The sequence below is a fragment of the Acinetobacter sp. Root1280 genome (assembly GCF_001425285.1).
In the GTDB taxonomy this organism is placed as follows: Bacteria; Pseudomonadota; Gammaproteobacteria; order Pseudomonadales; family Moraxellaceae; genus Acinetobacter; species Acinetobacter guillouiae.
Genome location: NZ_LMED01000027.1, coordinates 1 through 57,671, shown reverse-complemented (window position 1 = coordinate 57,671; position 57,671 = coordinate 1). Strand labels below are relative to the sequence as shown.

The 57,671-nt window shown below is 39.2% G+C and carries 47 protein-coding genes and 1 pseudogene (1 of these 48 running past the window's edge); 28 read left to right on the top strand and 20 right to left on the bottom strand.

Annotation, left to right across the window (positions count from 1 at the left end):
• The 7 genes from hisIE to ASC84_RS18510 form a co-directional block, all read right to left on the bottom strand.
• A protein-coding gene (hisIE, locus tag ASC84_RS18540; protein ID WP_056517442.1) for a bifunctional phosphoribosyl-AMP cyclohydrolase/phosphoribosyl-ATP diphosphatase HisIE crosses the window boundary here: on the bottom strand, positions 1 to 29 show its 5' end (the start). It extends 757 nt beyond the left edge of the window; only the first 29 of its 786 coding nucleotides appear in the window; its start codon is at positions 27 to 29; the stop codon falls past the left edge of the window.
• A gap of 166 nt (positions 30 to 195) precedes the next feature.
• Positions 196 to 1,485, bottom strand: coding sequence for an NAD(P)/FAD-dependent oxidoreductase (locus tag ASC84_RS18535; protein ID WP_056517439.1), 1,290 nt, complete (start codon positions 1,483 to 1,485; stop codon positions 196 to 198).
• Positions 1,486 to 1,781: 296 nt separating this feature from the next.
• Positions 1,782 to 2,864 carry a patatin-like phospholipase family protein gene (locus ASC84_RS18530; protein WP_056517431.1) on the bottom strand — a complete coding sequence of 361 codons (1,083 nt, stop codon included), beginning with the start codon at positions 2,862 to 2,864 and terminating at the stop codon, positions 1,782 to 1,784.
• 130 nt (positions 2,865 to 2,994) lie between these two features.
• On the bottom strand, positions 2,995 to 4,614 hold the full coding sequence (locus tag ASC84_RS18525) for an AarF/ABC1/UbiB kinase family protein (protein WP_056517424.1): 1,620 nt from the start codon (positions 4,612 to 4,614) through the stop codon (positions 2,995 to 2,997).
• A 3-nt stretch (positions 4,615 to 4,617) separates the two neighbouring features.
• Positions 4,618 to 5,289, bottom strand: a complete 672-nt coding sequence (locus ASC84_RS18520; protein ID WP_056517423.1) for an SCP2 domain-containing protein — start codon at positions 5,287 to 5,289, stop codon at positions 4,618 to 4,620.
• Positions 5,290 to 5,321: 32 nt separating this feature from the next.
• Complete coding sequence (gene ubiE / locus ASC84_RS18515) at positions 5,322 to 6,266, bottom strand: bifunctional demethylmenaquinone methyltransferase/2-methoxy-6-polyprenyl-1,4-benzoquinol methylase UbiE (RefSeq protein WP_004725476.1); 945 nt, start codon at positions 6,264 to 6,266, stop codon at positions 5,322 to 5,324.
• A 152-nt stretch (positions 6,267 to 6,418) separates the two neighbouring features.
• Complete coding sequence (locus ASC84_RS18510; RefSeq protein WP_004725477.1) at positions 6,419 to 7,126, bottom strand: hypothetical protein; 708 nt, start codon at positions 7,124 to 7,126, stop codon at positions 6,419 to 6,421.
• 200 nt (positions 7,127 to 7,326) lie between these two features.
• Here ASC84_RS18510 and ASC84_RS18505 point away from each other — a divergent pair, with 200 nt between their 5' ends.
• A complete protein-coding gene (locus ASC84_RS18505) occupies positions 7,327 to 8,745 on the top strand; it encodes a phosphate--AMP phosphotransferase (protein ID WP_056517420.1) in 1,419 nt (472 codons plus the stop codon).
• 115 nt (positions 8,746 to 8,860) lie between these two features.
• On the opposite strand, the gene ASC84_RS18500 is transcribed toward ASC84_RS18505, so the two are convergent.
• Together ASC84_RS18500 and ASC84_RS18495 are read right to left on the bottom strand one after the other, a co-directional pair.
• Positions 8,861 to 9,295, bottom strand: a complete 435-nt coding sequence (locus ASC84_RS18500) for a MarR family winged helix-turn-helix transcriptional regulator (RefSeq protein ID WP_056517415.1) — start codon at positions 9,293 to 9,295, stop codon at positions 8,861 to 8,863.
• 158 nt (positions 9,296 to 9,453) lie between these two features.
• The gene (locus ASC84_RS18495; RefSeq protein ID WP_056517411.1) at positions 9,454 to 10,491 is read right to left on the bottom strand and encodes a 2,5-dihydroxypyridine 5,6-dioxygenase; all 1,038 of its coding nucleotides are present in this window, start codon (positions 10,489 to 10,491) and stop codon (positions 9,454 to 9,456) included.
• 229 nt (positions 10,492 to 10,720) lie between these two features.
• On the opposite strand from ASC84_RS18495, the gene ASC84_RS18490 reads away from it, so the two are divergent.
• The 7 genes from ASC84_RS18490 to ASC84_RS18460 all read left to right on the top strand — a co-directional run bounded on the left by ASC84_RS18490 (position 10,721) and on the right by ASC84_RS18460 (position 17,559).
• Entirely contained in the window at positions 10,721 to 11,863 is a 1,143-nt protein-coding gene (locus ASC84_RS18490; RefSeq protein ID WP_056517404.1) for an FAD-dependent monooxygenase, read from the top strand.
• On the top strand, positions 11,860 to 12,666 hold the full coding sequence (locus tag ASC84_RS18485; protein ID WP_056517401.1) for an alpha/beta fold hydrolase: 807 nt from the start codon (positions 11,860 to 11,862) through the stop codon (positions 12,664 to 12,666). The genes ASC84_RS18490 and ASC84_RS18485 overlap by 4 nt, the downstream gene beginning before the upstream one ends.
• A gap of 12 nt (positions 12,667 to 12,678) precedes the next feature.
• Complete coding sequence (locus ASC84_RS18480) at positions 12,679 to 13,434, top strand: Asp/Glu racemase (RefSeq protein WP_056517398.1); 756 nt, start codon at positions 12,679 to 12,681, stop codon at positions 13,432 to 13,434.
• Positions 13,435 to 13,444: 10 nt separating this feature from the next.
• Positions 13,445 to 14,083 carry an isochorismatase family protein gene (locus tag ASC84_RS18475; RefSeq protein ID WP_056517395.1) on the top strand — a complete coding sequence of 213 codons (639 nt, stop codon included), beginning with the start codon at positions 13,445 to 13,447 and terminating at the stop codon, positions 14,081 to 14,083.
• A gap of 185 nt (positions 14,084 to 14,268) precedes the next feature.
• Positions 14,269 to 15,585: an MFS transporter gene (locus ASC84_RS18470; RefSeq protein ID WP_056517393.1), complete on the top strand. Its 1,317-nt coding sequence runs from the start codon at positions 14,269 to 14,271 to the stop codon at positions 15,583 to 15,585.
• Between the two features lie 57 nt (positions 15,586 to 15,642).
• Positions 15,643 to 16,833: a hypothetical protein gene (locus ASC84_RS18465; protein ID WP_056517392.1), complete on the top strand. Its 1,191-nt coding sequence runs from the start codon at positions 15,643 to 15,645 to the stop codon at positions 16,831 to 16,833.
• Positions 16,834 to 16,854: 21 nt separating this feature from the next.
• Positions 16,855 to 17,559 carry a nitroreductase gene (locus tag ASC84_RS18460; RefSeq protein ID WP_056517391.1) on the top strand — a complete coding sequence of 235 codons (705 nt, stop codon included), beginning with the start codon at positions 16,855 to 16,857 and terminating at the stop codon, positions 17,557 to 17,559.
• A 71-nt stretch (positions 17,560 to 17,630) separates the two neighbouring features.
• Here ASC84_RS18460 and ASC84_RS18455 read toward each other — a convergent pair whose 3' ends face one another.
• Entirely contained in the window at positions 17,631 to 18,137 is a 507-nt protein-coding gene (locus ASC84_RS18455) for a hypothetical protein (protein ID WP_004725502.1), read from the bottom strand.
• A 184-nt stretch (positions 18,138 to 18,321) separates the two neighbouring features.
• Between ASC84_RS18455 and ASC84_RS18450 the strand changes: the two genes are divergently transcribed.
• From ASC84_RS18450 to recD, 3 genes are all read left to right on the top strand, one after another.
• Positions 18,322 to 22,101 (top strand): exodeoxyribonuclease V subunit gamma, encoded by a 3,780-nt coding sequence (locus ASC84_RS18450; protein WP_056517390.1) that lies wholly within the window; start codon positions 18,322 to 18,324, stop codon positions 22,099 to 22,101.
• Between the two features lie 2 nt (positions 22,102 to 22,103).
• Positions 22,104 to 25,892, top strand: coding sequence for a UvrD-helicase domain-containing protein (locus tag ASC84_RS18445; RefSeq protein WP_056517383.1), 3,789 nt, complete (start codon positions 22,104 to 22,106; stop codon positions 25,890 to 25,892).
• A gap of 96 nt (positions 25,893 to 25,988) precedes the next feature.
• Positions 25,989 to 27,764 carry an exodeoxyribonuclease V subunit alpha gene (recD, locus tag ASC84_RS18440; RefSeq protein WP_201784143.1) on the top strand — a complete coding sequence of 592 codons (1,776 nt, stop codon included), beginning with the start codon at positions 25,989 to 25,991 and terminating at the stop codon, positions 27,762 to 27,764.
• Between the two features lie 634 nt (positions 27,765 to 28,398).
• On the opposite strand, the gene ASC84_RS18435 is transcribed toward recD, so the two are convergent.
• Entirely contained in the window at positions 28,399 to 29,697 is a 1,299-nt protein-coding gene (locus ASC84_RS18435) for a serine hydrolase (RefSeq protein WP_056517376.1), read from the bottom strand.
• 269 nt (positions 29,698 to 29,966) lie between these two features.
• Between ASC84_RS18435 and rpsO the strand changes: the two genes are divergently transcribed.
• The 3 genes from rpsO (at position 29,967) to ASC84_RS18415 (ending at position 33,951) form a co-directional block, all read left to right on the top strand.
• Positions 29,967 to 30,236: a 30S ribosomal protein S15 gene (gene rpsO / locus ASC84_RS18430; RefSeq protein WP_004725514.1), complete on the top strand. Its 270-nt coding sequence runs from the start codon at positions 29,967 to 29,969 to the stop codon at positions 30,234 to 30,236.
• Positions 30,237 to 30,491: 255 nt separating this feature from the next.
• Positions 30,492 to 32,579: a polyribonucleotide nucleotidyltransferase gene (gene pnp / locus ASC84_RS18425; protein WP_171066865.1), complete on the top strand. Its 2,088-nt coding sequence runs from the start codon at positions 30,492 to 30,494 to the stop codon at positions 32,577 to 32,579.
• A gap of 148 nt (positions 32,580 to 32,727) precedes the next feature.
• A complete protein-coding gene (locus tag ASC84_RS18415) occupies positions 32,728 to 33,951 on the top strand; it encodes a magnesium transporter CorA family protein (RefSeq protein WP_004725517.1) in 1,224 nt (407 codons plus the stop codon).
• 7 nt (positions 33,952 to 33,958) lie between these two features.
• Here the strand turns inward: ASC84_RS18415 and ASC84_RS18410 are convergent, their stop codons facing one another.
• The 5 genes from ASC84_RS18410 to ASC84_RS18390 all read right to left on the bottom strand — a co-directional run bounded on the left by ASC84_RS18410 (position 33,959) and on the right by ASC84_RS18390 (position 38,900).
• On the bottom strand, positions 33,959 to 34,228 hold the full coding sequence (locus tag ASC84_RS18410) for a YdcH family protein (protein ID WP_004725519.1): 270 nt from the start codon (positions 34,226 to 34,228) through the stop codon (positions 33,959 to 33,961).
• 122 nt (positions 34,229 to 34,350) lie between these two features.
• The gene (locus ASC84_RS18405) at positions 34,351 to 34,689 is read right to left on the bottom strand and encodes a chaperone modulator CbpM (RefSeq protein WP_004725521.1); all 339 of its coding nucleotides are present in this window, start codon (positions 34,687 to 34,689) and stop codon (positions 34,351 to 34,353) included.
• Positions 34,690 to 34,730: 41 nt separating this feature from the next.
• Positions 34,731 to 35,699 carry a DnaJ C-terminal domain-containing protein gene (locus ASC84_RS18400; protein ID WP_056517643.1) on the bottom strand — a complete coding sequence of 323 codons (969 nt, stop codon included), beginning with the start codon at positions 35,697 to 35,699 and terminating at the stop codon, positions 34,731 to 34,733.
• Positions 35,700 to 36,045: 346 nt separating this feature from the next.
• Positions 36,046 to 36,921, bottom strand: a complete 876-nt coding sequence (locus ASC84_RS18395) for an Hsp33 family molecular chaperone HslO (protein WP_004725526.1) — start codon at positions 36,919 to 36,921, stop codon at positions 36,046 to 36,048.
• A gap of 83 nt (positions 36,922 to 37,004) precedes the next feature.
• Positions 37,005 to 38,900 (bottom strand): monovalent cation:proton antiporter-2 (CPA2) family protein, encoded by a 1,896-nt coding sequence (locus ASC84_RS18390; RefSeq protein ID WP_056517375.1) that lies wholly within the window; start codon positions 38,898 to 38,900, stop codon positions 37,005 to 37,007.
• A gap of 289 nt (positions 38,901 to 39,189) precedes the next feature.
• Between ASC84_RS18390 and ASC84_RS18385 the strand changes: the two genes are divergently transcribed.
• The 7 genes from ASC84_RS18385 (at position 39,190) to ASC84_RS18355 (ending at position 46,163) form a co-directional block, all read left to right on the top strand.
• Entirely contained in the window at positions 39,190 to 39,507 is a 318-nt protein-coding gene (locus tag ASC84_RS18385) for a hypothetical protein (protein ID WP_056517374.1), read from the top strand.
• Between the two features lie 78 nt (positions 39,508 to 39,585).
• On the top strand, positions 39,586 to 43,755 hold the full coding sequence (locus ASC84_RS18380) for an RHS repeat-associated core domain-containing protein (protein WP_081409398.1): 4,170 nt from the start codon (positions 39,586 to 39,588) through the stop codon (positions 43,753 to 43,755).
• Positions 43,742 to 44,167 carry a hypothetical protein gene (locus tag ASC84_RS18375; protein WP_056517372.1) on the top strand — a complete coding sequence of 142 codons (426 nt, stop codon included), beginning with the start codon at positions 43,742 to 43,744 and terminating at the stop codon, positions 44,165 to 44,167. The genes ASC84_RS18380 and ASC84_RS18375 overlap by 14 nt, the downstream gene beginning before the upstream one ends.
• A 31-nt stretch (positions 44,168 to 44,198) precedes the next feature.
• Entirely contained in the window at positions 44,199 to 44,684 is a 486-nt protein-coding gene (locus ASC84_RS18370; RefSeq protein ID WP_056517369.1) for a hypothetical protein, read from the top strand.
• Between the two features lie 171 nt (positions 44,685 to 44,855).
• Positions 44,856 to 45,116 carry a hypothetical protein gene (locus ASC84_RS18365; RefSeq protein WP_056517368.1) on the top strand — a complete coding sequence of 87 codons (261 nt, stop codon included), beginning with the start codon at positions 44,856 to 44,858 and terminating at the stop codon, positions 45,114 to 45,116.
• A gap of 103 nt (positions 45,117 to 45,219) precedes the next feature.
• On the top strand, positions 45,220 to 45,672 hold the full coding sequence (locus ASC84_RS23395) for a tetratricopeptide repeat protein (RefSeq protein ID WP_227515176.1): 453 nt from the start codon (positions 45,220 to 45,222) through the stop codon (positions 45,670 to 45,672).
• Positions 45,673 to 45,770: 98 nt separating this feature from the next.
• Positions 45,771 to 46,163: a hypothetical protein gene (locus tag ASC84_RS18355; RefSeq protein WP_056517367.1), complete on the top strand. Its 393-nt coding sequence runs from the start codon at positions 45,771 to 45,773 to the stop codon at positions 46,161 to 46,163.
• A 152-nt stretch (positions 46,164 to 46,315) separates the two neighbouring features.
• Here the strand turns inward: ASC84_RS18355 and ASC84_RS18350 are convergent, their stop codons facing one another.
• Positions 46,316 to 48,541 carry a primosomal protein N' gene (locus tag ASC84_RS18350; RefSeq protein ID WP_056517360.1) on the bottom strand — a complete coding sequence of 742 codons (2,226 nt, stop codon included), beginning with the start codon at positions 48,539 to 48,541 and terminating at the stop codon, positions 46,316 to 46,318.
• A gap of 168 nt (positions 48,542 to 48,709) precedes the next feature.
• Between ASC84_RS18350 and gspF the strand changes: the two genes are divergently transcribed.
• The 3 genes from gspF (at position 48,710) to ASC84_RS18335 (ending at position 51,009) form a co-directional block, all read left to right on the top strand.
• A complete protein-coding gene (gene gspF / locus ASC84_RS18345; protein WP_004725548.1) occupies positions 48,710 to 49,915 on the top strand; it encodes a type II secretion system inner membrane protein GspF in 1,206 nt (401 codons plus the stop codon).
• 39 nt (positions 49,916 to 49,954) lie between these two features.
• Positions 49,955 to 50,392, top strand: a complete 438-nt coding sequence (gene gspG / locus ASC84_RS18340) for a type II secretion system major pseudopilin GspG (RefSeq protein WP_004725550.1) — start codon at positions 49,955 to 49,957, stop codon at positions 50,390 to 50,392.
• Between the two features lie 281 nt (positions 50,393 to 50,673).
• Positions 50,674 to 51,009 (top strand): hypothetical protein, encoded by a 336-nt coding sequence (locus ASC84_RS18335; RefSeq protein WP_004725552.1) that lies wholly within the window; start codon positions 50,674 to 50,676, stop codon positions 51,007 to 51,009.
• A gap of 76 nt (positions 51,010 to 51,085) precedes the next feature.
• Here the strand turns inward: ASC84_RS18335 and ASC84_RS18330 are convergent, their stop codons facing one another.
• Entirely contained in the window at positions 51,086 to 51,349 is a 264-nt protein-coding gene (locus ASC84_RS18330) for a DUF2798 domain-containing protein (protein WP_056517359.1), read from the bottom strand.
• 350 nt (positions 51,350 to 51,699) lie between these two features.
• Between ASC84_RS18330 and ASC84_RS18325 the strand changes: the two genes are divergently transcribed.
• Positions 51,700 to 52,038: a tRNA-binding protein gene (locus ASC84_RS18325; RefSeq protein ID WP_056517358.1), complete on the top strand. Its 339-nt coding sequence runs from the start codon at positions 51,700 to 51,702 to the stop codon at positions 52,036 to 52,038.
• Positions 52,039 to 52,105: 67 nt separating this feature from the next.
• Here ASC84_RS18325 and lnt read toward each other — a convergent pair whose 3' ends face one another.
• Positions 52,106 to 53,665 carry an apolipoprotein N-acyltransferase gene (gene lnt / locus ASC84_RS18320; protein WP_056517352.1) on the bottom strand — a complete coding sequence of 520 codons (1,560 nt, stop codon included), beginning with the start codon at positions 53,663 to 53,665 and terminating at the stop codon, positions 52,106 to 52,108.
• Positions 53,662 to 54,501, bottom strand: coding sequence for an HlyC/CorC family transporter (locus ASC84_RS18315; protein WP_056517349.1), 840 nt, complete (start codon positions 54,499 to 54,501; stop codon positions 53,662 to 53,664). Before ASC84_RS18315 ends, lnt begins: the two co-directional genes overlap by 4 nt.
• 193 nt (positions 54,502 to 54,694) lie before the next feature.
• On the opposite strand from ASC84_RS18315, the gene tusA reads away from it, so the two are divergent.
• The 3 genes and pseudogenes from tusA to ASC84_RS22520 form a co-directional block, all read left to right on the top strand.
• Positions 54,695 to 54,952: a sulfurtransferase TusA gene (gene tusA / locus ASC84_RS18310; protein ID WP_004725563.1), complete on the top strand. Its 258-nt coding sequence runs from the start codon at positions 54,695 to 54,697 to the stop codon at positions 54,950 to 54,952.
• Positions 54,953 to 55,309: 357 nt separating this feature from the next.
• A pseudogene (locus ASC84_RS18305) lies at positions 55,310 to 56,861 on the top strand (type VI secretion system Vgr family protein); the annotation flags it as partial.
• A gap of 1 nt (position 56,862) precedes the next feature.
• Positions 56,863 to 57,671, top strand: an 809-nt coding sequence (locus ASC84_RS22520) for a type VI secretion system Vgr family protein (RefSeq protein WP_171252561.1), incomplete at both ends; no start/stop codon positions are given.

The following is a 57,671-nucleotide window of genomic DNA, read 5'->3' as shown; positions in this document are numbered from 1 at the left end:
ACTTCATCGAGCCATTGCAGATTGTTCATAGGATTTCACCAAGTTATAAAAAGAAAGAGCGCTACGTTGACATGGCAGCGGTTGTATAGTGTACGTTATTTCCAGCATTTTAGGAAAATATTGATTATGGATTGAGTCGAGATTGAAACGCTTGCTCACGTTTTAAAATTACAGAATTGGCAACTTGAGTGTGCATCATTTTTCTCTTGCCAAGGATGATCGAGCAATATCTTCATACTTCATTTGACTAAACATACCCGATTTTAATCCCGACACAGTGATTGCCATTTCTTTACGAAAATAAGGGATACGGTACATCCAAGAGAAGCTTAGATCTCGTAAACCGCCTGCCCACCAAAGATCAGACTGGTAAAGGGGCGTGAGTAAACGGCTTAAAAATTGATAGAATGCAGATGAGCTTTTGCGATGTTGGTGATAGCACTGCCATAGCTTTGCATAATCGATCGTTTGATTGTTTCGGGCAACTTGAACTGCTTGTCCCAAAGCCCATGCATCTAAAAGCGCCATATTTGCACCTTGTCCAAGCTGTGGGCTCATGGCATGTGCAGCGTCTCCAATGATACCGATGCGACCTTGCCCAAATTTAGAGAGCACTACATCGCGATAATGGGCAGAAAGCCATTGTTGTTTTTCTTCAGGATTAGCGATTACTTGCTCTAACCATTCAGCTGCGGGCTTCCAGCGTTTGGATAGCGTTTTTAACCACTCAGCACGGGCTTGTTGATGAGGCAAAAAATTTCCAAGCTGATCGGTTGGAAGACTCCAGAAGATGCTGGAAAGTCGTTGCTTGGGCTGAGTGGGAATTGCGCCTGTAGGTAGGATTCCCATCATGATCTTAGAGCGATCATAAAATTGGTGCAAAATTTGAGTATCAAGCTGCAAGCATTCAGGCACAATAGTCCATTTCGCGCCCCAAGGGTAAGCTTGATCGATTTTAACCCATTCGATCGGTCTTAACTGGCTTCGTGCACCATTGGCAACAATAACGCTATCAAAGACTTCATCAAAAGATTCACCATTGATCCTACCCAAAACTCGGATTTCATCTGCTGATTCTTTAAGTTTTTCAATATCGGCATTCATGTGCCAAGTGATCAGTTCAGGAAATTCATGGCATTTGTTTTGCAAAACATGACATAAGCTTGCTCGATGGATACCTAAACCATAAAAATCGGGATGGGCTTGGGCATAATGACTATCTACCAGTTTAAAACCATTGGCGAGTTGTCCCTCTAAGCCTGTGACCATTGCACCGAGTTTAACCGCATCATCAAGCACACCTAAGTGCTCAAAAACTGCAAGTCCAGACGGTTGAAGCAATAAGCCAGCACCGACAGGTTCAAGCTCAGATACTTTCTCAAAAATAGTAACCTGAATATTTTGTTGTGCGAGTAAAATTGCAGTAGCAAGCCCTGCTGTTCCTGCACCGACGATGGCAAATTTTGGCGTTTTAGTTTGATTCATTATTAGAGTAAGTGCTTTGAATGATTTAAATTTAACAAAAAGCAGGGAATTAACAAGCGCTAATTTGAATCAAGCTCTTTATTCCCTGATTGATCTTAGCCAAAAATCAACACATATAGACCAGGCCAGACACGGATTAAATTCAGTACAAAAATACATATGTAAAGTTTGAGCCATGACTGGCTGATGTTGCAGGCTGATATCTCAAGTCATCGAGAATGCAGGTGTGATGTATTTAAGTTGTTGAAAATCATATTTATTCGCAGCTGGATGAGGTGGTCAATGGGGGAGAATAATTATAAATCTAGCATCACTTCAGCAAAATTTTGTTTCTCCACCATTTCTAAAAATTCATCACCTAGTCGCTGACTTTCTGCCACAGACTGCTTCCACAATTGTTTTCGCTTCTGATCATCCAGACCTTTCATCACAAAATCTTTACGATCTGGTAAACGTCCTAAAGGCAAAGATTTTAAATAGTCTTGAGAAGGCGAGATCAGTAAAGTCCGTGCTTGGTTTGCAGGATTGGCGGTGCGAGATTTAAACATTTTATCAAACCAGCCTGGGATGATGCTGTCGGCAAAATGTGGATATAAAACAATCCCTTTACTCTCAAAAGGCAAATCGATGTGATAGTCGATCAAACCACCATCTCGATACGCGCCTTGTGGAGCATCGGCAATATTTTTTACCGCAGGTGTAACTGCAGGAATCGAACCTGAGGCCATCAACCAATCCGCAACATTGTGCTGATTAAAATTTAAATAATGAGTTTTAAAAGCGTCATCCTGAATTTTAAATTGTGGGAACTGTGCAGGCTGACAGATGACCCGTTGCATAAATTTATTCAGGTGATTTCTTGAAATTGCATTACTGCCGATAATACCGAGTAAGGAACTATACAGTGCAAGCTTTTGATCACTTTGAAATAAATGTTCTGCTTTGGCTGCGATAATCGTAAGGTGATATTCGGGATGTTCGACCAATTTTTGGCTGTGTTGGTCTAAAATGCTATACAACATCTCGCGAGATATTTTCTCAATCTCTGCAATGGTCATCTTTTTATGAAAGGGTAAGTTGATATATAACTCAGCCAAACGTTCAGGACCGACTTGTTCACCTTGCGCTAAAATTCCAGCAAAGCGCCATGCACCGACGGATGAACCAATTAAAAAACGTCGTTGTTTGGCGCGCTGTAGAAAATCACCGAAAATCGCCTGATCCAAGCCCATTAAACCAATGCCTTTAGGGCCACCAGCTGCGCCGGGAATCATATCGACTTGATGTGCAGATAAGCCTTCTTGTTGTATGTGTTGTTTGGCGAGTGAGCCTGCACGTAAGGTGATTGCTGCAGGGCGTTTTTGTAGAATTTGGGTCATGATTTCACTCACTCAAACGAATATTTTTTATTTTAGAGTGCGTGATAGATTGAACAATGGCGAGAGCTGTCACTCGGTGACTTAGCAGTCATAGACAAAAAAGCCTATTCATTGAATAGGCTGAATTACATTATTTGGCAATCCGCCAAACTGCTAAAACAGTGGTCAAGACAATCAAGACAATTGAAATATACCACGGTGCAATGATTGCAATAGAAAGCAAAATAGCCATGATACTGCCGAAAATCCAGCTACGTTTTTGTTGCTGTTCCACTTCTAAACGCATCATTTGCAGCTCATGTAGTTGTTTAGCATGCCATGCAGATTGATTTTTTAAACCATTTAAGCTGTCAACCATCAAGGTTGGAAAATCCTGTGCGCCTAAAAGTAAATCAGGAATTTTCTGTCCTAACTCTTTTAAGTTTTTCTGAGGATTCATTTGTGCTTTTACCCATTCGGTGAGAATCGGTTTTGCCAGTTTCCAAATGTCGAGTTCAGGATATAAATCGGTACCTAAACCTTCCACATGTACCAGTGTTTTGAGTAATAACATCAATTGTGGTGGAATTTCTAAATGGAAACGACGCGCAATGTCCATGACTTGAATCAAGATACCCGCAAAGTCCAATTCATGCATCGGTTTGGACACCATTGGTCCAACAGTGCGACGCATTTCACGGGATAGCGCATCTTGATCGGTACCCGGTGGAATCCAGCCCGCCTGATGCACAATTTGAATCAGTTGTAAGAAGTCGCTGTTCATGACCGCAAGCAACATACGTGCAACGGTCATCTGATCTTGTTTAGATAGCTCACCCATAATCGCACAGTCAAGGGCAATATAACGAGGGTGGCTTGGATTCAAGGTTTCAACAAACACGTTGCCGGGATGCATGTCTGCATGGAAGAAATTGTCACGAAATACTTGCGTAAAGAAAATCGTTAAACCCTTTTCAGCAAGATCTTTACGATCCATCCCGAGCTTTTCAAAGGTTTCAATATCCGAAATGGGAACGCCTGTGATTCGCTCAGCAACCATAACATCTTTGCTGTCCATATAGACTTCAGGCACATACATCATGCTTGAACCCGTGAAGTAATGACGCATACGGCGGGTATTGTCTGCTTCTAGTGTAAGATCCAGTTCATTTAAGATCACTTGACGATAATTCTGGATGATTTCAGACAAATGCACTGCACGAGCTGCTTCCAAACGTTTTTCTAAACTTGCTCCAAGCCATTGCAGAATTTCAAAATCCTGTAGAATCTGACTGCGGATATCTGGACGAGTGACTTTTACCACCACTTCACGACCATCATGTAGCGCAGCAGTATGGACTTGTGCAATAGATGCAGCAGCCAAAGGTTGCTCATCAAAACGGGCAAAAATTGTAGAAATATTGGCTTTCAGTGATTGCTCAATACGCTCTTTTGCAATATTGACCTCGAAGGGTTTAACCCGATCTTGTAATAAAACCAATTGTTGTAAAATTTCAGGTGGAATTAAATCACGACGCGTGGAAAGTAATTGCCCCAGCTTAATTGCTAAAGGCCCCATTTCTTCTAATGCTTCTTTAAGCTTGAGCGGGTTTTTACGTTCTTTACTTGACCATGCCGCAGGGTGTAAGCGAATTAAAGCTAAAGCATGCCGAGCTTTTTCAGGTAATTCTTCCGCAGGGACCAGTGTGTCGAGTCTATAGTGCGCGGCGATGCGCCAAAGTTCGAATAAACGGGCAATATGCGGAATCATATATTAAATTACCTGATCTTGATTTTGAGTAAAGTGAGATTGAAGTTGCTGAATTTTTGCTTCAAGTCGGTCAATATTTTGGTTAAGTTGACGGGTATCTTGTTGCAGATCATCCACTTGCCAACGCGGAGCCAATACACCAGTGTCTTCTTTTAAAAAGTCTTCTACAAAAAATAAATGACTTTGTAGTGAGCGTTTGAGATGCTTAGGCGCCAGTTGTATTTTGCCAATTTCATGTGCGAGTGCAGGACCAATCCACGGGCTAAGCTGGGCTGCCAAATCAGGCTCAAGCTGTTGGATAATATTTTGAATGTCCTGTAACAGGTGATAATCACCTTGTAGAGGAATATTGCCAATATCGTCCGCAACAAATAATTTAGCCAATTCAACAACATTCTTTACATGTAATGTTGCTGTCGCTTCTGCAATCGCAACATTTTTGTCAAAAGGACGTTGTTCAAAAATTGAAGGTGTTTCGCTTTTACCAGTCACAGTCGGTTCAAGACGGATTTTATTTTGATCAAAGTAAACATCGACAGAAAGCTGAGGCGTATCAATCACGACACGTAACAGTTTGCCTTGTAACTGATTAAATTGGATGCGAGTAATTGCATCCAAATTAATAAACTGATTGATTAATCGTTCAACTGCACCGAGTGCCAGAATTGACCACATAATTCAACCTTGCTTGTTATATCTTGGGGAAATTACAGTTTAAAGCCACGGTGTACCGCCACGATACCACCGGTTAAATTGTGGTAATCACAGTTTTGGAAACCGGCATTTTCCATCATACCTTTTAAGGTACGTTGGTCTGGATGCATACGAATAGATTCGGCCAAATACTTATAACTTTCTGCATCATTGGCAACAACTTTGCCCATAAATGGTAAAGCCGTGAAAGAATAGAAGTCATATAGCTTTGAAAATGGTTCAAATACTGGTTTTGAGAACTCAAGTATTAATAAACGACCACCTGGCTTTAATACACGATACATCGCTTGGAGTGCAGCATCTTTATCGGTCACGTTACGTAGACCAAAGCTGATGGTGAGCAAGTCAAAACTATTGTCTGCAAAGGGCTCTAAGGTTTCAGCATTGGCCAATACAAAATCAACATTGGTACAGCCAGCATCAATCAAACGATCACGACCAACATTCAACATTGACTCGTTAATATCAGATAAAACCACATGACCTGTTGGACCAACTTCACGGCTGAAAACTTTGGCTAAGTCACCTGTACCGCCTGCAATATCAAGTACGTGCTGACCACGACGTACACCTGACATATTGATCGCAAAACGTTTCCAGAGGCGGTGAATACCGAATGACATTAAATCATTCATAATGTCGTATTTGCTTGCGACAGAATGGAAGACTTCAGCAACTTTTTGCGCTTTTTCTTCACTGTTGACGGTTTTGTAGCCGAAATGCGTAGTTGCACCGACATTACCTGTATTGGCACCACGGGGTAGGTTGTATTTTGGCACAGTCCCAGAAACTGGCGTATCTACCAGTTGTTGCTGCAAGGACTGTTGTTGACCTTGTGGAGTACCTTGCGGTAATGGTTCTGTTAGAAATGGACTCACTTTGTCTGTATTCGTTGCCGTTTCAGCAGGGGCTGTAGGCTTTTGGTTTTCATTCGACATTTGAGTCACTCCTGAACACAAAAATGGGAAATTTTATATTGCTCTGCATAATGACAGATTCTGCATAATTTTGCAGTCCTCATCATGAAATTGTTATGAATAATATACAAAAACCGATCTTAGAGATCGGTTTGATAAAGCCAAAAATTAAATTAATCCTGAAATGGATTGGGATCTCCAGCATGCACTTTTTCGACAATATCACGTTCTTTTAGGGTAAATGCATGGATAAAATCAGCTGCGGATTTCATCGGTTTCATCGCAATAAAACCTTCGCCAATAAAGTCATACATCAATTCAAATTTATATTTGATTGCAGTACCTTTACACATTTTAAATGCAGTATGCATAATGAATGAACGCATGTATTTGTCTAGTGCACCACCCAAATCATCCAATAAACCCAGCTGTTGTTGACGGGCTTCTGCTTGATCTAGTTTCAGCAAGGTCAGTCGCATCATTTCATCATCAATCACTTGATCAACAGGGTAATCCTTAAGTAATTGTGCCGCGACCTGCTCATCAAGTTGCATGGCAAGTACCGCCAATCCAACGGATTTTAAACCGGTCTTAATGGCATTTTCAGGGAGAATTTTTTCTGCTTTGTGGGCATATTTTAATAAACGTTCAATCTGTATTGCCAAATCATCAAATTCAGGACCACCATATAAGCGGTTGATAAAATATTTTGCCATCAATTGATTTTCTTTTTGATTAAACAGCGCATGATGAGTCTTTTCAATACGCATTTTTAACCAGTCTTGTGCTTCATGCAGGCGTTTTTCTAGAATTGGGTCAGTGTGATAACTCAATTGTTGATATTGTTCTAAAAGCTGATCAAGTGCAGCAAGTTTTGACATACAAAAACTCTAGATTTCGTTTAGTAACAGCATAAAGGCAGTTGCTGCGTATCACTATGACAAAAGTTAAAAAACAATAGAGAAATATGGTCAGTGGCTTTTTAAATAGCCAATATCAAAGATTTTATACAGAAAAATAATATAACTCTATTTTAGGGAATGGGTATACTCAGTTGAAGTTTCAGACCATAGAGAAGCAGATGATTGAAGAACAATTAGCGTTTGCATTACGTGATGAAGAAGAGTTATCCGTTGATCTGATTGAGGCACAATATGCCTTAAAGAATTCTAAAGATAAAAATAATGCCAAAAGCTTGGTCATTTTAGTCAGTGGTATCGAGCTTGCGGGGAAAGGGGAAGCGGTTAAACAATTACGTGAATGGGTTGATCCTCGTTACTTACGAGTTAAAGCAGATCCACCGAGTTTATTTAGTAGCAAACAAAGTTTTTGGCAGCCTTATGCACGGCACATTCCATCAGAAGGGCAAATTCAGTTGTTCTTTGGCAATTGGTACAGTGACTTATTGTCTACAGCGATGCATGTTTCTAAACCCTTAGATGAAACTTTGTTCGATACCTATATCGAAAATATGCGTGCTTATGAACAAGACCTAAAAAATAATCATGTTGATGTGATCAAAATTTGGTTTGATTTGCCGTGGAAAAGCTTACAAAAGCGCTTAGATGCGATGGATGCATCTGAACAGCATTGGCATAAGTTAATGGGTTTGGATTGGCGGAATAAAAAACAATACGATATTGTGCAAAAATTACGTCAACGTTTTACCGATGATTGGTATGTGATTGATTGCGAAGATTGTGTTGCCCGAGATCAACAATTTGCTCAGTATATTCTGCAAGCGTTAAAGCAGTTGCCTCGACATAAAACAGCGGTGAGAACCAAGTGGAAACAGGCAACTGTACCTGAGTCGTTATTGCAACCTGCCACAGAAGAACTGGATAAAGACCAATACAAAGCTGAATTAAAGAAATTAACCAAAAAAGTGTCGGAAGCGCTACGCAATGATTCACGCAATGTCATTATTACTTTTGAAGGCATGGATGCAGCTGGTAAAGGTGGGGCAATCAAGCGGATTGTGAAAAATCTTGATCCACGTGAATACGAGATTTATACCATTGCTGCACCAGAGCAGTATGAATTGCGTCGACCCTATTTATGGCGGTTTTGGACCAAGATTCAACCCGAGGAAAAGATCAGTATTTTTGATCGTACTTGGTATGGTCGAGTATTGGTTGAACGTATTGAAGGCTTTGCCAAGCCTGCGGAATGGCAACGTGCCTATGATGAAATTAATCGCTTTGAAAAAGATTTAACGGATAATCAAACCGTGTTGGTTAAATTTTGGTTGGCAATCAGCAAAGATGAACAAGAAGCACGTTTTAAAGCACGTGAACAAACACCGCATAAACGCTTTAAAATTACCCCTGATGACTGGCGAAATCGTGGACACTGGGACGATTATTTAAATGCTGCTGCGGATATGTTTGAACGAACTGATACCGAGTATGCGCCGTGGCATGTGGTTGCGACCAATGATAAGTACACAGCACGTATTCAAATCCTTAAAACGATTTTAAAGCAGTTAAAGGCCGATTAACGACTTGCTGGCAACAGCTAAGTTGAGGTTATAAACAGTATCGCACTAAAGAAGAGACGGTCTTTTCTACGCTTTAGTGCGGTACAAATCTCAATGATCTATGCGGCAAAAGATTCTAATCTAATGGATGCCCCAAAATTTTTTTAAGTAAAAATTTTAAAGCAATTTTTTCGGCGGGATTTAATGCCGCTAGGGTTAAGTCACTAATACTTGCCGCAATTGGAATCGCTTGCGAAAGCTCTTGAATGCCCGATGCTGTAATATGAATCAGCACCTTGCGTTTGTCATGTTGATCAGGATCTTGTGAAATAAAAAGCTTGTCTTTTAATCGCTGGATAATGCCACGAATGGTTGCTTGGTCGATACCGGTTTCCTCAACCAGTTCTTTTTGTGAACATTCCTTTAATTTATTGATGGCATAGAGTACAGCGAACTGAACCGAAGTGAGGCGAGTTTCATCCAAACTTTGTTGAAAAATCGTTAAATGATGAAAGTAAGTCCGTCTAAGTAAATATCCCACTTGTTCTTCAATTACATATTCATCATTCATGTTTGACTTCTTTATCATGTGAGCAAAATTAGACCCGAAGATTTAAATTTTTGAAGATTTTTAAAAACTTTAGCGGTCTAGTATAAACGGATTGCATAAAAATAACGACCATGATGCTACTTGGTCGTTACTGTCTCATTGGGGGGTATATTTTAGCGTTAGCTGAGTTCTACAGGAACGCCTTGATCAACAACCACCAAATCATCGAGTTTTACTGTGCAGTTACGCAGTGGAATATCCATATGACATGGTGTTTTACGGCTACCACCTACTTCTGTGTTTGGTCCCGTTGAAAATAAAAAGTTACCATTAAAGGCACGTGCATCCATACACATTCCATCATTTTTATCATGCAAACCCATGGCTGTCCATTGTGCTCGAGGTTGTAAGCCCCAACCAATGTGCGAAATTCCATAAACCTCTGGATCATTAAAATATTTCATATAATCACGCAGATATTCTGCTTCAAATCCGCCATGGATTTGAGTAATTAAACCCTGTTCGATTTCTAAAGTGACTCTTTCACGTGCATAGGTTTTAAAGGGCAATAAAATATCGCCAATATCTAAAACCAAGGTGCCTTCCGCCATATTCTCATTGGGCCAAGTGAATAAGAAACCACTCGGCCAGTGATCCCAGCGCCCAACTTCGTCGGCAAAGCCATATTCAGTTACAGCAGGGTATTGCCCAAGCGGAGCATAAAAATCAGTACCTGCTTTTGAGCTCACATGCATACTTTTTGCTTTCTTTAAGTATTTTTCAGCAGTTTGAACCCGATGTTTGTCTTCTAATGTGGGCAGTATACGGGCGAGGATTTCTGGGGGTTCCACTGCTAGTAAAATCCGTGTTCCTGTTTTTAAGATTTGTTCCTGTTCTGGTGAGTGCAGCAACATCATGGTGTCGATGATGAGGTCGACAGATTCAAGTGCTTGTTGTGCAGCAAAATTACCCGTTAACGCAGTATCTCCACAATAAGCAGTCATATCATTTCCCATGGCTTTGGGATGATTGAACGAAGGTAATTCTAAAATAAATACTTTGGCTTTTAACCGACATGCTGCATCAAGTGCGGCTTGAACGGTTTGTTGATGTGAATAATGACTTTTTAAAATCGCCACACTTTGTGTTTCATCGACTTTGGATAAGGTTAAAACATGCTCAAACATTTGGGTCAGTTCAGTGCTATTTACAGGCATGATGGTGCTCCTTTTTCATCGCTGTTTTTTGTATTTTTAAAGAGTATACACTTTAATAATGTGGATTATATATTTATTACAACATTGTAATTTAAATTATATTTAATAATAAACAATCGTTTAATTGATTTTGTAGATTGAGATTTGTTTAAAAATTTAAAGTGTATAGACTTTAATATTCTCATGGAGTATATCTATTAAAACAAAAATTTGTTTGATGGAGTAAACAATGAGTAAAGCAAAAAAAATTGCGGTGATTGGTGCTGGCCTTGGCGGCGCTTCAATGGGGTTACTGTTACAGAGAGCGGGGTTTGATGTAGATGTTTATGAACAAGCAGCGGAATTTTCTCGTTTAGGTGCAGGTATTCATATTGGCCCAAACATTATGAAAATCTTTCGAGAAATGGGCTTAGAGCAAGATCTGGAAGACATGGGGTGTCATCCAACGCATTGGGTCAGCCGCGATGGAAATACCGCGGAATATATGTCCAATGTCGGTTTGACTGGATACGGGGCGACCTATATCACGATTCATCGTGGTGATATGCATGCTCGACAAATCGAAGCTTTACAGCAAGACAAATTACATTTTGGTAAGCGCTTAAGTGCTGTTGTTCAAAGGCTAGACGGTGTAACGCTAAGCTTCGAAGATGGCACAGTGAGTGATGTTGATATTGTGATTGGTGCTGATGGGATTAACTCAAAAATCCGAGAAATCATTCTCGGACCAGAAGCACCTTTATACAGTGGATGGGTTGCGCATCGCGCCATGATTAAAGGGGAACAGTTAGAAAAATTAAAGGAGCAATTTGATTTAGATGACTGTGTCAAATGGTGGTATGAAGATCGCCACATGATGGCCTATTACACCACTAAAGAACGTGATGAGTACTACTTTGTTACAGGTGTGCCTCATCCTGCATGGGATTTCCAAGGGCAAAGTTTTGTAGCATGTTCAAAACAAGAACTATTTGAAACATTTAAGGGTTTTCATCCAACCATCTTAGCCATGATTGAAGCCAGTGAAGACATTACCAAGTGGCCATTAAACAATCGTAATCCATTACCGATATGGAGCAATGGTCGAATGGTGTTGCTCGGTGATGCTTGCCACCCCATGAAACCGCATATGGCACAAGGTGCAGGTATGGCGATTGAAGATGCGGCAATGCTTACGCGCTGTTTGCTTCAAGCGGGGTTGGACAACTATCAAGAGGCGTTCAAATTATATGAACTAAATCGTAAACAACGTGCCAGTCGAGTACAAGAAGTTTCCAATGCCAATACTTTCTTAAAAGCCCAAGAAGATCCAGCTTGGGTGTATGGATATGATGTATACGCACAAGCATTAAACGAGGAGGAGACTGTATGAGTCGATTCCTGTATGGGTCAAATGTAGCGGCCAATCAAGTCCGCTTACATTATCTTCGTTATGGTGGGAAAGGGCATCCTTTGGTATTGATTCCCGGGATTACCAGTCCTGCCATTACCTGGGGATTTGTAGCGGAAAAGTTAGCACAATTTTTTGATGTATATGTCTTGGATATTCGAGGCAGAGGCCTGTCTTCTTCGGGGGAGCATCTCCAATATGATACTGATACCTGCGCACAAGATATTCTTGATTTTGTTAAAAAATTAGACTTGAAAGCTTATTATTTGGTTGGGCACTCGATGGGCGCGCGTTTTGCAATTCGCTGTGCTGCGTTTGAACCAAAAGGTTTGAATAAAATAGTGCTGATTGATCCACCTGTCTCAGGTCCTGGACGGCGTGCTTACCCGAGCCAATTATCCTGGTATGTCGATTCTATTCAACAAGCTATTCAAGGTATGAATGCTGAAGACATGAAGCAATATTGCCCGTCTTGGACTTTGGAGCAAAGACAATTGCGCGCAGAGTGGCTACATAGCTGTTATTTACCGGCCGTTATCAAGTCTTTTCATGATTTTCATCATGTTGATATTCATCAATATATTCCAAAAGTCAAAGTGCCAACTTTATTGATGGTGGCTGGCAAAGGCGATGTGATCTCGGCAGGCGATATTGCAGAAATCCAATTGCTTAATTCACGGATTTTGGTGAGCTGTGTGGAAAATGTAGGGCATATGATTCCTTGGGATGACTTAAATGGTTTCTTAGCTGGCTTTTCAGATTTTTTAGAACAGAGGCTCATTTAAGGAGGAATGCTCATGCAACGAATGTATAAAATTGGTCAAATCGTACCCAGCTCCAATACCACGATGGAAACTGAAATTCCAGCGATGTTGAAAGCACGTCAACTGATTCGTCCTGAAAAATTTACCTTTCATTCTAGCCGTATGCGGATGAAACATGTCAAGAAAGAAGAGCTTGCGGCAATGGATGCGCAGTCTGATCGTTGTGCTTTAGAACTTTCAGATGCCAAGGTGGATGTCTTGGGATATGCCTGTCTGGTTGCGATTATGTCCATGGGCATCGGTTATCACCGTGAGTCAGAAAAACGTCTACATCAAGTCACGGTTGATAATGATGCTGCAGCGCCTGTCGTCACCAGTGCGGGGGCTTTAGTTGATTGTTTAAAACTGATGAAGGCTAAAAAAATCGTTGTTGTTACGCCGTATATGAAACCCTTAACTGAATTGGTGGTGAATTACGTTCGTGAAGAGGGTTTTGAAATCTTAGATTATGTAGCCTTAGAAATCGCTGACAACATTGCTGTTGCACAACATGATCCTGCTCAGTTACCCAACATTGTGCAAAAGCTGAATTACCAAGATGCAGATGTGATTGTGCTTTCAGCATGTGTACAAATGCAGTCACTTCCTGCAGTCGCTAAAGTTGAGGCACTCACAGGTAAGCCAGTGATTTCAGCAGCAATCGCAACAACCTATCAGATGCTTAAAGCAATGGATTTAGAGCCGATTGTGCCGGGTGCTGGTGCACTGTTATCTGGTGCATATGCATAAGGAGCCTGTAATGAAGCAACAATCCCTGAATGATAATTATCAAGGTGTGTGGGGAAATCGAATTGGCTTTGGCAAGAAACCCGTGCTGTTGTTGGTCGATTTTATCCAGTCTTATATTACAGCATCTGAGCCTTTGTATGCGCCAGATGTGATTACCGCAGTTCAAGAAACTGAAGCGGTTTTAGCACTGGCACGTGAACAGAATATTTTAGTGATTCACACCAATATTCTTTATCACGCTAAAAATCAAATTGACGGAGGAATGTGGGTAAAAAAATCACCCGTGATGGCAGCGATGACGATAGATAATCCTGCCACTCACTTTTGCCTACAAGTTCAACCACTCGACACTGAACTGGTGATCACTAAAAATTATGCAAGTGCTTTTTTTGCAACAAGTTTGTCCTCAGTGTTAAACGCTGAGGCCATAGATACCGTGATTATTGTGGGCTGTTCGACCAGTGGGTGTGTTCGAGCAACAGCCGTGGATGCTGTGCAACATGGATTTAGAACCATTGTGATCCGTGACTGTGTTGGGGATCGTCATCGTGAACCACATGAAGCCAATCTGTTTGATATCGATAGTAAGTATGGAGATGTTGTATCAAAACAAGAGGTCTTGAATTATTTCACTCAAAACAAAAATTGATGATTGATACAACTAAAAAATTATGGACGTTAGGGTAATAAAAACCAAGGATAGAATGGTTTTTGGTGATGCATTAAAACAAAAGAGAATGTGCAGATCATCAGTGACATAAAAGCTTTGTTCATTTTGTTCTAAGTATTACAAGAAAAACAACTCGCCTGGTTTGTGATCTAAAGGAGTTAGATATGTCTACCAGTGTTGTAAAACCACAAGAAATTTACCCTGAACAAGAAGTTCAGGTTTATAAAAAAGTAATTTGGAAACTGATTCCATTCCTGTGTTTCTGTTATATCGCAGCCTATTTAGACCGAATTAATGTCGGGATTGCCAAATTGCACATGTTAAACGATGTGAATTTAAGTGAGGCGGCGTTTGGGTTGGGTGCGGGACTTTTCTTTGTAGGCTATATTATTTTTGAAGTACCCAGTAACTTGGTTCTGGAAAAGGTGGGCGCAAAAATTTGGATTGCGCGCATTATGATTACATGGGGAATTTTGTCTGGTTTAACCATGTTTGTAACCACACCGATGCAGTTTTATGCGCTGCGATTTCTGCTCGGTGCTGCGGAAGCAGGCTTTTTACCTGGGGTTTTGTATTATTTAACCACATGGTTCCCAACGTATTATCGCGCTAAGATCATTGCCTTATTTATGATTGGTTTGCCCTTGGCGGTGATTATTGGTAGTCCACTATCAGGGTGGATCATGACCACCTTTGATCAAGTTTATGGCTGGGCAGGTTGGCAATGGTTGTTCTTTTTAGAGGCACTTCCAAGCGTGATCTTGGGTATTTTGACATTTAAAATGTTACCGAATCACTTTTCCAAAGCCAAATGGCTTAATGATGCTGAAAAATCAATCATTGAAAAAAATCTCAATAAAGATTTAGAAGGCAATGACTCTGCCAAACAAAAGCATAGTTTTAGAGACGGGTTTTTTAATACCAATATCCTGAAACTCGGTGCCATCAATTTTTCGATGTTGCTGTGTACCTATTCTATGGGTTTTTGGCTGCCGACATTTATTAAAACTACTGGGGTCGCCAACTTATTAAATATCGGTTTACTTGTCGCCATTCCAAGTATTGTTGGCTTGATTGCAATGTTAGTCATTGGGCGAAGCTCTGATAAATATAGAGAGCGTCGTTGGCATATGGTCGTACCATTTATTTTTGGTGCAGTTGCACTGTTTTTAACCACAATGTTTAGTACCAATATTGTCATGACCTTGATTTTGTTCTCGATTGCCGCGATTGCGACCACAGGAACAATCCCCGTATTTTTTAGCCTTCCTGCAACTTTTTTATCAGGAACTGCAGCGGCGACAGGTTTTGCACTGGCATGTTCTATTGCCAATATTGCCGGCTTAGTCAGTAACACTTTGGTGGGCTATGCCATTCAGATTACGGGTAAACCAGAAGGCGCACTCATCGTGTTCTCAGCGTGTCTATTGTTGAGTTGCTTCATTGTGCTGTCTTTGCCTAAAACCTTAGTAAACAAATAAATTAAAAAAATTGAATAGGCAATGCGTTCGGGAGAACAAATTGCTGAGGAGGTTCTCATGTTAAAAATTAAATATCTAGGATTAATTGTATCGAGTTTGATGTCATTTCAAGCCTATGCCAATGCACAACCTTCACCGTTTCAATGGGAAACTGAAGATGGTTTAAAACAATTAAAATTAGGCGGTTTTGTCCGAACCAATTATCGTGATGAGCGATGGGAAAGCCCCAATAATGGCAAGTTTTTGTTTGATAATGCCCGTTTAAATATTAAGGGCAAATATGACCAATTTTATTTGGATGTAAGTTATGCCTTCCAAAGTGATCATAAGCGTTCTGTTGAACATGGTTTTGTCGGGTATAAGCCTGATGGCAATAATGATTTTCAGGCTGGAATTATTTATAAGCCTTTTGGAATTTATCCATTCCCAGAGCATGCCTGGACTTTCCCGATCCCATTTTTTTTGGGATTTGCCGACAGCGTAGCGCCGGGATTGAGTTGGAAAAATACCTCGCCAACACATGATTTTACCGTGGCGTATATGCCAATCATGAGCCCAGGCAATATTCGTTACTCGCCTGAGTCTGGTTCGGCGGATAAATTGGATAATGTGCTGCCTCACCAACAACAATATCTTAACGAAAAAAGAAATCAGCTCAATCTGCGTTATGCCCATAAAATGGATTTGGAATTTGGTAAACAGGAGTTTGGAGTCAGTGGGGCATATTCACAATTGCGTAATAAAGCGACGGATAAAAATGGCAATTATTATGCATTTGGAGTGCATGGCTTAAACAATTACGAAAAATGGAATGTGCAAACTTCAGCAATTCGTTATAAATATGATGCAAAAAACCCAGAGGGTTTAAATAATGATCAAATTTTAATGCAAGCGAATGGTATAACACCTGCTTATTTTGTCGCAGCTGAAGGGACGATTGGTTCTTTTAATATCGGTTATACCCAACCTGTGCAAACCAAGTATTTTCCGAATTTAAAAACTGTAAAATTCTATAATGATTATAGTGTGTTATGGAAAGACAAAGCCGGCTGGGATCGCTCGCAAATGGACACCTTTGGAGTGCAGTTTAATGCAATGCCTTTCTTAATTTGGGTAGACGGAAGTGTCGGGAAGAATGTCAATGTGTTGGGTGGTGCTAAAAACGCAACTGGCTATACCTCGACAAATTCGGACTATAGCAATGACTGGAAATTTAGGTGGAATATCAACGTCGGATATAACTTTTAGTCTTGACCTATGAGGGAATAAATGGAATTCACAGCCAATAATCTGGTTGAAGCAGTGATTTTAAATCGACATTCTGTACGTGCATTTACAGATCAGGCTGTAGATCCTGAGATCATTCAGGATCTGCTGCGAAAAGCCAGTTATGCACCCTCTGGAACCAATACGCAACCTTGGAAAGTCTATGTGGTTCAGGGCAATAGCAAATTGAGGATTAGCCAGCAAGTGATTGCAGCGGCGGATTCCATTTATTCTGGCCAAAGTTCAAGAAGTGAATTTACTGCCCCTTATCTTTATTATCCTAAGCAATGGTTTGAACCGTATATCAGCCGTAGACGGGAGAATGGTTGGGGGATGTATGCTGTACTGGGCATTAGCAAACAACAACGAGAGGAAATGCATCAACAACACCTTCGAAATTTTAAGTTTTTTGATGCGCCTATCGGCTTATTTTTTACCACACATCATCAATTAGAAGCAGGCGCAAAAATGGCGATCGCCATGTTGATGCAAAATATTATGTTACTTGCAAAAGCGCAGGGCTTAGACACCTGTCCCCAAGCATCATGGAATGATTATCACAAGATTATCATGCCAATTTTAGGTGCTACAGATGATGAACAATTGGTCTGTGGCATGTCTTTAGGCTATGCCGATGTGAATGAAAAAATTAATTCTTTTCATCCCTCACGACTCAGTCTTGAAGAATTTGCTGTATTTTTACAATGAACAAAAAACAAAGAGATATCAGATGATATCTCTTTGTTTTACTAAATATAGATCTTAAAGTATGGCAGCGCTTAGCTCACTAACTTTTGCGTTTGTTTATTTTGAATATTTTTGGCTAATTTATAACATTCATCTACATGCGCTTCAGCAACTTTTTTCATCACAATATAGCCTAAACTTGCTGCAATGATTGAGCCACCCAGAGGAATAAACTTGGTCACCTGTTTGGTAATGATTTTAGCCGCCATATTATTTAATGATGCCTTTACCGCGGTACGCGCAACCACTAAACCTGAAAACTCAAAACCACGTTTGCGTAATTCATTCCAATGAATTTTCTTGGTTGCAGGGTCATAAACACTGATTTGATCTGGTGCTAAACCAAAACGGGCATTGATTTCAGGAATCAGAAGCGACAGCATACCGACATCAATCACCACATCTAAAAAGGGAACAGGAATCACTGCGACACCAGCAGAGACATAAGAGCGCTTTTTCACTTGCTCCAAGCATTCATCACGAATCTGTTCTAGGTTTAAGCTTGGATCGATTGCGTCTGGAAGTTTATCAATTTTCATAAAACAATTACCTTTGTTTCAAGCTTTTGCTCATATTTTTGAAAACGCATGTTTAAGCTTGAAATTGTGAAGTTATTTCCAAATAATGTTTTAAAAATGCCATAGTATGGTGTTGTTGTATAGTGGCGAATGTTTATGTTTTGTGCATAAACGTAGACAATAGAAGATTGAAAGTTGAGGAATTATGGCCATTCATGTGATTCAAAGCCAACGCATTGATGTCTTGGTGCAGGGGCTTTTGCAAAATACCATTCGGCCATCCAAGAATCCTTTTGCAGTCTTGCAAACACAACATTTTATTGTCCCAAGTCCTGCGGTACAAGAATGGTTGAGCCAACGTATTGCTGAACAACAAGGCATCAGTGCCAACAGCCAATTTCATCAACGTATTCGTGGTTTTCAGTGGTTTGCTTATCAGCAAGTTTTAGACGACAAAGACAAAGTCCGTAAAGCCAATATTCCGCGTTTGATTATGAAGTGGCGAATTTATCAAACGTTGAAAAGTTTTATTGAGCAGGATGAAAATAGCTTAGCCCAAGATCATCCTTTGCATGGCATTATCCAACGTATTTATGATGCAGCCTCGCAACTGGAACAGGGTTTAGAGAAGCAACTCAAAAAACAAAGTATGTTGTATTGGGTCTCTGAACAAGTGTCAAAATTGTTCAGTCATTACATGTTGTATCGTGGGGACTGTCAACGCGGTTGCCAACAGAACAATGGACAAGCATGTAGTTGCCCAGGCAATTGGCTAGGGCAGTGGGGACGAGGTCAAGCACTTAACCTCGAACAGCAATTCTTTAAAACCAATCAACAAATTTCAGCATTTACTTTAAATCAGGCACAAGAGCTGGAAACTTGGCAACGTTGGTTATGGCAACATACATTTCATGACGATTTTATTGAAATGCAAAGTATTGATCATGATTTTTGGCAAATCATGGATGATGACGTACAACGTTCTCAAGCGTTAAAGAAATTACCTAGCCAGCTGATTATTTTTACTTTATTGGATTTACCACCGAGTCAATTACAGTTTTTAAGACGACTGGGACAATATTTGGATGTGGTGATTTTACATTACAACCCATCACAAGAATATTGGGCAGATAGTGTCGATCCAAACTGGAAAAAACAATATGATTTGCGGGTAAAGGCGCGTTTTGTCAGTAAATATCCCAAAGCGACCGATGCAGATATTCAAAAGTTTTTTGATGAATTTACTTTGAACTTTAATGCGGAAATTCGTGAATCACGACATCCATTATTAACCCGTTTTGGTAAACAAGCCCGTGACCACTTTTCGATCTTATCCAATCTGTCTTCAGGCGAAGAAGGGCAATGGGTGGATGCCTTTGTCGATGAAGAACCGATTCATTTATTAAGCAAATTACAATCGGATATTCTGTATTTGGTTGAGCCTGAACCGCATGCTTATCCAATTGCCAAAACGGATGACTCAATTCAAATCCATGTGTGTCATTCGTCTTTACGACAGCTTGAAGTGTTAAAAGACCAGTTGGTTGCTTGGCTGATGAAAAGCACTGCTGAACAGCCACATCGGCCAAGTGATGTTTTGGTGTTAGTGCCAGATTTAAAACAAATTGAACCACTTATTCGCAGTGTATTTCCACACACACCAAACCAAGACAGTATTTATCTGCCAGTGAAGATTGCTGGAGTAACGCAACTGGATGCCAATAACGCTTGGCGAGCCGTTTTAGGTCGTATTCAATTGGTGGAAGGTCGTTTTAGTGTTGAGGATTTTGCAGATTGGTTAAGTTTAAATGCCACGCAATTACGTTATGGTCTGGATATTTCAAATACAGAAAGAATGATTGAGTTATTGATCAATGCTGGGTTTAAACGTGGTCTAGATGCACAACATTTACGACGATCTTTAAGTCAGGATGATGAAGATTTCCGTTTTAGTTTTAAATTTGCTCTTGATCGTTTGGCTTTAGGTATTGCGATTCCAGAGCATACGATTTTTGAAAATACCCTAAGCTATGCCCAAATTTTGCAAAGTGATTTTGAGTTAGTGGCTAAGCTGATTCAGATTTATCAAGATTTTGATGTGCGCCGTGACTGGATGATTGCGCATGAGTTGGGAAAAAATACCGCTTTAAAATGCAATGTTGAGGCGTGGTTAAAACTGCTGATGCAAGACATTGTTGAGTTTGAACAAGCCGGTGTTGAGTCGTTAAAAGTCGTACGTGAAATTGTCAAAAAACAAGAGCGTATGCTGACTTTAGCCAGTTTTTATGATGAAGATGCGCAACCTATTCTTAAAAATATTTATTTACCATTGCCCTATCTATTGAATGAAATTCAAAATTTATTAGAAGGTCAAATCGATCAGGCTTTACCGACAGGTCAGATTACCTTTAGTCAAATTGGCCAGATTCGTCCTTTGCCTTATAAGTTGATCGTCCTGTTAAATTTGGATGGGGGTAAATTTCCAGATCGAAATGTGCATTTGCCCTTTGATTTAATGCAAATTCTCAAGCCGCAATTGGGGGATCGTTCCCGCCTAGATGATGATCAAGGCGCTTTCCTCGATGCTTTATTATTGGCGCAGGAAAATCTATGGTTATTCTATAATGGCTTTGATGTGAGTGATGGTGAAGTTCGTGAGCCATCCAGCGTGTTACAGGAATTGATCAACCATATTGCCCTGATTGCCCAATCTGAAACGGCATTATCTACGGACAATAAAGATATCAGTCCTGTTGATCACATGATTGAGCTGAAGGGGATTCAAGTCCCTGAACATTTACAGTGTTTATATCACATTCATACCTTACAACCTTTTGATCCAAATGGTTTTGAGGCAACAACACCGCTTCGTTTTCAAGATCAATGGTTCAATGTTGCACAACACATCCGTCAAGCTGAAATGCTTGCTAAACGTGAGGCTTGGGCAAATACACAATATCCTGTTGTTCAAGACGAGCTCACTGTTTTGGATGCGCGACAGTGGATTCAAGATGTCACTTTCCCAGCACAGTTATATTTAAAAACTTTAGGCGTAGAGAATCTGCGCGCAGAAGATATTCCCGCAATGAACGAACCCTTAATTCTGGATGGTTTGGCACGTTATCAGATTCGAGATTTCTTACAGAAACAATCGGCTCATTCTGCCGAAGATAATTGGTCTCAAGAGATTGGATTACTGCAGAATCAATTACCCATTGGCAAGGTTCAGCACAGTGCATGGCAAATCAGTTTGGCGGAGCAAGACAGTTTAAAAGAGCGTTTACAGCGTTATGCTGCTGATGTGACGTTGACAACGCAACGCCAGTGGCGAATTGACGCTGGTTTGGTTATGAATATCACAGTACCTCAGCAAGCAGGGCAGCATTGGGTGAGTTTGGATGCGTCAAGTGGTCGTGCTAAACGTCGTGCCAAAGTTTGGTTAGAATATTTACTTTGGTTAAGCTATTTAAATGTCGATGCTGAAAAGTCTAAAACGCTACAACGTATTGCGGTATTTAGTGATGTCACGATTATCATTACCGGGTTAAGTTCAGAACAGGCGAAAGCATATTTATTGCCGTGGTTTAAAGCATTTGCCTATGCCCAATCGGAACCTCTGGTTCTGCCTGCGGCTTTGTTATTAAAGCCCGCTGAAAATAATAAGCAGTTGCAATGGTCACTCGGGACTGTTGAAGGTGGCTTAGCTGAACATCGTTTAAATGGACATGGTTTAAATGCGGATACACAACATCATGTGGAAAGGATGTTGATCGATAACTTTGCAGATCTTTTAAATGAATGGAATAAAAGCGATGCGTTTCTACCTTATGATTTGACTGAAATGGAATGGAGTAAAAAGCATCGGGATTGGCAATTTATTTTGCAAGAGCAAGATGCGACCGCATTGTTAAAACATGCTTGTGATCATTTTGGCTATGCGTTGTATCAGCCGATTTATCAGCATCAATTTGTTGCGGAGGAATAAACATGACTTCCGTAAATTCACAGCTACCAGTAGCACAAAACGGCACAGCCAAAAAAGTTTCGATTCAGCCGATTGAAGATATGCAATTTGCCGGATTGCACTGGATCGAAGCTTCAGCAGGTACAGGTAAAACCTATACGCTCTCAAGCTTGATGGTGCGGATTTTTTTAGAAAAATACTTACCGAGCCAAGTCATTGCAACCACATTTACCCGTAAAGCTGCGGCAGAATTGAAAACACGTATTCGCTTACGATTGCAGGAAACATATCGCTATTTTGACTCATGTCGTGAATTAACCGAAGCGCAAGTCTTGACCAAAGCAGCCCAAGAGTCAGATCCATTATTTTCTAAAGTGTTAAAGATGTTTGCCTCACGGATTGCATATGCCTGTGAACGCTTGAAATTGGTGATTGATCAGCTGGATGAACTTTTTGTTGGGACTTTAGACAGTTTTAGTCAGAAATTACTGCGTGAGTTTGTTTTTGAAAGTGGCAAAATCGAGCGGGCTGAAATTACTGATGATGCGAAAAGTTATAGCCAGCAATTGATTCATGATGTACTTCGCGCATGGATTCAAAAACAGCCTCAAGATATTGTAGACAGCTTGATGTTTGCGGGCGAGTTACATGGTGTCGATTATTATGTTGCAACGGTGGAACAAAGCTTAAATTTTGCCTCGGCAAATTTTATTGAGCCTAAATTTTCCAATGCAGATGTTCAGCTATTTCAACAGGCGATTGAACAGCTTGCCAAGATTCAACTGGATCAATTGCTGACTTTGCAAAGTTATTATTTATTGGATGGTGAGTTTTATAAATTTGCGAATGGGACAAAATTTAGAAATGATCGATTGAATCGTATTTTTGCCAAGAGCTTGCCGCGAATTATTCAAACCCTACAACAGCATGACTATAAGCATTATCTAAGTTCAAAGCTGAGTGCTGAAAAGTCCGACTTTGCAACCTTGATTAAAGTGATTCGGGAGCAGCAAATTTTTAAAAAAGCGGCACCTGAAAATGTACAATCCGATTTTTATCAACACACGCTTATTCAACAATTACTCAGTATTTATGCGCAGATTGAGATATATGAAAATCAACTGCTTGGAACCAATACATTCTTAAAATACTATCTGGCAAAAGAAGTCAAAACACGTTTACCTCAAGTGTTACAGCAAAAGGGTGAAACCACCTTTGCACAACAAATTCGTACCCTTGCAGAGGCTTTGCAAGGTGAACAAGGCCAGCGTTTTGCGAGCTTTGTACATGCGCGTTATCCACTGATTCTGGTCGATGAATTTCAGGACACCAACCAAGATCAAGATGATATGTTGGCACAAATTTGGCGGCATCCCAATCGTGTCAAACAGGGTTGTATGATCATGGTCGGAGACCGTAAACAGGCGATTTATGGTTTCCGTGGTGGGGACATGTTGACCTTTTTAAAAGCGCATCAGGATGTGTTTGGCAAAGCAGGGCATGAATATAATCTGATTTTTAATCATCGCTCAGTCAAGCCTTTGGTTGAAGTGGTTGATGCCTTATTTCAACGCCAAATGGATTTTGGTGAACAGGTCTGGTATACCCCAGTACAAGCAGGTCCTCGTCCGCATCCCGATTTACTGGATCAAGGCCATGTCAATCCACAGCCTTTAAGGTGGATCAAGCTTGAAGATAAAAATCAAGAAGCTGAACAAGTGGCATGGAAAATTCGTGAGCTACTCAATCAGGGGATTCAAGGCAGTTTATATTTTATTGAAAAATCAGTACATCGTGCAGTAGATGAAAATGATATTGCCATCCTCTCCAAAAACCATGATGGCTTAGATAAAGCACAATCCGCGCTGGAATTTTTAGGGATTCGAACCAGCCGCCCCTCGAAAAAAAGTGTCTTTGAAAGTCAGATAGCAGGTGATGTTGGGGCTGTACTTGCTGCAATTTTGCATCCTTATCATGAAGCCAAAGTAAAACGGGCTTTGTTAAGCCGCCTGATCGGCTTTGATTTAAAAGCATTGATTGCCTTGGAACAGCATGCCGATGGTTTGAGTGTCTATATTGAACTGTTCGATCAGATTCGTGAGCTGTGGCTCAATCAAGGGGTTTTAACAGCTTGGCAATATCTGCTTAACCAATTTTCTGTCTGGACAAAATTGGTGGAAAAACACAGTCGTGACAATGAACGTGTGGTGGTGAATTTACGTCATTTAACAGAGTTATTGAGCCAGCACAGTGAAGACTATCAAGGTGCACAAAATCTTTATCATTGGTATTTAAAACAACTGACTTCGCCAATGGAACGAGAGTGGGAGATGGAGCGGAAACTGTCCAATGAGGCAGGGGTTCAGTTGATGACCATTCACCAATCCAAAGGGCTTGAATTTAAGTTTGTGTTTTTATTGGGCGCTGATAAAGACTTTAAAGAGATCAATAAAACGCTGAATTTCTCGACCGTTGAACAGCTGAATGTACGAACAGGACAGAATGAACAACAGCGTGTGGTGGCGATCAATGATGCCAATCTACTCGATAAAAAAGACATTGAGCAACATAATGAGCGTGCTTTAGCAGAACATCACCGGTTGTGGTATGTGGCATTGACCCGTGCCAGTTATCGGGTGTATGCGATGCTGAGTGATGTAAAGGAAAAATCTACAACAGGACTGGCATTTTGGCGTGGTCAGGGCGCAAATACGTTTCAGCATGCAGGAACAGCCATGCAAGCGTTATTGACCGAACGCCCACCGCGGTTAGAAAAACCCAAGAGCGACGTCCAATTGCCTTTACTTGCACAAGCCTTTCCTACCCAACGTTTTTATCCGCGGGGTAAAACCAGTTTTAGTGCTTTGGCTCAGCATTTAACTCGGCAACAAATTCAGGATGCTTTGGCCGTTTCTGAACAAAAACAGGATCGAGCAGAAGATGAAATTCAACAACCCATTGTTGAAATCATTACAGATGTCGTTCTTACTCAACCGCTTGCATGGATCAAAGCCAATTTCCCAATGGGTACAATTGCAGGAAATTTCCTGCATGAAATTTTTGAGCATATTGATTTTAAAGATACGCATTATTGGCGTTTGGAAATACGTCGTCGCTTTAAAAATGATTATTCAAGTTTATGGACGGAGTTACTGGAAAAATATCAGCAAGCGTTTCTCAACGATAATTTGAGTGAAGATATTTCTCAAACAGAACACGCTGTGGAAGAGACGCTGATTGACTGGATGGCTGAGTGGCTACAGGATGTTTTATCGACTCCGATTCTCAGTCATTTTAAAATGGGGCAACTTGAACCACATGAGCATTTAGCTGAGTTTCCATTTTATCTGGCTCTTTCAGATCGAGTTTTGGCAATTAAACGTATACATCAATTGTTTGATGAGCATGCCATTGCAATGCCTGAGTTTAAAGATGCCAATTCAGCACGTTATTTAAATGGGTCAATTGATTTGGTGTTTTTTGATGGTCAGCAATATCATATTGCCGATTATAAAAGTAATTTTTTGGGTGTAGATCAGCAAAGTTATTCCTTTGAAGCTGTTCAGGACAGCATGTCACATGCCAGTTATTGGCTACAGGCTTCTTTGTATTTGGTGGCATTGCATCGTTATTTGAAAATCCAGCTGGAAGATTATCAAATTGATCGTGATCTGGGAGGCGCAACCTATTTGTATTTACGTGGTATGAATGGTCAAAGTGGACAAGGTTACTACTTCTGGCGACCCACTACGGAATTTATTTTAAGACTTGATGCCATATTGGGCTATTTTACTGAGGATAAATCCAGTTGAATCGTGTGAATAGTTGCTTGAACATCTTTGCAAACAATAAGTTATTCTGTGGATAACTCTGTTGAAAACCTTGTAGATAACTCTGAGGATAACCGTGTGGAAAATAAACAGGATTTAGAAAGCCAAGTCCCGCAATGGATTGAGACATGGAGTAAATACATTTTAGCGCAGTATTCCACAGCTTCAGGATTAGATGAACAGACACTTGAATTAGTACAAGAAATTTTATTGGCGACCACACAAGGGGATAGCTGTATCTCCGCAGAGGCGCAAAACACCGCTTTATTAAAGCCATTGATTGTAGCGCATGATATTGAAGAACCTGATATTGTAGAACATAGTTTAGCTGAAACAGTGGTTGCACCATTTGTGCAACAACATGGATTGATTTATCTATATCGTTATTGGCAACTTGAGCGCCGTTTGGCGATACAAGTGACACGGTTAAAACAGCAGAATATTCAACATGTTGATGTTGTTGCATTTGATCAGCTTCTCACCGATCCACATCAAAAAGCTGCCTTAACTATGGTGGCAGGCAATGCTTTTAATATTATTACTGGCGGACCAGGTACAGGTAAAACCTATACTTTGGCCAGAATCATTGCAGTATTGCAGCAAACCCTTCCTGATATTCGTATTGCAATGGCTGCGCCCACAGGCAAAGCCGCACAAAGAATGGGGGAAGCACTACAAAAATCATTGAGTGATCCAAAACTACACAGTTTTGGACTGAACCAACATCAATTTAACCCCATGACCTTACATCGGTTATTGGGCTTGGGAAATCAGCATATTCCTCGTTTTAATCTGCGACAGCCATTGCCTTATGATGTGGTCGTGGTTGATGAAGCATCGATGCTAGATTTAAATTTAGCCACGATGTTATTTGAAGCCATTCCTGAACATTGCCGTTTAATTCTTTTGGGTGATGCCAATCAGTTGGCTTCTGTAGATGTCGGTTCGGTGTTGGCAGATTTACAGAATATACAATCATTACAGCACAATCAGGTCAATCTACAGACCAGTCAACGCTTTAAAGATGGTGCTTTAATTGGAAAAATGGCGCAGTTTATTCAATCACAGAAAAATCAAAGTATAGACCGTGCAGAATTATTGGCGAATTTTGAGCAAGAGATTGTTGAGGCGAGTGTACTTAAACCAGTTGAACTCAAAGCAAATATGCAAGATGTGATTCAGCTTGAATATCTGCCTGAAAAGATTTTGCCAGCAGATCTAACGCAGTATTACCAAAAACTCAGTTTAGGTTTTCAAGCCTATTTTCAAAGTTTAAACAGCTATCTGATGGCCGAAGAGCCTTATCATCAGATTGAAGCGGTGACACAAGCGTTTGACCTCTATCGTATTTTAACGGCTGTTCGGCACGGCACATTGGGATTGAATAGCTTAAACCATGAAATGGAAAAAGCATTATTTGAATATCTTCCAACATTGGCTCGTTATGGTGATTGGTATGTTGGGCGTCCTGTGATGATGAGCTATAACGATTATCAACTTGGTCTTTCCAATGGAGATATCGGAATTTGTCTAAAACATCGCCAGCATGCTGATCAATTTGAAGTCTATTTCCCCAGTTTAGACAAATGGATTGCTGCAACGCGTTTGCCTAAATCGATGCAAACCGCTTTTGTTTTAACCATTCATAAATCTCAGGGCTCAGAATTCACCCATACCGCCGTGGTTTTGGATGTTGCAGCAACACGCTTGTTGAGCCAAGAGTTGATTTATACCGCCATCACACGGGCCAAATCAGTGGTGAGTTTACTGGTTGATCGACAAGCATTTATCCACGCTTTAGACACTACCACAACCAGAATGAGTGGATTGGTTAGCATGATTAACACGGTATAGTTATTTTGTAGTTTTTATTGATAATTTATCTCTATGTACGAAATTGCTTACATGAATTCGAGAGATTTGCGCATAGAGCTTCTTGTTACTTTTTGAGATGATGAAGCCATAAAGAACTCAGCAAGGATCGTTGAGTAAAATCGCAAAATAATAACAATTTAAAGTCGTGAGACTGCGAACTTACATGAAAGTAAGTGATAAGAGGAAACTTACAGCCGCTAAGCCTTGTAGTTTTGGGAGAGACTACAGGGCTTTTTTATTGAAATTAAATTCTGAATTTTTTACTTCAAAGAGAATAAAATTATTTAAATTTAGTAGGTTTTTTAAAACGCTACAGTCATTGCCTCTATGTACGTTATTTCTCACATAATCTTGCGGTAAATGCGACTTCTGTTCAATGTCTGTCACAGGCATAATAAGTCACATAAGGACATAATTAGTCACATGGTTGTGAAATAAGTGTCATGTACAAAAACAAAAACTGCTTAGGGTACAAGCAAATACTATAAATAAGATAAGCACAATAACTAAACAAGAAACCACAGCGCAAAGGAAAAGCCCTAAGAGTAATCTTAGGGCTTTTTCATATTTTATCTGTTGCGTTTAAACCAAAATTGCTGTTTAAACTGACAATTTAAACCAATTCGGTTTCTGTTCGATCTGTGCCAAATAATGCTCGACGTTGTGTTTTAGGGATTTTAGGGCACTGGCTAGAAATTTGATAAAGCGTTTGCGCCAGAGCAGGAATATGTGTTCCAACTACAGCTTTGCCTGTATTTAAAATACTGACACTAATATCACGCTCAGGATCAGCCCAGCAGAGAATGTTGGAAAAGCCTAAATGACCAAAGGCTTGCCCCGTCATTGGCCCAAATATACCCACTGGGTTACTGCCGAGCATAGGCCCCAAAGCATAGCGCATCGGTGCAAGTAAGGTTCGGTCGATGTTGGTGGTTGAGGTGGGTAAAGTTGCACGAAATACCGTTTCAGGACTCATGATTTGCTTGCCGTTATATTGACCGCCATTCAATAACATCTCAAAGAAGCGATTGGCTTGTTCAGCACTGGTGTAAATATTGCCCGCAGGGCATACCGTATCCATAAAACGTGGATCATTGGTCACATCGACAGCAAGTTGTAAGCCACCACCGAGCACATGATTTAAATATAAGTCTGTACCGAGTTTAGGGTGTACACCAGTCGGGTAATTTAAAGCAACTTGATCTCTATATTCTGGTTTTAAGCCATAGTTAAAAAACTGCATATCCATCGGTTTTTCAATATGTTCATGTAAAAACTGACGAATATCTTGTCCTGTTACCCGCTCAATCAATTCACCTAAAATATAGCCTGCAGTAACAGCGTGATAAGCCAAATGCGTACCAGCAGGTGAAATGGGTTGTGCAGCGTAAAGGTGTTGTAAAATTTGATCTTTGTCAAAAAGCAGTTCTGGGGTAACTTCCATTTCTATCCGTGGAATTCCACCACGGTGGGACAATAAATGGAAAATTGTGGCACGGCGCTTGCCATTTTGTGCATATTCAGGAATGTAATAACTGATCGGATCTAATAGATTGATTGCACCTGTTTCATCTAACATGTGAATCAACATTGCTGTAATTATTTTTGATGCTGAAAATAGGCAAATCGGGGTGTCTGGATTGGCAAGCACTGCATCTGAAGCCAGACCATCGGCAGAATTACCTGACGCATAACCCAGACTACGATTGAGAATAATCTCGCCTTTGCGTCTTAAGCACATGGTGATCAGGGGATGGTTGCCTGTTTGATACAGGTTTTCAATACTTTGCCAAATCTTTTCAATTTGTTGTTGGGTCATCCCTCCCAGTTCTGGAGAAACTTCATTTGTGCGCTGCGTGATACTGCTTAAGTCCTTGGGTACATAGCAGGTATTGGTTGAAAACAATTTCACAATCTTTTTCCATGATTATTTTTATTCCACGGCAGTGTGAACTGAGTTGAGCATGATGTCAGTGTCCCAATTGCCATGCGATTTGTAAAAAAAATGCAATAGTTTTGTAATTAAGCCTTATGGCGTATGGTTGTACGATATTTTTGCAATCTCACCCCACTTCCTTTAAAATAGGCGACTGCTGTAGTGATGCACGGCAGTTAAATTGATTTTGAAGAATCAATTTGATTTGTATCAAATATTTAAATTAAGCATCTCGGAGAAATCGAATGGCTTTAACAAACGCAGATCGCGCAGAGATCGTTGCAAAATTCGCTCGTGCTGAAAATGACACTGGTTCACCTGAAGTACAAGTTGCTTTATTGACTGCTCAAATCAATGATTTGCAAGGTCACTTTAAAGAACACAAACACGACCATCATAGCCGTCGTGGTTTGATCCGTATGGTTAACCAACGTCGTAAGCTTCTTGACTATCTTAAAGGTAAAGATGCTACTCGTTACAGCGATTTGATTGCTGCTTTAGGTTTACGTCGTTAATTCGATTTAAACTTTTATTTTCGGATTATTGCATGCTGAATGCTGTACTGATGAAAACTAAAGTCTATCCAGTATTTACTGGATAAAAGGGAAGGGGCGAATATTCGCTCCTTCTTCGTGTTTAAAATTAGTCTAACTAAAGATTTATTGTCTAGTGAGGTCGGCTTCTAAGCTTTGTCATTTATGCGGTTGATGTGAATGCCAAACCTTAGGGGTCTCCACTAGAATAAAATTAGGAAACAAAAATACATGTCAATGTTTAATGTTATTCGTAAAGAATTTCAATATGGTCAACATCAAGTTGTACTAGAAACAGGTCGTGTTGCTCGTCAAGCAAACACGGTTCTAATTACAATGGGTGGCGTAACAGTACTGGTTGCTGTTGTTGCACAACCTACTGCTAAAGCGGGTCAAGACTTCTTCCCACTTACAGTTAACTATCAAGAAAAACAATATGCTGCGGGTCGTATCCCAGGTGGTTATGGTAAGCGTGAAGGCCGTGCTTCAGAAGCAGAAACTTTAATTTCTCGTTTAATTGACCGTCCAATTCGTCCGTTGTTCCCAGAAGGCTATTACAACGAGATCCAAGTTACTGCAACAGTTGTGTCTTCAGACAAAACTATGGACGCTGATATTGCTGCAATGTTAGGTACATCTGCTGCACTTGCAATCGCTGGTACACCTTTCCGTGGTCCAATCGGTGGTGCACGTGTTGGTTTGATCAATGGCGAATATGTACTTAACCCAAATTTAGAACAACTTGCTCAATCTGACCTTGACCTTGTAGTTGCAGGTACAGAATCTGCAGTATTGATGGTTGAGTCTGAAGCAAAAGAACTTTCAGAAGACCAAATGTTAGGCGCTGTGCTTTTCGGTCATGACGAAATGCAAATTGCGATCCAAGCGATTAAAGAGTTTGCTGCTGCCGCTGGTGCAACAGAATCAACTTGGACTGCTCCAGTTAAAAACGAAGATCTTCGTGCAAAATTAAAAGATGCATTTGAAGCTAAAATCTCTGAAGCGTATACCATTGCTGTTAAGCATGACCGTTATGCTGCTTTAGATGCACTTCAAGCTGAAGCAACTGCTCAATTCGTTCCTGAAAATGACGAAGCTGGTATTGCAGATGACTTAAACGAATTATTTGAAGATCTTAAATACCGTACTGTACGTGATAACATCCTTTCAGGAAAACCACGTATCGATGGTCGTGATACTAAAACTGTTCGTGGATTAGACGTACAAGTGGGTGTGTTAGATCGTGCTCATGGTTCATCATTATTTACACGTGGTGAGACTCAGGCGTTGGTTACAACGACTTTGGGTAATACTCGTGATGCGTTGATGGTTGATACCTTGTCTGGTACAAAAACTGACAACTTCATGTTGCATTACAACTTCCCTGCATATTCTGTAGGTGAAACAGGTCGTGAATCTGGTCCTAAGCGTCGTGAAATTGGTCATGGTCGTTTAGCACGTCGTGGTGTACAGGCTGTTCTTCCACCAGCTGATCGCTTCCCGTATGTGATTCGTATTGTATCTGACATTACTGAATCAAATGGTTCATCTTCAATGGCTTCTGTATGTGGTGCTTCATTATCACTTATGGATGCAGGTGTTCCTCTTAAAGCGCCAGTTGCGGGTATCGCAATGGGTCTAGTAAAAGAAGGCGAGCGTTTTGCTGTTCTTTCTGACATCTTAGGTGATGAAGATCACTTAGGTGATATGGACTTTAAAGTTGCTGGTTCTGCAAATGGTATTACTGCGCTTCAAATGGATATCAAAATCGAAGGTATCACAGAAGAAATTATGGAAGTTGCGTTGAATCAAGCGTATGCAGGTCGTATGCATATTCTTAATGCAATGAACCAAGTGATTTCACGTGCACGTCCTGAAATTTCTATGCATGCGCCAACATTCCAAGTGATCAATATCAATCCTGATAAGATCCGTGATGTGATTGGTAAAGGTGGTGCGACAATCCGTCAAATCACAGAAGAAACAAAAGCAGCGATTGATATCGAAGATAACGGTACTGTACGTGTATTTGGTGAAACGAAAGCGGCTGCTCAAGCTGCGATTGCAAAAATCCAAGCGCTTACTGCTGAAGTTGAACCAGGTAAAATCTATGCTGGTCGCGTGATTCGTATTGTTGAATTTGGTGCGTTTGTAAATATCATGCCAGGTACAGATGGTTTACTTCACATCTCGCAAATTTCAAACGAACGCGTTGCAAACGTGACTGATATCTTGGCTGAAGGTCAAGACGTTAAAGTTCAAGTTGCTGACGTAGACAACCGTGGTCGTATTAAATTAACCATGAAAGATGTAGACCAAGCATAATATTTGCAAGGTTTAAATCCTTTAGGGTTTGATTAAAATTTAATACAGAAAAGACTGCCTTGTGCTTCGCCAAAGTTACAACTTTGGCTTGCTCAGGGCTTTTTTTATGGCATGATGCATAACAATAAAGACCAAAAATATCGTGAATATGCAAAGCTTTTATTTTTTTCAACACACAGATGAACCTTATACCTGTATACAAAAAGAACCTGTTTTTAATGCAGAGCAACAATTTGTCTGGGTGGATTGTACCCGTGAAGATGTGGTCAATCGTGCTGAGCTATGGCAAAAAGAAATCTATAATGCGACCGAAATTCATCTCAATGAATACCATATTCGAGATATTTTAAATATCGAACATCCATGCGCATTTGATGCAATGGAAGATTATGATTTATTGATTTTTCGTAAATTAATTACCCCAGATGATCAAATCGATAGTGGCGAAGATGCCCTTGAACAGCATGATCGTGTTTTTGGTTTGGCGTCCTCGCCAGTCAGTTTTATTATTACTTCACAAGCTTTAATCACCATTCATGAAAAGGGCAACCATGCCTTTGAAAGTTATCTTGCACGTATTTTCAATATCATGAATAAGAGTTTAGAAGAACAAAATAAACCACGTAAATTACCGACTACGCCTTTAGATTTAGCACTACGCTTGCTGAATAGTATGATTGATGGCTATTTGGATTTACGTAATCCTCTGTCTCGTCGGGTTGAATTCTGGCAACAAGAACTTTTGCAAGGCAATCGCCGCTTTACCAAGTGGCATCAACTGTTTCAGGAAAATCTGGTTTTTCAACAAATTGAAAATTTGTGCGAAGAACAAATAGATTCCCTACAGGAACTTCGAGATGAAATTGTTGAAAATTATGCGCATTTAAAAGGTAAAAAACGCACTGAGAAGCAGGATATTATGCTGGTTCGCGTGGATGATCTGGTTAGCCATGTTGAGCGTATTCAAAAATATACAGTACGTCTAAGTACCGCAATTCAAACTGCGATTGATTTACATTTTTCTGCAATTGCCAATCAAACCAATGAGAATATGCGAATTCTTGCGATTATTACTGCGGTGTTTGCGCCATTAACCTTATTAACAGGGGTATATGGAATGAATTTTGAATTCATTCCAGGTCTACGTAGCCCGATAGGTTTCTGGGTGATGCTGGGTGTGATGTTGGGCTGTACGATTGGGCTGTTAATCTATTTTTACCGACGTCATTTGGTTGGACGTGGTGAAAGAAGTGTGATTGATATGTTGGCACAACAACATAAAAATCAGCACGTCAATTTACTCTGGTTTTTAGATTATGAACCGATCAAACAAACCATGAAAGAAGTCGAAAAAATCACAAAACTGAAATAATTAAGCATTATTCTAGTTGAGGATTTATCTGAGCTGTCTTTTGTAAAATTAAGTAGAGTTGATCTTTTAATCTTAATTTTTTCCGCTTGAGCTGCTCAATATTTTCATGAATATGATTGAGTGGATCAAGCTCAAGGTGACTGATTTCACGATCAAGTTCATCGTGGTCAATCAAAAGTTTAGCAAAATGCGGATCTTCTTGTTTTAAACTACACATGAGATCGCGGTGTTCTGGGAACATGTGTTTCAACTTTTTATTCATTACTTTCGAATTCATCAGAGCTCATTAACCTCTTTGTCAGAAAATTCTAAACGAAAAAACAAAAACGGAGAGACAAGTTCTCCATCATGACAGGTTAAATATTAACCTGTCACTAGGCATTAACATTTTGAAATGAATTAATGAGTATGAAGGTGAAGATGTTTGACTTGTTTACGCAATTGTTGAACTTCATCAAGTAAATCCATCATCATTGCAACGGCAGATAAACTGGCTTCAAAGTCACGTTGTAAACGATAAGCACGACGTGCGCGTGAGATGTCTTCTCCAAAAAATTGATGAATACGGTCTTCAGGACGTGCAGGTAAAATTTCATATTCAAGCAATTGCAAAATCCAATCCGGACTTTGACCGCATGCCTCAGCAAAGTGCTTGAGATCTAGATTTAGGTTTTCATCCACGATTTCTGCATCATGGAAACCGTCATAGACAATTTCACGATATTGAATAGTTGTCATGATTGCTCTCCTTTAGCAAGGCTATGTTGGTATCTATAAAATTATGAACGAGGATTAAAGTCAGTAAAAGCATCAGCAAATTGTTGATAGGCTTTTTGCTGTGTTTCGCTGGTTGCTTTGGGATAAACAATATTGATCACCAAATAAAGATGACCTGGGGTTTTATGCGGTATCCCTTTGTCTTTTAAACGGAGTTGCTGATTGGGTTTGGCATTTTGTGGCACAGTAACTTTTACTTTACCTGCTGGGGTATCAATTTCAATACTTTGACCAAGTGCTGCTTCCCAAGGTGTGACATCAACCGTGTAATAGACATCAGCACCTTCAACACGGATACGGTCAGTGTCTTGGTATTGGATCTCAATATAAAGATCGCCATTTTCACCACCGTTAATTCCAGCTTGCCCTTGTTTTGCAAGGCGAATTTGCTGACCTTCTTTCATGCCTTTGGGGATTTTAACTTGGAGGGTTTTCCGTTGTACCTCGGGTTCACCATAGGCGTTATAGGTTGGGATTTGTAAGGTGATACTCTGGGTTGCGCCTTCATAACCAATGCTTACAGGAATTTCAATACTGGCATGTTGGTCTTCACCTTTATAGCTGCGTTGTTGCTGAGAGCCGCGTTGCCCAAAATCTTGTTGATGTCCACCGCCAAAACCACCACCGAAACGTCCAAATAGATCTTCAAAACCACTAAAATCTTGTCCACCACTGCTACTGTACGAACGATGGAATTGGCTACCATCAAAACCACTTTGACCTGTAGATTGCCCACCAAACCCACCTGTATTGGCATAGGGGTTATCGAGTTCAAAATCGTATTGCTTTTTCTTTTCTTCATTACTTAAGGTGTCGTAGGCGACATTGATGGTCTGCATTTTTGCTTCAGCATCGGCTTCTTTACTCACGTCAGGATGATATTTACGTGCGAGTTTTCGATAAGCTTTCTTAATTTCGTCTGGTGTCGCATTTCTAGAAACACCCAAATCTTCATAATAATTTTTTGCCATACTTAAGGTCATTATTTTGTTTAACTTTATTCTAGTTTTATGCCTTTTTGGCTGAAGATGGAAGAGCAACTTAGTGTGGTTATTGTTTCAAAACTTATCTAGCGCAAAAGCCCGCTTATGCTGATAAAGGTGGTGTTTCATGTTCTATGGGCTTTGTGTGTTCAGGTTGGTGCTTTGGTGAAGTAAATGACGATTCTAAATAGCTATTCAACCTTTTAATTTATAAAACTTGTTGATTATGCTTTGAATTTTAATTGAAAAAAAAGAGCAAACTGAATTTGCTCTTTTCTTGGTAAAAATCGATAGTTAAATTTCTGCAAATTTAAACCATTCAGATCTTAATAGATTAACTCAAATGCTCACCAAACAGATTCAAAGCTTCTTTTGCAGTGAACTGATATTTTTTATTGCAAAATTGGCAATCCATTTCAATTGGATTTTGAATTTCTAGGGTTTCTTTGACCGCATCTAGACCAATCTGGATCAATGCATTTTTGCATTTATCGCGTGAACAGGTGCAATTGAATTGAAGCTGTTCAACGTCTGGCAGACGAACTTCTTCTTCATTGTATAAACGGTAAAGAATTTCTTGTGCGGTTAAATCCGTCAATTCTTCAGGCTTTAAGGTCTGCGTCAACATAATCAAACGTGGCCATAAATCTTCATCTACACGTTGTTGTTCTTCTTCATTATTACGAGGTAATAACTGAATCAGTAAGCCGCCTGCATTGTGATGGGTGCTTGCCAAGACAATACGTGTTGGAATTTGTGCAGAAAGGTCATAATACTGCATTAAACAAGCCGCAAGCGTTGGTTGATCAAGTGGCACAATCCCTTGATAACGCTCACCAAATTCAGGTTCAATATTGATAAATAACACAGGTTGTTGCAAAGTGCTGAGCACAGTACTGCTGTCTTCACTCAACATAAAATGCGGATCTTCTTCATAGTCTGCAAGTGCACGTACATCACCTAAATGGTTGCATTCAGCCATCGCCCATTTGAATGTACCTTGTGCTTGAATTTGTAAGCTAATACGTCCTTTAATTTTTAATGTACTTGCAAGTAATGCTGTTGCACTCAACATTTCACCCAATAAAATGCGCACAGCAGGCGCATAATTACGCTGCGATAGAATCGTTTGTAGTGCTGTATCTAAATGTACAATTTCACCACGTACAGGGCTATCTTCAATATAAAAACGTTGACGTAAATCAGACATAAAATTCTCCAAATCCCTGTTTAGATGGTGGCGATATTATAAATCACAAGTTTATTTCACCTGAAAAACGGTGCATCTTAAAGTTAATTTTCGTCATCACGCATAATATTAATACGATCATGCTTGGCATGTGTGGTTTGAGCTTTTGCTGTGGGTCTTTCTAAGCCTGATTCATCCAAATCTGGAACATCTTTGTATTGTTCAGGATTGTGGTTTTCAACTTGCGCATCGCTTTCAAACAGGTGCTCAAGCTCCGAAATAAAGTCCCGATAGCTTTCAAAAAGCTTTTGCTCATCGGTATAAATACGCTGTTGACGTGTTAACAGTTCTTCATCGTAGTTTCTAAATAGCTCAACACTATCATAAGCCTCTTGTTTACTCATGCCCAGTTCACACAATGCTCGATAACCCATCCCCAATGAAGTCAAATAGGTTTCACGCCAAATATGTTTAACTCCGACATCACGCAGGAGGTGCATGTGATAACGATCTCGTGCTCGAACCAATAAGGTAAGGTTTGGATAATTGAGCAAAATATGTCGCGCAACATTCATTGAATCTTCAACATTATCAATTGCCAATACAAAAACCTTGGCCTGCTCCATTCCGGCTGCACGGAGTAAATCGGGTTGAGTCACATCGCCATAATACAAAGTACCACCATAGCGTCGAACAAAATCAATTTTTTGTAAATTATTATCAATGGCGGTAAAGGTAAAATGACGGATACGCGCCAAACGAGCAACAATTTGCCCTACACGACCAAAACCAGCGACAATAAGAGCAGGGTGTTCGTTGGGAATCTCATCGTATTTGGGTGCACTGTCTTTATTGATTAATGGCAATACTTGTGTACTTACCAACCAGAAGAAGATTGGGGTCAGTACCATGGATAAGGTCACAATTAAGGTGATGGGCTCCATGATTGCTTCAGCCAGTACTTTTTCGCTTTTTGCCACGTTTAATACCACAAAGGCAAACTCACCCCCTTGGGCCAAACAGGTTGCGACCATTAAACTGTTGGTCCAACTCATTTTTTTATAACGTGCAATGGCTACCATCGCGATCATTTTGATTAGAATTAAGCTGACTGCGCCACCAATAATCAGTAATGGCATATCTGCAATTAACGAGATTTGTGTGGTCATTCCTACCGTCATAAAAAATAAACCAAGCAATAAACCTTTAAAGGGCGCAATACTGGCTTCAAGCTCATGACGGAATTCAGAGTCAGCCAGAAGTACACCTGTTAAAAAAGCGCCTAAGGTTGTGCTGATCCCGAGTGTATCCATCAATAACACCACGCCCAGCACAATAAATAGGCCAACAGCTGTGATCAGTTCTGTTGCACCACTTTTTGCCACAAAGCGGAAAAATGGTCGCATCACATAACGGCTAAACAGAAATAAACCTGTGAACGTGGCGATAATCGCAGCAAAGTAAGCAACGCCATGATGACTCGATTCGCTGCCCGCTAAGAGAGGGATGATGGCAAGTAATGGAATCGCAGCAATATCCTGAAACAGTAAAATCGAAAAGGATTGCTGACCATGGGTGGTATTGAGTTGTTGTTTTTCTTCCAAAAGCTGTAAAACAAAGGCGGTTGAAGAAAGTGCTAAGGCAAAACCAATCACAAAACTTGCAGGGAGTGATTGTTGAAAGATTAAATAGATGGTTCCCATCAATACCAACCCAGTAACCCCCACCTGTAAACTTCCCATCACAAAAATGGATTGGCGCATTTCCCATAAACGCTGTGGTCGAAGTTCTAAACCAATCAGGAACATCAGTAAAATCACCCCAAATTCTGCAAGGTGCATGATTTCCTCTGGATCATTGGCGATGTTAAATGCGCTTGGACCCAGAAGTATTCCTGTAAATAAGTAACCCAGTACGGTGGCGATACCAAGTTTTTTCCCTAGAGGAACCAGAATTAATGCTGCACCAAGGAAGATGGTGATTTGGAGTAACAGTGACATTCACTTGCCTTAAGTTTTTTTCTTTCTTTAGAAATTGTAGCGTGATTTTGTGATTGACTTGGAGATATTTATTGAGAAATTGTCTTTTTACCCAATAAAAATTTAAAAGTGATTAGCGAGGTAAAAACGAGAACTGATGTGTAAATAAAGACGTGATAATAAATTGTATTGAAAATCCATTGCTTTATATGGCAGTGGATTTTTGCATTTTTCTAAATGATCTCTTTTATGCTGATGATCATGGGCTTAAATGGAATACTATATTTTTCAATTTATTTAGAAAATCTTAATGGATAATAAATTTTATTTAAAAAATCAATTGAGAATGATTATCATTTGTAGAATGGATGTGTTACTTTATCTTATAGTTCTATATTTGCTGAGAATAGTAGAACTACAATTTTTTCCAATCAAAACATTTGCTTCCTCTTTGGATAAATGCCAAACGGAATATGTAGCATGTAAGAGTGTTGGCGGATCTGATTGTAATGGATGGGCACGAATAAAGTCACAGTGGGAAAATAGTTTTGGAAGAAGTTTATTTCCAGATTCTAGTGGAAATGGTAGCTCTGGTTTTGGTGATGTACCTAATTCAACACAAAGTTAAGAGCGAAAAGGATAAAAATATAAATCAATTCAAAACTACTTTGAATTTTTTAAATAGACCTAATATAGAGGCTGAATAATGAGTAAAATATTTAGAATTATATTTTTCATTCTAGCATCATTTTTATATACAGAATCTAAAGCTGATCATTCATCATTAAATCAATTGCCAACTATTGTTGTAAATGCTAATTCTAATAAATTTAATTATAGACCTATATGTGAAACTTGTTTAAATCCATTTAGGGAATATGATGCTGGATATGATAGAACCGGCACTACTATACCATGGGTATTACCACAAGATATGCTTCCTGTAATTGGGAATATACCAGTGACTGGAAATAATATTAATTCTTGTAATAAAACAGCTAACCCTATTACTATAAGCAATGGTCAAAAAACACAAAGAGAAGTTGATTTTAATGTAAAAGGGGAGCAATCATTTGAATTTATTCGTTATTATAATTCTAATAATTCTGGAAATTCGGATTTTTCAAGTAATGGTAAATGGCGGCATAGTTTTGATTATAGATTGGTTAGTGATAATAAAGGAAATATCTATAGGTATACACCAGAGGGAGAAATGGAGCTATTAAAAGATCAAAATAATAATCTATCTAAAAATATAGAATCTTTTGAAACGGATTGGGAGTTTGAGGAATTTTATGGGGTGCAACTAGTTGTTATATTCCATAGAATCAAAATGGTTGATGGTGGTTTAGAAAAATACGGATTGAATGGACAGATTATAGAAAAAATAGACCAAAATGGTTTAGGATGGAAAATAAAATTCATATCTTCTACATCTTTGGAGGACAAAATCAATGAGCTTATGAATATTGTTTTTACAAATGGAAGGAAAATAGAGTTTAATTTTTGGAATGATAGAATTATAAATCTTAAAGATCCTAATGGTGAAAGATATAATTATGAATATGATGGAAATAATAATTTAATAAAAGTTACTTATCCGATTCGAAGCGATAGTGTAAGTTACCATTACGGAGAAAATGGAGCTGACGCTCATACGTTGAGTGGGATATCAATAGATGGCAAGCGCTATAATAGCTATTATTTTAATGGCGATAAGGCGATTCAAAGTGGGCGTAGTGATGGTACACAAGTTGATAGGTTAACTTTTGGTGATAATTATACAATTGTTACCAATCCTTTAGGTGCAGTTTTTAAATATTTTTACACCGACAAGCAAAAAAATAAAGTCTCTGACATAGAAAGAAGTGGGGTGAGTAATTGCCCATATAGTTATGTAAGTATGACTTATGATAACAATGGAGATGTGATTTCCAAGAAAGATTGGATGAATGGTGCTGCTGAGACACAATATCAGCGGGACAGTTTTGGTAGGGTCACTCAAGAAACTGTAGGTGTCCAATGGGGTAACCTTTCTAATGCGTATATCAAAAAATATAGTTACCTTGGACAAACCAATTTAATCACTCAAATTCAAATACTTGATGGATCTAATCGTTTAATTCGAGAGGAAACCTATAGTTATTATGCTGCTAATGAATCCGCTAAAAACCGCCTTAAAAGCCAAACGATCTGTAGCAAAACAGGAACAACCACCTGTAGCATAATTGCTTATGGTTATAGTTTGTATGCGAATGGAATGCTGAGTGCTGTAGTGATAAATAGCAATGGTAAAAATACAGTTTATCAATATGATTCTGAAGGGAATTTGACTCAAAATACCAATGCATTAGGGCATGTTACCACTTATTCACAATACGATAGACTTGGATTAGTGGGGAAAGTGGTTTACCCAAATGGTTCTTATGAACATTATAGTTATGATGCACGTGGTCGAATTAAAACGATTTCAAAAAAAGTACTTGATAGTAGAACGAATTCTCGTTTTAAAAGGTTTGAATATGATTCATTGGGACTAACTCAGATTCAGAGAAGTGGAGCAAATGGGCCAAGCTCTACTTACAAGCAGATCATAGAGTCTATTGATTACAATGATAATGGCACAATTGCTCAAATTACTCACTCTAGATTTGGTCAAGTTTTAAGTAGCCAAGAATATCAATATTCAAATCTTGGACAACTCCTCAGTGTTCGCTTTAAAGAAAACGGCTCGGTCCGTTATTCTAAAAGTAATCAACATAATCAATTGGGATGGATAACGGCAGATCTAGGGAACAATGGACAAAACCAGCGTTATGAATACGATACCAATGGAAATGTTATTAAAGAAACAGACTCTTTGGGTAAAATCACCACATATGCTTATGATATACATGGCAATCTGAACAAGGAAAGTCGTAGTGATGGTTCGACTATTCTATATAACTATAACGCTATTGGACAATTGATCAGTGTTAAAGATGCTAAAGGCAATACAACGATATATAGCTATGATGGGTTCGGTCAACTGTTATCAACCCATAGTCCAGATACAGGGTTAACCCAATATCAATATGATCCAGATGGTAATCTGATTCGTTTAACACGTGCAAATAATATCAGCACAACATATAGCTATGATGCGTTAAATCGCCGAACTAGAGCGCAGACAGGCGATCAGATTCAAACATGGATTTATGACAATTGCAGCAATGGCGTTGGGCAGTTGTGTGCAACAGCCGATGGAGTCACTTCTACAGGTTATGGATATATTGGAGATGGTCAACTTGCTGTACAAATTAAAAATATAGCTGGGGTTACTTACTCAACCTATTGGCGTTATGACGGTTTGGGTAATTTACTTGAAGAAAGTTATGGAAATGAAAACAACAAAGTCATTTATGAATATGACGGATTAAATCGAGTCAAAGCGATTAAATTTAAAACAGCAACCTCAACACAGACGGTTGTCAGTAATGTCACTTATGAACCCTATGGCGGAATTAAAAATTGGACCTATGGCAATGGTCTATCACGACAAACCAGCTATGATCAGGATTATCGTCTAATTGGTATTACTGCTGCGGGAGTGCAAAACCTTAGTCATCAATATAATGCCAATAATTGGATCACTCAGATCAATAATGGCTTAGATAATAAAAAAACAACCAGTTATAACTATGATCTACTCGGGCAATTAAACCTCGCTTCTTCAGCTCAATATACCGAACGCTGGCAACAAGATAGCAATTACAATCGGACTAATCGCGAAGGCAATACGAGTGCCGTAACCAACTATGTACTTGGTCAGGGAAATCGTTTAACCAGTACAACAGGCGCTGAAGCGAAAAACTTTAGTTATGATGTGTTGGGTAACCTAACCCAAAAGACAGGCTATGCTGGAACGGTTAATTACACTTATGATGGCTTTAATCGTCTAAAAAGCGTAAATACAGGCGCTACCGTAAGTTATGATTATGATGTCTTTAATCTTCGGAGTCGTAAATCTGGCAGTGGCGGAACCGTTAATTATATCTATGCACCGGATGGTCAATTACTTGCGGAGAGCCCTTTATCTAGCTCACAAAACGGCAGTTTAGCAAAGAGCTATATTTGGTTAGGTGGTCAACCGATTGCTGTGCTAAGCAACAATCAATTTTACTATATTCATAATGATCACTTAGGTCGTCCAGAAATCATTACTGACTCAAATCAAGCTGTGGTGTGGAAAGCTCAACTGAGCAGTTATGACAGTGCAGTGGTACAAAGTAGTATTGGGGACTTTAACCTTGGTTTTCCTGGGCAATACTATGATGCAGAGAGTACGCTTTGGTATAACTGGAACCGTTATTACGATGCCAGTATAGGGCGTTATACCCAGAGTGATCCGATTGGCTTGGCGGGTGGTTTAAATACCTATGCTTATGTAGAAAACAATCCAATTAGTTCCATAGATTTTGATGGAATGAGAAAAATAATTTTATTAAAGGAGGGTGATCCTAGTTATAAAGCGGCTTTAAACGCACCTGATATAGAAGGAACATGTTATGTTATTTCTCACGGTTCCCCAACATCTGTAAATAAGTTAGATGCAAGTCAACTGAACAAAAGATTGACTGAAGAAGGGTGCTTAAAGGATGAACCTGTTCGACTTGATGCATGTAGAACTGGATTTGGTAAAAACTCTATAGCCCAACAGCTTTCTAAAATTAGAGGTACTCAAGTAATCGCTCCAACACAATATAGTTGGACCACACCTTGGAATAGTAGTCTAAAAAATTCTTACGGTAAATTAGGAAATAAAAAGCCATTCGACAGTATTCCCAATTTTGCTAAGCCAGGTGAATGGAGAGAGTTTAATAATGGTAAAGAATAAATGGCTTAAATCATCATTAGGCTTATTTGTGATTCTAAGCTCTTCAGCTTGTAATAGGGCTCAGAATCTAGAGAATACATTTACATTGGGAACAGGAGTAGAAATTGTTGCCGAAGAAAATAAATGCGATGGAGCATATGAGAAAATTAAACCAACCATTTTAAAATTAAATAATGAAAAGGCTTATTTAGTTTCATTGACGGATTTCTTTTCATGTGCTGAGCGTGAAGATGCTTATTTGACATTAAATTCCTTCAAAAAATCCACTTTAGTTATTTATGGTGAAAATAAAAATAGGTGCGAATGTGTTAAATCTTTAAAAGTAAAAATTGATGCTAAAAGAATTGACACTGGCGATGTACTCTATATTGTAAGTGATAATGAGGTAATTGATCACCTCATAGTTCCTTAAAATTAAAATAAATAGAATTTGAGGAGAAAAATTGTTAACTAAAAATAAATTACGTTTATTCTTGTTTTCTTTAATGATTGGTCTTCTTTTAATAGGATGTGTTTATTTAATTTCTATATTTCATAAGTTACATTTTGTAGAGTCTAATCTATTAAAATTTAAAGTTGTGAATATATGTATGAGGTTGCCTAGTGAAAAAATACCGACTTATTTATGGACCTCTATCGACTATGAGATTAAAGAAAATCAAGGTCTAGAACAGAATGAAAGAGTAGATTTTTATACTGCTCTTTTGGTCACTTGTGGTGATAAAATCTCAAGAAATCATGATCAAAGCTTAATTTTTTATGAAAGTGTAAAGTTAGAAGATACTGAATTATTAATCAATGACTTAAAAGAATTTATCAGTAGACATAGATCTAAAAACGTATCTGGAGATGAAATCCAAATGTTGGAAAATTGGGTAGAATATTTTGATGTTAAGCTAAAAGAGAGAAGTTATGATAAAGGAAAATAGTTTTAATTATCTTAGATAGTGTTGAGAATTTAAGATTTAGTTTTCTCCAAAAGAAATATTATAAAAGATGTTGGGATTTAATCCATGAGGTTACGACTTGTATTTGTTTATAGGCTCCACAGGGGCTGTTTTATAGTTTTCTATTCTTGTTGTTAATGTAAGGTTATAAATATGAAAAATTTAAAAATATTTCTATTTGCTATAATTTACCTCTTATTGGTTATCACAGCTTTCTATTTAGGAAGTGTACTAAACTCTTTTAGCTTAAACCTATGCTATTCAGAAGCAATGGCTTCTCTCTCTAGTCAATCCAAATCAATGATCAATTCAAATGATCAAAAAAAGAAGCAGCAATTTGAATCGATGTTAAATAGTTTACCACTTAATGGATATGAAACAGACTGTGAAAAGATTAGAAGGATTATTCACTAATAGATTGAAATTATTTTAACAGTTAGAGAGTGATATTTATTTATATAATCTAATTTGTGGAGCAATAGGTAGGGGGGATAAGTGTAATTAAAAGGAGAAAGTTTTGAAAAATGATGAATTGATACAAACAGCCCGCGAGCTAGTAAAACAAGATATTCCAGATTACGAACAAGCTTATAAGCTATTAGACCTTGCATATAAACGAGGATCTCCAGAAGCAACTTACGCAATTGCAACATGGTATTTACATGGTGGTCATTTTTTGGAACAAGATTATGTCAAAGGAACTGAATATCTAAAAAAAGCAGCAGAAATGAAATGGCCTGATGCAATGTATGATTTGGCTGTTAGTTATGAAAGAGGAGTATATGTTTCTAAAAATCAAAAAAAAGCGTTTTTATTATATTTACAATCAGCTTTAAGAGGCTCATCTGAAGCGGTTTATGAAGTTTCTAGATGCTATTATTTTGGTATCGGTACTAGAAAGAATAAAGTTCTTGGAGCTATTTGGTATGATCGAGCAGAAGAGTTAGGATGTGTCCGAAATGATGATTAACTCTTAATATTGAAACTTCTACTTGATACTAAATATTAACTATTCAACTTTTTTTAGTTTTCTATGGCTAGGTTGAAGAAATAGGAGGGAGGTTACTAATGGATAGTAAAATTAATCCTATTTGGGCAGACATAATAGGTAGTAGAAATATTTTACTAAATAGAAGGATAAATGAGTGTGTTGCCCCTTCCCTTCGAGATGCAATAGATAATTTGTCATCTATTCCAGTTGAAAGTACGCGGAGGATATTTGATTTTTGTTTAAGAGAAGTACTATTGCAAATACAATCCTCAGATTTCTATAGTGCAGGTATGATTTTGAATTTGATACATAATCTACCTCTAACTATGGAAAAAGCAAAATCATGGGATGTTGATTACTTTTTATCTATTGAATTAAGTACTTTTTTGGAAAACTTCGAAATAATCATATCTGCTAGAAAAATAGTATTTTTTATCTGTGGAGAGCTAAGTCCTAAATATATTGAATAAAAAGTATTGAATTGGAATCAGCACCATGAAATTGATAAAAATACTGATAATTACAATTTACTTAATGGAAGGAAGTGGTTGTAATACATCAATATTCGTTTATGCAAGCAATTGAATCAAGATATGAGGATATTCAACATACAACAACAAACTCAACTCAACTCTTGCGGATCAACATCTATGGTGACTTTCATCGTAGAGGGTTTGCTATGTAACAGCTGTTGCCACCATTGGCGAATATAAAAATGCATTTTTGCCCGATCTTGAGAAAGCAAAACCACATGGGCTTGGTAACGCCCTGCTTTACGCTCCATTGGCGCTGGAATAGGTCCCCAAATATCAATTAAATTCTCTTCGGCAGTTTGTCTAAGGAGCTGCGTCATTTCAGTCAGAAACTTTAAATTTTCTTCCTGATGTTTTGAATCACAACGGATCAAAGCTGTATAACGAAAGGGTGGAAGTAGCGCGGCTTGGCGATCTTTTAAGGTTTGTTTGGCAAAGGTCCGATAGTCATTATGAATCAAGGTGTTTAATAACGGATGATCAGGTCTTAGGGTTTGTAAATAGACCTCACCTTTCATTTCACCACGACCCGCACGACCTGCAACTTGAATAATTAATTGCGCAGTACGTTCTGTAGCACGGAAATCCACACTCAACAAACCTGCATCAATATCCAAAATTGCCACTAAGGTGACATAAGGAAAGTGATGTCCTTTTGCCAGCATTTGAGTACCAAGTAAAATGGTCGGTTCACTTTTCTGGATTTGATCATAAATCTTTTGCCAACTGCCAACCCGACTGGTTGAGTCACGGTCTACGCGTAGAACGGGAAAATGAGGGAACAACTCATTCAAAGTTTCTTCAACTTTGGCGGTTCCCATGCCGATAGGCTTTAATTGTTGTTGATTGCATTGAGGGCAAGCATCAGGCATACGATTAATCGTACCACAATGGTGACAATGTAAATGCTGATAAGGCTTTAAATGCAGGGTAAAGTGAGCATCGCAGTTGGGGCAATTGGCCTGCCAACCACAGCTTTCACAGATAAGCACGGGGGCGTAACCGCGGCGATTTAAAAAAATCAGAACTTGTTCTTTTTTCTCTAAACGTTTTTTGATTTCAGCAATCAAAACATCACTTAAGCCATGCTGTTTTTTTGCCACTTTTAAATCAATCAAATGCATTTTCGGCATGATTGCGGCACCAGCACGTTGATTTAACTCAATCCGTGTCAGCTTTTCTTGGCGAGCAAGATAATAACTGTCGATGCTTGGTGTGGCCGAACCTAAAATAATCGGGCAATTTTCTAAATGTGCACGATACATGGCCACATCGCGAGCATGATAGCGGAAGCCTTCTTGTTGTTTAAACGAAAGATCATGCTCTTCATCTAAAATAATCAAACCCAAATGTGGCAAAGGCGTATAAATTGCAGAACGTGTACCTAAAATAATAGAGGCTTTGCCCGTTTGCGCATGCTGCCATGCTTGTAAACGTTTAGTGTCATTTAAGCCTGAGTGCAGTAAGGCAATATTGCAATGAAAACGTGATTGAAAACGACTGATGGTTTGTGGGGTTAAGCCGATTTCAGGCACTAAAACCAAGACTTGTTTGCCTTGTTTAAGTACTTCATGCATTACTTGCAAATAAACTTCGGTTTTACCACTCCCAGTTAAACCATCCAATAGAAATGCTTGATATTTTTTTTGCGCTTTTAAAATCGCTTGAATAGCTTTCTTCTGATCGTCATTTGGCGTGAGGGGCATCTGTGCCAATTGCACAGGTTCTGGCGTGACATTTTGTGGTTCCAAATCACAACGCACAATGTCTTTTTTCTCAAGGATTTTGAGTGTGGCTGTTTCAACACCACTTAGATTAAGAATATTTTCCTGTGTCCCTTTCGGGTGTAGCTTTAAAATTTTATACGCTTCTTGTTGTTTTTCAGAGCGTTTAACTTTGTCTTCGGCATGTAAGTCTAAAAGTTTCCAGATACGTGCCAATAAATTATAAGGTTTACCTTGGCGTAATAAGGTAGGTAACGCCGTTTGAATCACTTCACCGATAGGAAATTGATAATATTGTGATGACCATGTCAATAAACTTAAAACTTTACTGTCTAGAATGGCCTGTTCATCTAACAGTTCAGTAATGGCTTTGAGTTTAAAATGAGAATCCACAGGTTCATCAATCGGTACTTTTTTGACAATAACACCAATCAGATTTTGTCTACCAAAAGACACCGCAACACGCGCACCGACTTCAGCTTGCGCATATTGTTCAGCGGTGACTTGGTAATCAAAGCAGTCATTCAAATAGACTGGAACAGCAACTTGAATACGATAAATCGTCTGTGGCGTAGCAAGGGTATTCGACATTTTTAATTTAGTGACTCATTAATTTAGTGAGGCTGTGATGAAATTGTTTCATGTCCAGATTCGGCTTGTGTTAGAGTGTAACAGTCATCTATAAACATGAATATGAATGATTTATAGGGTATGACGCAACAGCGTAATCAAAAAATTTTGGAAAACTAGAGCATAATAATGCCAGCATATCAATTTACTGCAATTGATGCTTCAGGAAAGCAGCAAAAAGGCGTGTTAGAAGGAGATTCCGCACGCCAGATTCGACAACAACTACGGGACAAGGAATTGATTCCTGTCACGGTGGATGCTGTTGAACAAAAAGATAAAAATAAAAGTTCAGGATTTTTTCAACGTAAATTCTCGGCTTATGATCTGGCCTTAATGACACGTCAACTTTCTGTTTTGGTCGCTGCTGCAATTCCTTTAGAGGAAGCCTTACGAGCAGTTGCCAAACAAAGTGAAAAAGTGCATGTACAAAATCTTTTACTTTCGGCACGTTCAAAAGTGCTTGAAGGGCACTCTTTGGCTCAAGCGATGCAACAAACAGGACGCTTTCCAGATTTGTATATTGCGACTGTTGCTGCAGGTGAACGTTCAGGGCATTTGGATTTAATTTTAGATCAATTATCTGATTACACCGAAAACCGCTTTGCCATGCAAAAGAAAATTCAAGGTGCGATGATCTATCCAATCATCTTGATGTTTATGTCTTTTGCGATTGTGATGGGGTTAATGACGTATGTTGTTCCAGACATTGTTAAAACCTTTGACCAAAGTAAGCAAGCCTTGCCATGGATTACTGTGGCGTTAATGAAAGCCAGTGAGATTATTCGGCAGGCTTGGCCCTTTATGCTGGTGTTTAGTGTGGTTGGGATCTTTTTATTGATTCGGTTCCTACGAACTTCTGCTGGGCACTATGCTTTTGATCGTTTAACACTCAGATTGCCATTATTTGGTAAATTATCTCGTGGTATAAATGCAGCGCGTTTTGCCAGTACCTTATCTATTCTTACCCAATCAGGCGTGCCATTGGTCGATGCTTTGAAAATTGGAGCAGCGGTGAGTAGCAATTGGGTGATACGAGATGCAGTTAATATTGCAGCAGAGAAAGTCACAGAAGGTGGAAATCTTGCAACACAATTGGAGCGTTGTGGTTATTTCCCACCGATGATGGTACAAATGATTAAAAGCGGTGAAGCTTCGGGTGAGTTAGATCGAATGTTAAGCCGTGCATCAGATATGCAGGATCGAGAAGTATCCTCATTTATTTCAACATTATTGGCTTTACTGGAACCCTTAATGTTGGTGTTTATGGCTGGTATTGTTTTGGTTATTGTGATTGCAGTCATGTTGCCAATCGTCAATATGAACAATATGATTTAAGCCAATTATTTTTATAAAGAATATATAGAGAGTAAGCAGATGCAACGAAAGATGAATAGGACTCGTCAGTCAGGTTTTACCTTAATTGAAGTGATGGTCGTGATTGTTATTTTAGGCGTACTTGCAGCATTGATCGTACCCAATGTGATGGGACGTGGTGAAAAAGCCAAAGTTGACACCACTAAAATTGCATTAAAAGGTGTAGCGGGTGCTTTAGACCAGTATAAACTGGACAATGGGCGTTATCCGACAAGCCAAGAAGGTGGTTTAGACGCGCTTGTAAATCAACCTGCAACGGCTAAAAACTGGTTACCTGGTGGTTATGTTAAAGGTGGTTATCCGAAAGACAGTTGGGAAAATGATATTCAATATGTAATCCCTGGTTCTGAAGGTCGTAAATTTGATTTATATTCTTTTGGTGCCGATGGTAAACAAGGTGGTGAAGGAAATGATGCAGATATTTATTACCAACCTTAATTGAAGATTATTTAAGTTATTATTTATGGGATTAATCACTTCATTTAATCGAGTTAATAAATCTTGAGTGAAGTGATAATCTTTCTTGTTTGCTAAAGTGTATTTAATTTATTGAAATATAACAGCTATTTAAAATAACGATGTTTGAGAGTTATAATAAGAATTATTCCCATATTTAATAGTTACAAGAAAGTTAAATTGTGTATAAAAATAGACTTTTTATTTAATTAAAAGCTTGCATAATAGTTCTCAGGGCAATCTGAATTGCTTAGGAGGATGAGATGAAAGCATTATTATTACCAGATGAAATCAGCCAGTTTCATTGGACTATGCTCAAATCTGTTCTTTTAATTTTGAGCCTATTACCGATTAGCCAGTTTTTTCTCAATATTTGGCAAGTTGCCGATGCCAATAGCCAGATCATGATTGGTTTTATGGCGATTAGCGTATTTAGTGCATTATCTATTATTAGTTTTTATAATGCCTTAAATTTGACAGTATTTCAGTTAAAAACTGAATTCTCATCATTATTAGAACAATATTTAGTACGTTCATATCGTTATGTGCCAATGTTATTTTTAGCTGCAATGATGTCTTATTTGGTGACTCAACTTTAGTTGAAATATCATGGAAAACCGAGGGTATAATCCTCGGTTTTTTTGCACTACAATTTAATGATTCAGGTTTATTCAACTAAGTCGGCTGAACCAGGCTCATGGTGATTTTGCGCACAATCGGTAAGATAAAAAGTAATACTGGAAAGGCAATCAGCCAAGAAATCCCCCAAGCTGAAAGCCATGTGTATAGCGAAAAATTCTCAAAACCCATGCTTCTGAATGTACTGATACATGAAACAATAAATGTCATGATAATAGACAGTAACAAAGGTAAAACAATCGCTACATAGCGATGTGGAATCTTTTTAAAATTAAAATAAGACGATTTAGAGTTTTGCATTTTTTACTCCGTAAACCAACAAACGCCAGTGCCGCACCAAAATATTAAAATTTTGATTAAAAATAGCCCCAAGCCTTGTTGGAGATATGTTGGCACGTTGATTGACGTAAACGTTTACGGCTTTATGATCAGCGAAAATAATTTAGCATAAACTTGAAAAAAATATAATAAAAAATGCGCCGAAAATATTTTCAATTTCGTTTTGATAGGGCTTGGATTGAGTCTGGATTGAACATGATTGTCTTTTTAACAGGATCATTTGTCTGTTTTGTATAAGGTTGATCGCTTTAAATTTATCTAAAATGATTTTATCTCTTGAGATGAACCGATAAAAATACGAGGACTCAGCAATGCAACAAATAGAATGGAATGACTTTCTTAAAGTAGAGTTACGGGTAGGAAGAATTATTCAAGCAGAAGTGTTTGAGAAAGCGCGTAAGCCTGCTTATATTTTGCATGTTGATTTTGGCGAAGTGCTCGGTGTAAAGAAATCGAGTGCGCAAATTACCAACCTGTATCAACCTGAAGATTTAATTGGGAAGCTTGTGGTTGCTGTTGTGAATTTTCCAAAAAAACAAATTGGACCGATTCAGTCAGAGTGTTTAGTGACGGGTTTCCATAATCAAGATGGGCATGTGACGTTGTGTGTGCCTGATGCAAATGTACCATTGGGAACAAAGTTACTTTAATGATTGAATCAAGCGCTTTGTTGAAGCTGACCTCATCTCCTTAAACCAGAGATGAGGGATTCAAGCATTAACGTCTAGATTTAAAGCTAATATCGACTGCTTTAGGTCGATAGACCCAGCCTAAAATTAATAATAAGAGGGATAGCAATAAAATAGGGTAATCGCTAAAGCGGGTGTACCAAGTTTCACCTTGCATGGCTGGTAAATCACCACGAAGCACAGCTTTTTGATCTACAGGGGCTTGTTTTACAATATGCCCATTGTGGTCAATAAATGCTGTTACGCCTGTATTGGTAGCACGAATAAACCAACGTCCATTTTCCTTGGCACGCATTTGCACCATTTGAAGATGTTGTAATGGGCCTGCTGTACCGGTGAACCATGCATCATTAGAAACAGTCACTAAAAAGTCACTATTAATCGCATTACGTCGAGTGAGATTCGGATAGGCCACTTCATAACAAATGGCTGCAGCTAAATCATGTCCTTTAATATTAAAAGGTTTCTGATTGGATGCACCTTGGGAAAATCCACTCATGGATGGATCATTTTGTAGCGCAGGTAACACCCAAGCCAATAATCCTGAAAGTGGAATATATTCACCAAAAGGCACCAGACGTTGTTTTTTATATAAGCCTGAAGAATCTGCGCCAGAAGCCATCATACTGTTGTAGTACATTGGATAGCCATTTTTCTGCGATTCTTTTAAGTCCCAATAAGGAATACCCGTTACCCATGCTGTGCCTGAACTTTTGGCTTGTTGATCCATCATATCCAAGAATTGTTGAATATCTGTTTGGAACAATGGAATCGAGGATTCTGGCCAAACAATCAGATCACGCCCCCATTCAGTACGGCTTAAATTGACGTAAATTTCTAAGGTTTTAACCTGATATTCAGTTAACCATTTTAAATCTTGCGGAATATTGCCTTGAATCAAAGAAGCGGAGAGCGGCTTTTCTGCTTTCGGTTGTACGAAAGTGATAAACGATGCGCCCCATGCACCAAGGATTAAAATGATTGCAGGAAAGATCCAAAAGACTTTTCTATTTAAAATTTCAACCAATGCACAAGCAAGGATAATCACAACAAAAGATACTGCAAACACACCAAAGAGTGGAGCATAGCCATCTAAGAGTCGTTCAGTGAATGCGTAACCTGCAAATAACCATGGAAAACCAGTAAAGACCCAAGTCTTCGACCATTCAAAAATAACCCACAAAGGAGCGAAAGTTAATGGCGTTTCAGGAAAGAATCTACGATATACCCAAGTCTGAATCGCGGTAAAAAGCCCCATGACAATGGCCATGATGGCGATCATCAAGACACTTAATACAGCATTGGTATCTCCATACACATGAATCGATGTATAGAGCCAGAATGCGCCAACAAACCATAGGCCAAAGCCATAGCTTAAGCCAATCGCAAATGCTTGGCGTGGTGTACGGCCTTTTAAGCAAGCATATAGCAAGGCAGGCGATAAAATTGCCAACCACCACCAATAATAAGGCGCCAGTGCTAAACTGAACACTGCGCCTGACATTAACGAAATCAATAATGGGAAAATGAAGGGCAGCTGTTTTTGTTGTTGTGATGAATTTAACAGCTTGTCAAAGTATGCTCTCATTTATGTACAGCTCGAATCAGATGAATAGTGCGTGCATCTGCTTCAATAATTGTAAATTCCCAATCCTCAAGCTCAACCACTTGGCCTTGAAGATCACTCACTAGACCAATTTCTTGAAGCAGTAATCCGCCCATAGTCTCTACTTCATCGTCAGGAAATTCAGCATCTAAAACATTGTTAAAATGTTCGATTGGTGTAAGTGCTTGCACAATCCATGTATTGGCTGTGGTATGGGCTGTATCTGGAATGATAAATTGCGCTTCTTCGTCAACGTTATCATGTTCATCTTCAATTTCGCCGACAATCTCTTCTAGAATATCTTCTAAAGTGACCAGACCTGCTGTTGAACCATATTCATCAATTACAATGGCAATATGGGTTTGAGTGTTTTTTAACATTCTCAAAACTTGGTCGGAACGTGCACTTTCTGGAACAAATAATGGCTGACGCATTAATGCATGCACATCGACAACAGATGAACGATCAGTTAAAAAGGGTAAAAGATCTTTAGCAAGTAAAATACCCACCACGTTTTCAGGCTGATCAGAAGAGAAAACAGGGAAACGTGAATGTGCAGATTCAATAAGAATATCTAAAATATCAAGAAGTTGATCATCTTCTTGCAAACTGACCATCGCTGTGCGCGGAGTCATGACTTCACGGATTTTTGTTGCTGGAAGGTCTAATACGCCTTCTAACATTGCAACAGTATCGGGTTCTAAAAAACGACGTGAATCTTGTACTAATTTTAGCAGTTCATCACGGGTTTCTGGCGCTGTTCCTAACCATTTGCGTAAGCCACGCATTCCCCACGATGGGCCTGATTCCTCGTGCATGATCTTTCCTAAAGACGCTTAATATCTAGTAAATGTTTTTTTATCATACCGAAGAAAACACAGATGTCTATCTATTAAATAAGGTAAATAGATGAATGTATGTGTCATATTATAGATATATTGCAAGCCTTATTCATTATTTGAGTTTGTGTTAAAATTATTGATTGATTTCGCTTCTTTTTGAGAATAGATAATGTCTGAACCGATGCCTACAGCAAGCATTCAATTAAACACGCGTGGACTACGTTGTCCTGAGCCTGTAATGATGTTGCATCAAGCAATTCGTAAGTCTAAATCAGGTGATGTCGTTGAAGTATTTGCAACTGATAATTCAACCTCTTGGGACATTCCTAAATTTTGTATGCATCTCGGTCATGAGCTGATTTTACAAGAAGAAGTACTTGATGATGCCGGAAACAAGGAATTTCACTATTTAGTGAAGAAAGGTTAAAAGATCATGGTGGGTGGAAATCAGTCTATGTCATATGTGATGATTTCCCTTTTATTAATTTAAGAATATTGAAATTTATTTAGCCTGTTTTAATGGCTAATAAATTTATGTTATATGTAATTTATTGAATTTTAATAATTATATTGTAGATATTAAATTGTTTTACAAAATTAAAAATGACAGAATTTTGACTTATGATTATAATCTAAACATATTTTTTAATAATAATTAACTCATTCAAATGAACAGCTTAGTAAATAGCATTTATAAAATATTGGATCAGCTTGGACTAAACGCACAAAAACGAGCCTTGCATATCCAATTTAGCAATACAGACTTAAACAACCAAGTCTTCTNATAGCATTTATAAAATATTGGATCAGCTTGGACTAAACGCACAAAAACGAGCCTTGCATATCCAATTTAGCAATACAGACTTAAACAACCAAGTCTTCTTACAACGTATCGATGGACAACATGGTTTAAACCAAGGTGTGTCTGTTGAACTGATTTGCCTTGCCACTTCAGCTGTGATTCCCCTTAAACAATTCATCGGTAGCCAAGTGGCCATTGATCAAGTCACAGATCATGGACAATTGTTTCGTAGCACAGGAGTGATTACTGAGGCCGCACAAGGGCAGAGTGATGGTGCACTCACGCTATATAAACTCAAACTCGAAGATGCCACTTCACTGTGGCATAAACGCCGTAACAGCCGAGTGTTTATGAATAAGTCGGTTGTGCAAGTCATAGAAACCCTCTTTAAAGAATGGCAAGAAAAAAGCCCACTGTTTGCCTCCAGTCTAAGCCTCGATAAAAGTGGACTGAAAAAAGACTACGATATCCGACCATTTATCATGCAGAGCAACGAAAGTGACTATGCATTTTTAASCCGCTTGATGCGCAGTGACATGCAGAGCAACGAAAGTGACTATGCATTTTTAASCCGCTTGATGCGCAGTGAAGGGATCAACTGGYTGATTGATGAAGCACAATTGATTGTGCCTAGTTCTGCGACTCAAATTCAGCCGCAAAAACTGCGCTTGGTGGATGACAATAGTGAATACAAAGCGCTAGAACGAAGAAAGATCCGCTTCCATCGTAGCAGTGCCACAGAACAACAAGACAGCATCACCAGCTTTATCGGACAACGCAGCTTACAACCCACTGCTGTCCATGTACAACGCTGGCAAGCCGATGTGTTAGAGCAAGAAGAGGGTGCAGGCAGTGTTCAAAGCAAACACCAACACAGTCAAAACCAGAATAATGCCAGCCTCGCTTTAGAACAGGCTTGGCATATTAGTCCAGCATGGATTCAAGACCTAAATGGTGAAGACCAAGCAACCGCTTCAAATAACAATCAGATTGAAAAGATCAACCAAAACCTCAGCCATTATTACGATGCTCAATCCAAACAATTCATTGCTAACTCCACTGTACGCGATGCTCAAGTGGGGTATTGGTTTGAGTTAAACGAACACCCAGAAATAGACCAACACAGTGGCTCAGACAAAGAGTTTCTGATCACATCAAAGACATTTTATAACCAGAACAACTTACCCAAAGATCTGAATGAACAAATCAATCGCTTGCTCCAACAAAGCAAYTGGGTCAATTCAAATGTAGACTCAAACAACCCAGAACGCCAAGCCAATCAATTGGTACTACAACGCCGTAATATCACCACTGTTCCGGAATACCACCCACTACAACACCGTCCAAGTACCCATCCACAACGAGCCAAAGTGGTTGGGCCAAGTGGAGAGGAAATCCATGTCGATGAATGGGGACGTATTAAAGTTCGCTTCCTATTTACCCGCAATGAAGATCATAGTCATGATGGTGGAGCAGGGAGCAATGACAACGACACTGATTCAGCTTGGGTGGATGTACTGACCCCATGGGCAGGNTGGGTCAATTCAAATGTAGACTCAAACAACCCAGAACGCCAAGCCAATCAATTGGTACTACAACGCCGTAATATCACCACTGTTCCGGAATACCACCCACTACAACACCGTCCAAGTACCCATCCACAACGTGCCAAAGTGGTTGGGCCAAGTGGAGAAGAAATCCATGTCGATGAATGGGGACGTATTAAAGTTCGCTTCCTGTTTACCCGCAATGAAGATCATAGTCATGATGGTGGAGCAGGGAGCAATGACAACGACACTGATTCAGCTTGGGTGGATGTACTGACCCCATGGGCAGGTGAAGGCTATGGTGCGCGGTTCTTACCGAGGATCGGCGAGATTGTCGTGATAGATTTCTTTGATGGCAATATCGATCGACCATTTGTGGTGGGACGTATCCATGAAGCACAACGTAGCCCAACGAAATTTGATGACAAAGGCCAATTGCCTGATACAAAAAAACTAGTAGGGATCAAAAGTCGGGAAGTTAAAGGCAGTGGCTATGGCCAGCTTAGATTTGACGATACCACTGACCAAATTAGCAGTCAGCTACAAAGCAGTCACGGTGCGAGTCAACTTAACCTCGGTAACCTGAGTCATCCTAAAGAAACCGAGACCAGTGAAGGACGAGGCGAAGGTTTTGAACTAAGAACAGACCAATGGGGAGCGTTACGAGCTGGGCAAGGCCTACTATTGAGTACCTATGTTCAAGACTCAGCTTCAGGCAATCATCTTGATGCAACTGCAGCGAAAAGTCAGTTAGAAAGCAGTCTAAATAACTCTAAAGCCTTAAGTGAAGTTGCCAA

Coding starts and splice junctions, on each gene's coding strand:
- ASC84_RS18315 (WP_056517349.1), bottom strand. CDS start 54,501: ATGCACGAGGAATCAGGCCCATCGTGGGGAATGCGTGGCTTACGCAAA.
- ASC84_RS18485 (WP_056517401.1), top strand. CDS start 11,860: ATGAGTCGATTCCTGTATGGGTCAAATGTAGCGGCCAATCAAGTCCGC.
- tusA (WP_004725563.1), top strand. CDS start 54,695: ATGTCTGAACCGATGCCTACAGCAAGCATTCAATTAAACACGCGTGGA.
- gspG (WP_004725550.1), top strand. CDS start 49,955: ATGCAACGAAAGATGAATAGGACTCGTCAGTCAGGTTTTACCTTAATT.
- ASC84_RS18335 (WP_004725552.1), top strand. CDS start 50,674: ATGAAAGCATTATTATTACCAGATGAAATCAGCCAGTTTCATTGGACT.
- ASC84_RS18455 (WP_004725502.1), bottom strand. CDS start 18,137: ATGAAAATTGATAAACTTCCAGACGCAATCGATCCAAGCTTAAACCTA.
- ASC84_RS18460 (WP_056517391.1), top strand. CDS start 16,855: ATGGAATTCACAGCCAATAATCTGGTTGAAGCAGTGATTTTAAATCGA.
- ASC84_RS18505 (WP_056517420.1), top strand. CDS start 7,327: ATGATTGAAGAACAATTAGCGTTTGCATTACGTGATGAAGAAGAGTTA.
- ASC84_RS18470 (WP_056517393.1), top strand. CDS start 14,269: ATGTCTACCAGTGTTGTAAAACCACAAGAAATTTACCCTGAACAAGAA.
- ASC84_RS18445 (WP_056517383.1), top strand. CDS start 22,104: ATGACTTCCGTAAATTCACAGCTACCAGTAGCACAAAACGGCACAGCC.
- ASC84_RS18490 (WP_056517404.1), top strand. CDS start 10,721: ATGAGTAAAGCAAAAAAAATTGCGGTGATTGGTGCTGGCCTTGGCGGC.
- ASC84_RS18330 (WP_056517359.1), bottom strand. CDS start 51,349: ATGCAAAACTCTAAATCGTCTTATTTTAATTTTAAAAAGATTCCACAT.
- ASC84_RS18400 (WP_056517643.1), bottom strand. CDS start 35,699: ATGGCAAAAAATTATTATGAAGATTTGGGTGTTTCTAGAAATGCGACA.
- ASC84_RS18325 (WP_056517358.1), top strand. CDS start 51,700: ATGCAACAAATAGAATGGAATGACTTTCTTAAAGTAGAGTTACGGGTA.
- ASC84_RS18535 (WP_056517439.1), bottom strand. CDS start 1,485: ATGAATCAAACTAAAACGCCAAAATTTGCCATCGTCGGTGCAGGAACA.
- ASC84_RS18475 (WP_056517395.1), top strand. CDS start 13,445: ATGAAGCAACAATCCCTGAATGATAATTATCAAGGTGTGTGGGGAAAT.
- ASC84_RS18525 (WP_056517424.1), bottom strand. CDS start 4,614: ATGATTCCGCATATTGCCCGTTTATTCGAACTTTGGCGCATCGCCGCG.
- gspF (WP_004725548.1), top strand. CDS start 48,710: ATGCCAGCATATCAATTTACTGCAATTGATGCTTCAGGAAAGCAGCAA.
- ASC84_RS18350 (WP_056517360.1), bottom strand. CDS start 48,541: ATGTCGAATACCCTTGCTACGCCACAGACGATTTATCGTATTCAAGTT.
- ASC84_RS18380 (WP_081409398.1), top strand. CDS start 39,586: ATGAGTAAAATATTTAGAATTATATTTTTCATTCTAGCATCATTTTTA.
- ASC84_RS18390 (WP_056517375.1), bottom strand. CDS start 38,900: ATGTCACTGTTACTCCAAATCACCATCTTCCTTGGTGCAGCATTAATT.
- ASC84_RS18530 (WP_056517431.1), bottom strand. CDS start 2,864: ATGACCCAAATTCTACAAAAACGCCCTGCAGCAATCACCTTACGTGCA.
- ASC84_RS18395 (WP_004725526.1), bottom strand. CDS start 36,921: ATGTCTGATTTACGTCAACGTTTTTATATTGAAGATAGCCCTGTACGT.
- pnp (WP_171066865.1), top strand. CDS start 30,492: ATGTTTAATGTTATTCGTAAAGAATTTCAATATGGTCAACATCAAGTT.
- lnt (WP_056517352.1), bottom strand. CDS start 53,665: ATGAGAGCATACTTTGACAAGCTGTTAAATTCATCACAACAACAAAAA.
- ubiE (WP_004725476.1), bottom strand. CDS start 6,266: ATGTCGAATGAAAACCAAAAGCCTACAGCCCCTGCTGAAACGGCAACG.
- ASC84_RS18495 (WP_056517411.1), bottom strand. CDS start 10,491: ATGCCTGTAAATAGCACTGAACTGACCCAAATGTTTGAGCATGTTTTA.
- ASC84_RS18450 (WP_056517390.1), top strand. CDS start 18,322: ATGGCCATTCATGTGATTCAAAGCCAACGCATTGATGTCTTGGTGCAG.
- ASC84_RS18500 (WP_056517415.1), bottom strand. CDS start 9,295: ATGAATGATGAATATGTAATTGAAGAACAAGTGGGATATTTACTTAGA.
- ASC84_RS18510 (WP_004725477.1), bottom strand. CDS start 7,126: ATGTCAAAACTTGCTGCACTTGATCAGCTTTTAGAACAATATCAACAA.
- ASC84_RS18415 (WP_004725517.1), top strand. CDS start 32,728: ATGCAAAGCTTTTATTTTTTTCAACACACAGATGAACCTTATACCTGT.
- ASC84_RS18410 (WP_004725519.1), bottom strand. CDS start 34,228: ATGAATTCGAAAGTAATGAATAAAAAGTTGAAACACATGTTCCCAGAA.
- ASC84_RS18480 (WP_056517398.1), top strand. CDS start 12,679: ATGCAACGAATGTATAAAATTGGTCAAATCGTACCCAGCTCCAATACC.
- ASC84_RS18385 (WP_056517374.1), top strand. CDS start 39,190: ATGGATAATAAATTTTATTTAAAAAATCAATTGAGAATGATTATCATT.
- rpsO (WP_004725514.1), top strand. CDS start 29,967: ATGGCTTTAACAAACGCAGATCGCGCAGAGATCGTTGCAAAATTCGCT.
- ASC84_RS18355 (WP_056517367.1), top strand. CDS start 45,771: ATGGATAGTAAAATTAATCCTATTTGGGCAGACATAATAGGTAGTAGA.
- ASC84_RS18465 (WP_056517392.1), top strand. CDS start 15,643: ATGTTAAAAATTAAATATCTAGGATTAATTGTATCGAGTTTGATGTCA.
- ASC84_RS18405 (WP_004725521.1), bottom strand. CDS start 34,689: ATGACAACTATTCAATATCGTGAAATTGTCTATGACGGTTTCCATGAT.
- ASC84_RS18375 (WP_056517372.1), top strand. CDS start 43,742: ATGGTAAAGAATAAATGGCTTAAATCATCATTAGGCTTATTTGTGATT.
- ASC84_RS18520 (WP_056517423.1), bottom strand. CDS start 5,289: ATGTGGTCAATTCTGGCACTCGGTGCAGTTGAACGATTAATCAATCAG.
- ASC84_RS18365 (WP_056517368.1), top strand. CDS start 44,856: ATGAAAAATTTAAAAATATTTCTATTTGCTATAATTTACCTCTTATTG.